This window comes from Pelosinus baikalensis (assembly GCF_020819555.1).
In the GTDB taxonomy this organism is placed as follows: Bacteria; Bacillota; Negativicutes; order DSM-13327; family DSM-13327; genus Pelosinus; species Pelosinus baikalensis.
The window spans coordinates 57672-114002 of sequence record NZ_JAJHJB010000013.1; the positions used below are offsets into that span (position 1 = coordinate 57672).

The window sequence follows — 56331 nt, forward strand, 5'->3', positions numbered from 1 at the left end:
AAAAACGACTAGTTATTTTTTGGCTAGTCGTTTTTCTCTGCCTGAAGACGATGTATTTGCATTGGATATAAGTAATACTCGAATTTTGTAAAAAAATAGGTGATAAAAAATTATTACCATAAAAGGAAATTATTACAAAACAGCGAACTTTAAAAATATAGAGTAGATAATTCAGAAAAGAAGGAGATTATATGAAGTACAAAAAGCTGCTGGAATTATATATACCCTTAGTTGATTTTATTGCCGATATTATTGGACCGAATTGTGAAGTACTTTTACATGATATCGTTGATGTTGAAAACTCTGTGATTGCAATTCGAAATGGATATATAAGCGGTCGTTCTTTGGGATGTCCTTTAACGGATTTAGGTTTCAAGCTGCTAGAGAATAAAACGTATTTACAGCATAACGCTTTTGTCAATTATCGAAGTCGCAATGACAGGGGAGAAAATTTAATCTCATCCACTTATTATATTAAAGATGAAGCAGGAAGTTTGATAGGCATGCTTTGTGTTAATATCTTAAATGCCTCTGATAACCAGGGGCATAAAATTCTAGGTGAATTTCCTTTAAAGACATTGTTTGGCAATGCAGTTCAAATAAATGACAATGCAGAAATAACGGAATCATTAAGTACTTCTTTAGATCATGTGGTAGATAATGGGATTCATAAGTTAATTGCCAAATACAATATTGCAGTGGACAGAATGTCACCTGAGGAGAAGAGTGCTATTGTGCAGGAACTGCGTGAAAATGGAATCTTTAAGATCAAAGGGGCCATAACAAAGGCTGCTGCCATTTTAAAAACATCTGAAAGTACAATTTATCGATATATGGCAATGAAATAGATATTGCTGCAGGATAAGCATTTTGATACCTGTCCGGATTTCGTTAAGAGAGATCTGTTGATTATAAGGTACAAGGAAAAAGATGGGAGGAATACATATGAAAGAAATAATCAGAACATCGAAGGCTCCAGAAGCAATTGGTGCGTATTCACAAGCCGTAAAGGTGGGGGATTTTCTGTTTGCTTCCGGACAAATTCCGATTGATCCTCAGACAGGCAATCTGATAGAAGGAGGTATTGAAGCGCAAACCAAGCAGGTTATGGAGAATGTAAAGCATGTGTTACAAGCTGGTGGGTCTGACCTCGACAATGTTATAAAAACCACCATTTATATTTTGAAAATGGAGGATTTTTCGGTTGTCAATCAGGTATACGGAACCTATTTTACTAAAAATTTGCCGGCTCGCTCCTGTGTGGCAGTAGCCAGTTTACCAAAAGAAGCATTAGTAGAAATCGAAGTGGTTGGATACTGCCGACAATAAGGATGTGATACAATGCCTGTTTCCTTAGAGGATGTAGAAAAGGCCAGAAAAACCCTTGCGGGTGTGATTTGCAGGACAGGATTGGCGTATACCAATACGGTGAGTGAGATGAGCGGCAATCATGTGTATCTCAAAATGGAAAACCTGCAGCGAACAGGTTCTTTTAAACTGCGGGGGGCCTATAACAAAATAGCGAATCTAAGTGAAAAAGAAAAGAGTAAAGGAGTGATTGCATCATCTGCAGGTAACCATGCTCAGGGGGTAGCTCTTGCAGCCACCACCTTTGGCATTTCTTCCACCATTGTGATGCCTAAACATGCGCCGTTATCGAAGGTCAATGCCACTCGGGGATATGGAGCAAAAGTCGTTCTTCATGGAGATGTTTATGACGAAGCCTATGCAAAGGCTAGATGTATTCAGGCAGAAGAGAATTCTACCTTTGTTCATCCTTTTGATGATCCCATGGTGATTGCAGGTCAGGGAACGATCGCTTTGGAGCTTTTAGAAGATTTGCCTGAGGTAGAAGTGGTGGTGGTGCCAATTGGCGGCGGTGGTTTAATCTCTGGTATGGCAGTTGCTTTAAAGAATCTAAAGCCTTCAATCAAAATCATCGGGGTGCAGACTAAGAATATGCCCTGTATGGCCGAAGCAATCTCCAGGAAGTGTATTGTCACCATTGATAAAATTCCAACGATCGCAGATGGAATTGCAGTTAAGACTCCAGGGAATTTGAATTTTGACATTGTTAAACATTTCGTTGATGATATCGTTACGGTAGACGAGGAAGAAATAGCAGGAGCCATTCTGCTGCTGCTGGAAAGGATCAAAACCATAGCAGAAGGGGCGGGCGCTGCAGCCATTGCCGCTGTCTTACATCGCCTTTCTCAATATAAAGGGCGTAAGATTGCAGCCGTAATCAGCGGTGGCAATATTGATGTCAATACTATGACACGCATTATCAATAAAGGTATGGTGAAGTCTGGTCGTAAAGTCTTTTTTGATACGATGATTTCCGATAAACCGGGGACATTGTGGACATTGCTGCAATTGATTGCTGATGCAGGTGCAAATGTACTTGCCGTAACCCATAGCCGTGATAACCAAGGTGTTGCTTTAGGATATGCCAAAGTCGAGTTGGAGCTGGAAACTGCTGACAAGGAACAAATCTATGCCATCAAAAGGTTAATGGAAGAAAAACAGTACTGTGTAAATATTCGATAAGATTGAAAGGAGAAAGAGCATTATTATGGAAGAAAAAGAACTAACCAGAGGTCTGAAGTCGCGGCATATTGAATTGATTGCTTTGGGGGGAACCATTGGTGTTGGTCTTTTTATGGGGTCAGCGAGTACGATAAAGTGGGCAGGTCCTTCCGTATTGCTTGCTTATGCATTAGCAGGTATTATCATGTTTTTTGTTATGCGCATTATGGGGGAAATGCTTTACCTAGAGCCAATGACAGGTTCTTTTGCAACCTATGCCCATAAATATGTCAGCCCGTTAGCTGGTTATCTGACTGCCTGGTGTTATTGGTTTTTATGGGTTACAGTTGGAATGGCGGAAGTAACGGCCATTGGAATTTATGTTAAGTACTGGTTTCCCATCATTCCCCAATGGCTGCCAGCTTTGGCAGGGGTGGCGATTGTGGCAACGGCAAATTTAGTTGCGGTTAAGTACTATGGTGAATTTGAATTTTGGTTTGCACTCATTAAAGTAGCGGCGATCGTTGCTATGATTGTGATTGGACTTGGCATGATTCTTTTTGGCTTCGGCAATGGCGGTCAGCCTGTTGGTATCGAAAATCTATATATTCATGGTGGATTTTTTGCTGGTGGTTTAGAAGGTTTTTTATTTGCTCTTTGTCTGGTAACGGCGTCTTATCAAGGAGTTGAAATGGTTGGCATTACCGCTGGTGAAGCACAAGATCCTAAAAACACCTTACGTCGTGCTACTAAAAATATTATTTGGCGTATTTTAATTTTCTATATTGGAGCCATATTTGTTATACTAGCCATTTATCCATGGAACCAAGTCGGTACAATCGGCAGTCCCTTTGTTATGACGTTTGCCAAAATTGGAATTGTTGCTGCTGCTGGTATTATCAATTTTGTTGTTTTGACTGCCGCTATGTCAGGGTGCAACAGTGGGATTTATAGTGCAGGCAGAATGCTTTATACCTTATCCAAGAACGGTCAAGCTCCTAAATTCTTTGGCAAGGTATCAAAAAACGGGATGCCTGGCAATAGTATTATGGTTACAATTTCTTGCTTATTATTAGGTGTATTTTTAAACTACATCGCTCCAGAATCCAAATTATTTCTATACATTTACAGTGCTAGTATTCTTCCAGGCATGATCCCTTGGTTTGTTCTGGCATTTAGTCAGATTGCATTCAGAAAAAAATGGAAAGAGGAAATGAAAACTCATCCTTTCAAGTCCCCGTTTTTTCCCATTAGCAATTATGTAACGGTTATTTTCCTGCTATTGGTGTTGATTGGAATGTGGTTCAATGATGATACTCGCGTTTCATTAATCGTAGGAGGTATATTCTGCACGATTGTCATAGTAAGTTATTATGTTTTCGGTTTGGGGAAAAATCAATCTGCAAAAGAATTAGATGATACTCATAATAAAGTTAGTTAATAGGAATGAATACAGAAAGAAGGGAGTTATTTATGGCAAGAAAAATGAAAACAATGGATGGAAATACAGCAGCAGCCCATGTTTCTTACGCCTTTACTGATGTAGCTGCGATCTTTCCTATTACGCCATCATCCAACATGGCAGAGCTTGCAGATGAGTGGGCAGCTAAAGGACGAAAGAATATTTTTGGTCAAAGAGTAGAGATTGTCGAAATGCAGTCAGAAGGAGGTGCAGCGGGGGCTGTGCATGGCTCCTTACAGGCAGGGGCTTTAACGACCACCTATACCGCATCTCAAGGTTTGCTATTAATGATTCCCAATATGTATAAAATTGCCGGGGAACTGCTGCCGGGAGTATTTCATGTAAGTGCCAGGGTAGTTGGCGCTAATGCCATCAGTATTTTTGGTGATCATTCAGACGTTATGGCTACTCGGCAAACCGGCTTTGCCTTATTGGCAGAAAGCAGCGTTCAACAAGTCATGGATTTGGCAGCAGTCGCTCATTTATCAGCCATCAAAGGAAAAGTTCCCTTTTTAAACTTTTTCGACGGATTTAGAACTTCCCATGAAATTCAAAAAATTGAGGTTCTCGAATATGAGGAATTGGCTGACCTTTTGGATTGGCAGGCTCTAGATGAGTTCCGGCGATCTTCTCTTAATCCTGATCACCCAACCTTGAGAGGAACCGTACAAAATTCTGATGTTCACTTTCAACAGCGGGAAGTATCCAATCGCTATTATCAGAAGTTACCGGAAATTGTCGAAGGCTATATGGCGCAAATCACTAAACTTACTGGTCGGGAATATCATCTGTTCAATTATTATGGGGCGCCAGATGCGGACAGGATGATCATTGCCATGGGTTCAATGTGTGAGACGGTTGAAGAAGTAGTTGATTATCTGAATGCGAAAGGGGAAAAGGTTGGATTGCTGACAGTCCACTTATATCGTCCTTTTTCCATCGAACATTTTATGAAATACATTCCAAGAACTGTAGAAAAAATTGCTGTCTTAGATCGGACAAAAGAAATGGGGGCTTTTGCTGAACCTCTTTATCTTGATGTTAAGGCAGCCTTTTATGGGAAGGAATGGATACCTCAGATTGTGGGAGGACGCTGCGGTGTTGGCGGCAAAGATGTTATCCCCAGTCATATCCAAGAGGTTTTTGAAAATCTAAAAGCCGTCAGTCCGAAAGATCATTTCACTGTGGGGATTATTGATGATGTAAACCATACTTCACTGCCTCTTGGTCAAGATATTGATACGACTGTACCCGGTACCACAGCATGCAAATTTTGGGGGCTTGGTTCAGATGGAACAGTTGGTGCCAATAAAAGTGCGATAAAAATTATCGGTGATCACACGGATATGTATGCCCAAGCCTATTTTGCCTATGATTCTAAGAAATCCGGAGGCGTTACGATTTCACACTTGCGCTTTGGCAAACAACCGATAAAGTCCCCCTATCTTATCAATAAGGCGGATTTTATTGCCTGTCATAATCAATCTTATATTTATAATTATCCTGTATTAGATGGACTTAAAAAAGGCGGCAGTTTTCTTCTGAACTGTAGATGGAGTCAGGCGGAAATCGAAAGTAAGCTGCCTGCAGTTATGAAGCGCTATATCAAGGAAAATGATATTGAATTTTATACCATTGATGGGGTTGGCATTGCTGAGGAGATCGGACTTGGCGGACGGATAAACATGATCATGCAGTCTGCTTTCTTTAAAATTGCTGATATTATACCTTTGCATGACGCGATGAGATTTCTAAAAGAGGCAGTGACGAAATCTTACGGGAATAAAGGGGAAAAAGTGGTGGCTATGAATCATGCTGCCATTGACAAAGGAATATATTCCATTGTTAAAATTCATGTTCCCGATGACTGGAAAGACGCTCTTGATGGAGCAGTCCATAGAAAAGAAATTCCCGATTTTATCGAACATGTACTGGTGCCGATGAACCGCCAGGAGGGGGATCATCTGCCGGTAAGTGCCTTTCTTGACATGGAAAATGGAACTTTTCCTTTAGGTACTTCGGCTTACGAAAAACGTGGTATTGCCATTCATGTTCCTGAATGGCTGCCAGATAATTGTATTCAATGTAACCATTGCTCCTACGTATGCCCTCATGCAGTCATTCGACCAATATTACTAAATGGAGAAGAACTAACCGCAGCACCTGAAGGATTTTGTACTAAGGCGGCTGTCGGCGCGAAAGACCTGAATTTTCGGCTGGCGGTTTCTCCTTATGATTGCACGGGCTGCGGCAATTGTGCCCAAATTTGTCCCGCGAAGGAAAAAGCTTTGCAAATGAAGCCACTGGCTTCTCAGCTTGGGCAGGCTCCGTTGTGGGATTATGCTATGAAGATTTCGCCTAAAGCCAATCCGGTCAATATCTTTACCGTTAAAGGCAGTCAGTTTGAACAGCCGCTTTTAGAGTTTTCCGGAGCTTGTGCCGGCTGCGGGGAGACTCCTTATGCCAAACTGGTCACTCAGCTTTATGGTGAGAGAATGATGGTAGCCAATGCCACGGGTTGTTCTTCCGTCTGGGCTGGCAGTGCACCTTCCATACCCTATACGAAGAATCATCGCGGGCATGGTCCTGCGTGGGCGAATTCACTGTTTGAGGACAATGCTGAATTTGGATTAGGTATGCACTTGGCAGTAAAGCAATTGAGAAATCAATTAGCACTTCATATTGAAAAAGCTGTTAAACTGCCTTTCGGTGAAGAATTTAGGCAGGCTTGTGAAGATTGGCTAATCCATAAAGAGAATAAAGAGGGCACAAGGGCTAGAGCCGATAAACTGATTGCCGCCTTGGAAAAGGTAAAAGGTCAAGATGCTTTGTTAGATACCATCTATACAAATCGAGATTTTCTCGTAAAGAGATCCCAATGGATTTTTGGCGGCGATGGCTGGGCCTATGATATTGGTTTTGGCGGACTTGATCATGTACTGGCTAGCGGTGAAGATGTCAATATTTTGGTTTTTGATACAGAGGCATATTCAAATACTGGCGGACAGTCTTCGAAAGCTACCCCTGCTGCGGCAATTGCTAAATTTGCAGCAAGTGGCAAGAAAACCAAGAAAAAAGACTTAGGGATGATTGCCATGAGCTATGGGTATGTGTATGTAGCGCAAATTGCTATGGGAGCTGATAAGAATCAAACCTTTAAGGCGATTCGAGAGGCAGAGGCTTATCCGGGACCATCGCTGATTATTGCTTATGCACCTTGCATTAATCATGGCTTACAGCTTGGTATGGGTTTTAGTCAACTGGAGACTCAGCGTGCAGTAGACAGCGGCTACTGGGCAATGTATCGATATAATCCACAATTAAAGGAAAATGGAAAAACACCATTTATTTTAGATTCCAAAGAACCAAGCATGAACTTTCAAGAATTTCTGATGGGCGAAGTGCGTTATGCATCCTTGATGAAACAGTTCCCAGAGGCGGCAGCGGCCTTATTTGAAAAGACAGAACTAGATGCAAAAGAGCGACTTCGAAACTATAAGACATTGGCGGCTATAAAAGAATAGAAAGGATAAAAACTGGCACTGTTTATTTACGGTGTCAGTTTTATTTAAAAAAATGAACTCATCGGATAAAGGTAGAACACCAATTATAAAATGGTATATAATAGAATAGGTGATGTGAAGATAAATCATTGTAATGATAGAATTAATTTAGGAGAATATACTAGTTAGCCAACATAGAAAGTTTGTTTCCAATATCGTATTAAGGGGGTAGAAGAATGTATCCGTTAAAATTTGCACCTGTTTACCAGGAACGTCTTTGGGGTGGTACAAATATAAAAAAAGTATTTGGCAGAGAAATTACTAGTGATCATATCGGAGAGAGCTGGGATTTATCAGGTCATAGCAATGGCATGAGTATCGTGGAAAACGGTTATTTAGCTGGTAAAAGCTTAAATCAATTGATGATAGAGTACCGAGAAAAATTAATGGGAAAGAAATTTGCAGAGGGGAAATCCTTTCCTTTACTAATTAAAATTCTTGATGCCAATGATAATTTATCCATTCAAGTACATCCTGATGATGAGTATGCTCATAGGGTGGAGGGAGAAGCCGGTAAAACAGAAGCCTGGTATGTGGTACATGCAAAAGATGATGCACATATCATATATGGTCTTAAAAATCATATTACCAAGGAAGCATTTATTAAGGCAGTAGAAACACATCATATTAGTGATGTTCTAAAAAGAGTGCCTGTGAAAGCAGGAGACATGATCTATGTTCCCTCAGGTATCGTTCATGCTTTGCTGGAAGGCGTGATGGTATATGAAATACAACAAAATTCAGATACAACCTATCGAATCTACGATTATGATCGAGTAACAAAGGATGGAAAACTGCGAGAGCTGCATATCGATAAGGCTCTTGATGTCATAAATTTCGCAGAGCAGCCAAGTTGTGTATTTACGGATCGTAGTATTACATGTCAGTACTTTTCCGTGGAAAAACTATCTGTTACTGGGGAGTTACATGAAAAAACAAAAGAGATGTTTCTCATATATTGTGTAATCGAAGGATCAGGTGAGGTTATTTATCAGGATAAGAGGGAAAGCCTAAAACCTGGAGATACGGTACTCATTCCAGCATGTTTAGAAAATTTCACATTACGAGGTAAACTTCGACTTTTACAAATAACATGAATAGGATTTGATACTGGTGAAGAATTCAATCTTCAAAAAAACTGTAATTTTCAATAGGATGATCGTTACAGGATTTTTTTTACTAAATGAGGTACAATACCTATAAACGTTATAGGTAAAATGAGCAGCGGTTCAAATCTACAAAGGCAGGTATTTTCGTGTCTAAGGAAATATTGATTATCAGACTCAGTTCAATTGGTGATGTGATTCATTGTACGCCCGTAGCTAGTTCTTTGAAGGCTGCCTGGCCCGATTGTAAAATAACATGGATGGTTGGTGGGGTCTCAGCAGACCTCTTACAAGGCAATCCTTATATAGATGAAATTATTATATGGTCAAGGGAAAAATTTGAAGACTATCTTAGAAATTTTAAATTTAGAGAAGCTTTGAGAATGTGGCGTGACCTAAAAAAGCAACTAAAGGACCGGGAGTTTGATGCGGTCCTTGATATTCATGGCCTTTTTCTTACAGGAATGATTGCCAAGCAGGCAAATACAAAAAAACGTATTGGTATGAAAGGAACAAAAGAACTCAATTCTCTTTTTATGACGGAGACTGGGGAAACCCGCAGTAAGCATATTACCAATAGATATCTCGCAGTTCTGCCTTGTTTAGGAATTGAGGCTGTAAATCATAAAATGAGCCTTGTTGTGCCCGAGAAATCTAGGAAATTTGCCAGAGATTTATTGCAGGAATATGCTGTTTTACCAGACGAGAAGATTGTAGTGCTCATCTTGGGGACGACTTGGATTACCAAAAATTGGCCTATTGCTTTTTTCATAGAGACAGCCAAGCTTCTTGGCAAGGATTTTCGGATCATTCTATGCGGCGGAAAAGCAGAAGTTCAATTAGGTAAGGAAGTCGAGACAAAGGCAGGGGTTCCTGTCATCAACACCATTGGACAAACCAGTCTGCTGGAAATGGCAGGTATCATAGAGCAGGCTTCTGTAGTAGTCTCTGGAGACACAGGGCCTCTGCACATGGCTGGAGCCCTGGAAGTTCCAACAGTTGGTATGTTTGGACCGACAGACCCTGCTACCTATGCTCCCCAAGGAGAGCAGCATAAGGTTCTTTCTTCCGCACTTTCCTGTTCCTGCTGCCATAAAAGGCGATGTCCTAAGGAGGGAGAGGGAGCATGCATGGAAAGTATAACCCCTGAAGCGGTGGTTCAGAAGGTGTATGAGATTCTGAAAAGAGGAAGAGCATAAACAACGGTTTGTGAATGGAAAACATATAGAAATGTCAACAAGTCCTATGACGAAATTCAATTTTCATTTTATTGAAAAGGTCAAATATGTGATATATGATAGTAACATAGAAACAATAGTCACGCTAGTTGTACAGCTAGCGTGAACTCTTTCTTAAAGAGGGGTTATGGTTATGAATATTACCTCAAGACAGCGTATGATATTAACTATTTTATTAACCGAGGCCCAAGGAATAACTGTTAATGAAATTGCAGAGCGAATTGAGGTAAGCACACGTACCATTCATCGAGAGCTAAATGATCTTGAAGATCTTTTAGCAGCCCATCAATTGCAGCTAGTTAAAAAAGCAGGTATTGGTATTTTTATTGAAGGTGATATAAAACAAAAAGAAGTAGTCAGGTCGTTGTTATATAGCCAAAGAGTGGCAGAATATTCAGCGAAGGAACGAAAATTGTTGATTTTATGTCAGCTGCTGGAAGCCAAAGAACCGATCAAATTGGTATCAATGGCTCATGATTTTAAAGCTACAATATCAACGATAAGCAATGATTTAGATGAGTTAGAGGCTTGGATTCGAACCTATGATTTAACATTGATTCGCAAAAGAGGTTATGGTGTTGAATTATATGGTACAGAAAATGCAATTCGAAAAGCGATGACTACGCTGATTTCGGAAAACTTGGATGAATTTGATTTGTTAGGAATATTGAGAGACAACATTTATGAAAAACCTTCCAAGCATATTAGTACCGTATCGGAGCGCTTGTTGGGACTAATTGAGAAAGAAAAACTGATTATCATTGAAAATTCTCTGCGGGATTTAAAAAATGATCTTCCTTACCCTTTAGCGGATAGTTCATTTATTGGCTTAGCAATACATTTAGCTCTGGCCATTGAACGTATTGAAAAAGGTGAAAAGATTGGCTTTGATGAAGCATATTTAAAGGACTTAGAACGTACTCCAGAATTTCAAATTTCGGAAAAAATTGTGCAGACCCTTCGAAATCGCTTTCAATTAGACATACCTGTTGCCGAAATTGGTTATATTACGATGCATTTGCGAGGCGCAAAATTGCGAAGTGCCCACGACGACTATTTTGAATTTAAAAACGTGGAACTTGCCTTACAGGTGAATAAACTCATTAGTTTTTGTGAAGACAAACTTGATGTTGTACTAAATGAAGATCCAACATTAATTCAAGGCTTATTGGCCCATATTGAGCCAGCAATTTTCCGCATTCAAAAGAATATGAAGATTCGCAACCCCTTACTGGATGAAATTAAAAGTCGGTACAATCATTTGTTTCAGATTGTGAAAGCAGCTGTCGATGCTATTTTTACAGAGTTGTCTGTTCCAGATGAAGAAATTGGCTATTTAGTGATGCATATCGGTGCTTCTCTTGAGAGAAGCCGGAGTGATTGCCGTAAACAGTATCATGCACTGGTTGTATGTGCAAGTGGGATCGGATCATCAAAAATATTGGCAAGCAGAATCAAAAAAGAATTACCCGATATTGGCTACACAAAAAACATCTCCATGTTTGATGTGGAGAAAACCCCTAAAAGCGAGTATGACATTATCATTTCAACCGTTCATTTATCCATTCCCTCTCAAGAATATATTTTGGTTAGCCCCTTGTTAACAAGAGATGATGTTAAGCATATCACTCTCTATCTAGAAAGTTTAGGCGATTGCAAGCAAAATGCCAAATCGACTTCCCCTTTACAAGAGGATGATTTTTTAGGAACATTAAGAATGTATCAGTCTTATATTAGCCATAGTATTGAAATTATCGAGAATTTTGCTTGTCATAGCATAAATAATCATAATATGAATATCGAAGGCATATTGGGTTTGATTTGTGAAAAATTTGAGAAAAATCATATCATCAGTAATAAACAGGAACTGATAAAGAATTTATTAGAAAGAGAAAAATTAGGCGGCCTAGGGATTTCCAATATACAGCTAGCATTATTTCACAGTAGAAATAAAGATGTTTTAAAACCGGCTTTAATGTTATATTTTCTGGAAAAACCAATTATTATTAAATCTATGGATAATAAATTTACCAATGTTGATAAGCTATTATTGCTTTTGGCACCTGCCAATATTTCCAGAGAGGGCCTGGAAATCTTAAGTGAAATCAGTTCCCTATTAGTAGAAGAAGAGATTATAGCAGTATTAGCCGCAAAAGAGGCGGAAGGCATACGTTCATTCTTTTTAAAAAGTTTATACGCATATATTATTAAAAAAATAAAAGGGAGAGATATGTAATATGGAAAACGTAATTTTTTCTGCCGATAAAATTGTAATGGATGCTAAGATTTCAAATAAGCAAGAAGCAATCACTTTAGCTGGGCAGCTCCTGGTTCAAGGGGAGCATGTGACTGACGATTACATCAAGAAGATGTTTGAGCGTGAAGAATTGATGACGACTTATATTGGTAATGGTGTAGCAATTCCTCATGGCACAAATGAGTCAAAAGAATTTATAAAATCTTCTGGGATATCCATTATACAAGTACCTAATGGTGTAGATTTTGGCAATGGTAATATTGCTTATTTGATTATCGGTATTGCGGGAATTGGTGATGAGCACTTGGAAATACTCTCCAATATCGCAATTGTTTGTTCAGAAGAAGAAAATGTTAAAACTCTTGTTAATGCTACGACCAAAGAAGCAATTATTGAAATATTCGAAAGGGGTTGAGCATATGCTTGCAGTACATTTTGGTGCGGGTAATATTGGCAGAGGTTTCATTGGACAATTATTGCATCAAGCCGGCTATAAAATATGCTTTGTTGACGTAAGTGATGAATTGGTTGCAGAAATCAATCGACGCCAGGAATATACGGTGTCCCTTGCCAGTGAGGAAAAAACTACATTTGCAATTCATAGTGTAGTTGCCTTACTTAGCAAAAATGAAGAGGCTGTCGCAGAAGCCATTGCTTCTGCTGATCTGGTAACAACAGCTGTTGGACCGAATATTTTAAAGTTTATCGCTCCTGTCATTGCAAAAGGGATTCAAAAACGAATCAAGGCAGAAGGCAAAGCTCTAAATGTGATTGCTTGTGAAAACATGATTGGCGGAAGTTCAGCCTTAAAATCGTTTGTTTATGAATCTCTTAGTGAGCAAGAACAAAAACAGGCGACGTTGGTCATTGGCTTTCCTGATGCTGCTGTAGATCGCATTGTTCCCTTGCAAAAGCATGACGATAAGCTATGGGTTACCGTAGAGCCTTTTTATGAGTGGGTTGTCAATCAGTCACAGGTGCTAGGTGCTGTACCCCAGGTAGAAGGGATTACCTATGTAAGTGATTTAGGACCATTTATTGAAAGAAAGCTGTTTACCGTCAATACCGGTCATGCAGCTGTGGCCTATCTTGGCTATTTGCTTAAATTAGGCAGCATTGATCAAGCAATTCAAAATTCTTATGTACTGGATATCACAGAAAAGGTGCTGCACGAAACGGGTGCGCTGTTAATCGCAAAACATCATTTTGATAGTAAGCAGCATGAAGAGTATATTCATAAAATCATCAAACGCTTTAAAAATCCCTATATATCGGATGAAGTTACCCGAGTGGGGCGTTCTCCTATTCGAAAATTATCAGCAAAAGATCGTTTGGTAGGACCTGCGCTGCAAGCATTAGAGTATGGTATTACACCTTCTGGTTTATCATTAGTAATTGCTGCTGCCCTACTTTTTGATTCTAAGGATGATCCCGAAGCTGCAGAAATACAAAACCACATAAAAGAAAATGGTATTGAAGCGACAATTCAAAAATATACTGAAATTTCGAAGGTGAGCCCTCTATTTGCCTTGATTCTAGAAACCTATAAGAAAGTAAAAGCTCAAATCAACTCTGCAAGTATTTAAAAGTTTTTTACCAACCACAAAGGCGCAATGCCGCTGATGCGGCACATAAAGGAGTTCACAAAAAAATATAAATAAACCCCTTTGTGTCCTTTGCGTCTTTGTGGTTCGAAGCGTTTTATATGTTTTAAAGAATACGAAGTGTTTTTTATGAATTGCCTAGTCCAGGCTCTCTGATGGCAGAGGGCTTTTTTCTATTAAGGTAAGAGTATTTTCATTTTTTTTTCAGAATCAGCAGTTATAATAATAGCGTTGAAATATGGCATATCAATACAATGCCGTAGATGCTGCTAAGAAGGAGAGACAAATATGAAATTAATTTCAATTGTCGTGCCTGTTTTTAATGAACAGGAGAATATGAAAGTATTCTATCAAGCTGTTTGTAAACATATGGAGTCCACGGGATATTCTTTTGAGCTGATTTTTGTTGATGATGGTTCTACTGACAAAACGGCTGTTATATTGGACAAACTGGCAGAGCAGGATAGCCGGGTTTATGGAATTTTGTTGGCTCGCAATTTTGGACATCAAATCGCATTGACCTGTGGTCTGGATCATGCCAGGGGAGATGCGGTTATTACCATGGATGGGGATATGCAGCATCCACCTGAGATGCTGCCACAGCTAATCGGTAAATGGGAAGAAGGATTTGAAATTGTACAAACGGTTCGAAAAAATACGGAAGGGGCGTCTTGGTTTAAAAAGTTTACCTCAGGGATGTTTTACCGCACGATCAATAGGATGTCCAATATTCATATAACAGAAGGCGGATCAGACTTTCGCTTGCTTGATAAAGCTGCAGTGGAAACGCTGCAAAGTTTTAAGGAGAAAGCAAGGTTTATTCGAGGGATTATCAGCGATATTGGCTATCGGCAAACGTATATTGAGTTTGTGGCACCTGAACGTTTTGCTGGAAAATCAAAGTTTTCGATTGCAAAAATGGCAAATTTTGCTTTAGATGGTATCACAGCCTATTCAAAGGTTCCTTTGCGATTGGCATTTTATTTAGGAGTGCTTACTGGTTTTTTAAGTCTACTTGTTACTGTGCATGTAGTATATATCTATTTGTTTACAACCGAAGCGGTTCCAGGGTGGGCTACAATCGCAGCCAGTGTCTTGCTGCTGGGAGGCATTCAATTGATGGGATTAGGCATTATTGGTGAATATATTGGACGCATATTTGAGGAAGTAAAGCAACGGCCTCTCTATTGGGTAAGTAGAGAGTTAAAAAGTAATGCAGAAATAAAATCGAAGAAAGAAAATGCAATTGCATAATAATAAATTAACTTTTTACATTTTTGCAGCTGCATTGGGGTTTACTTGGCTTGCGACAGTACCGCCTATCATTGGAAGTAACCATCAAGTAGGAGGCTTTTTAGGTGCTTGGCTTGGCGGGCTTGCTATGGAGCAAAAAGGAAGCTATATGTGGATGTGATATGTATTTATTTTCGCATATAGAGTTTAAACTTTAAAAGTATAATGATATAATTATAAAAAAAATTGATAGGAGGACTATCATGTATTTTAAACCTTTATTTGAAAATGATGTTCCCAGTGCACTCCTTTCTTAAACGGATGGATTGCGCAGCGTATTCTTTCCGTTTAGCATACCTTTTTTAATCGTAAAAGACGGAGGGAATATAAATGATAAATCAATATCTTGGTCCGATATACTTGACATTGGCTGCCAGTATTTGGGGTGGTATGTATGTAGTAAGTAAGATGGTACTTACTATTATTGCTCCTTTAGAATTAGTATGGTTTCGCTATATTGTGGCTTTACTTACTCTAGTTGCTTTTGGTATAGCAACAGGCCAATCTTGGAAAATTGATAAAAAAGATATACCCCTTATCCTTTTGATTGGTCTAGTTGGTTACTTTCTTTCCATTTGGGCGCAATTTGCAGGGACTCAGCTGTCTTCCGCCCAAATGGGGGCAATTATTACTTCTGCGACTCCAGCTTTCATGGTCATCTTTGCAAAAATCCTGCTAAAAGAGACAATTACCTTGAGAAAAGGAATATCAGTTTGTTTAGCGACGTTTGGTGTGTTATGTATTATTGGAGTTGGTGATGTTGGCAATTCCTCAAAACTTGGCGGCATAATTCTAGGGGGAGCGGCTTTAACCTGGGCCTTTATGTCTGTTTTGATAAAAAAGGTACCTGGTGGTTATTCACAGCTTGTAGTCACAACCTATGCAATATTGGCAGCAACTCTGGCAATGACGCCTTTTGTAATTACGAATATCAACCTGATCCAAATTCAGCATGTACTGCTAGAGCCTTTGGTGTGGAGCGGCATATTATACTTAGGCATCGTATCAACTGCAGGTGCATTCTTTTTTTGGAATAAAGGGTTGCAGCTTGTTGATGCTACCCGTGCAGGAGTGTACTTCTTTTTCCAGCCGTTGGTAGGGACGCTGCTTGGTAATTTTTTTCTTGGCGAGCAAGTGGGAATCGGCTTTTGGATAGGAACAGCACTCATTATTGGTGGGGTTTTGTTAGCGGTAAAAGATCCCTCTTAGGCGTGAAAAAAGCATTTAATGGAAGTTACCTTGGGATAAGCAATCGTTAAGCGAAGATGCGAAGACGCAATGAGGACACGAAGAAATGTTATTTCTTCGTGTTTTTTGCAATTCTTCGCATCTTCATGTTAAAAAATATATTGCACTTTCTCTTCAGAGGGGTATATAATATAAATGAGCATATGCCCATTTGAAGGAGTGATATTTTGGCAAGAAGACGTTGTTGTGGTTTGGTAGAGCAAGAACCGATCTTTCGAAAATTCGTACCTGATGGTCAAATGAATACAGGAACCATTATAGTTCTAGTTGAAGAACTAGAAGCTTTACGCTTGAAAGATCTTGATGGTATGGATCAAGTGACTTGTGCCATAAAGATGGGAGTTTCACGGGCTACTTTCCAGCGAATACTACAATCAGCTAGAAAGAAAATGGTTACCTCTCTAGTAAATGGGCAGACCATCATAATACAAGGGGGAAATTATATGATAAAGAATAGAAAATTTGAGTGCAAGGATTGTGGACATATTTGGGAGGTAGAGCCATGCTCAGAGGGGGGCAAACATGGATATGAAATTCCTTGCCCTCAATGTGAAAGTATGAAGAAAATAAAATTGGCAGAAGACGGTACTCGTCATGCTTGTGGTGGGGGACATGGGCACGGGCATGATCATGAGAGTGGATGCTGTAGTGGACACGAATCATAAAAAGATGCTGATGGATTAACCCCATCAGCATCTTTTTATGATTCTTATTCTGTATAGTCGTTATTAGCATCTGCTTTGGCAGTAAGGGTACCATATTGATTTTTGCTTTGTTTTGTTTTATTTGCTGCTTGATTTTGAGTTGAGCTTGCATAGCTGTTGCCAGTATAGGCAGAAGATGCTCCTGCTTGACTGCCATATTGCTGACTTTGTGCAGAACTTGAATATTCATTATTAGCATCAGCAGTAGCAGTTAACGTTCCATACTGGTTTTTGCTTTGTTGTGTTTTATTTGCTGCTTGATTTTGAGTTGAGCTTGCGTAGCTGTTGCCAGTATAGGCAGAAGATGCTCCAGGCTGGCTGCCATATTGCTGACTTTGTGCAGAACTTGAATAATCATTATTGGCATCAGCAGTAGCAGTTAATGTTCCATATTGGTTTTTGCTTTGAGCCTGCTTATTCTGTGCATTTTGACTTTGGTTTGCATTGGAAGTTATTGCAGAAGAGTTCATGGATTGTTTGCTGTTTTTATCATTTGTAGCCATGTTGTATGCCCCCTTATTTTTTATTATTGATTTTGAATCCAAATTTATTTTCCCCCACTTATAACATGATTATGTGATTGAAATTTAACATAAAATGGCAATATAAACCAATTATCCAATCCAATACCAATTCATAAATAAAGAAGTACATACTAATAAAACAGAAGCATTGATGGCAAGACAACAATAATAGGATTTGCGGGAAAGCTGTCCAAAGAAGAGATAGAGAGGAAATATCGGGAGTATAAAACGGGAAACACTGTACAGAGGAAGGCTGGGAGAAGTAGAGCAGAGAGGGATGAGAAACCATAGCCAGCCGATTAAGAGGTAGGAGGTAGGAATTTTAAACTGTGGTAGAATCGTGAGCAAAAATAGACAAATGAGGCTGCTGACCGCGAGGAATGTATCTAAAGCAACTCCAGGCTGACTATAAGGATCATTGGAAAAAGTCAAAGGGATATTAGCTGCAATATTGTGCCAGGGCAGTTCAAAATGTCTTCCCCAGTCTTGTTGGGTAGTTATAAAAGCAATCGGATTATCCAATAGATAGAAGTTGTACAGCATAAAACATGATAGAGCAATTGGCGGTAGGAAAAGTGGAATCATGGCAAGTAAGGAGTTAGTATAAAGAGACTTCTTTTTAAAGAATTCATAAAGTAAAAAAATAAAAAGAAAGATTCCCAAATTTCTGGTCAAAGTGGCTAGTGCACCCGCTACTCCTCCATACCACCACTGACCTTTTCTAGAAAAATAGATGCAGAAAAGAGAAAAGGTGATAAATAGAGGTTCTGTATAGATACTATTTAAAAAAAGAGAAGTTGGCATAAGAGCATAAGATAAGAGAGAATAGTGAACTTGTTCTGGAGAAAAATCTAAACGGAAGGTTATGTCCATAATCCAGAAACTGATGAACGCAAATACATTGCAAAGTAATAAACCAGCAAAAGGGATGGGTAAACCTACGTAAGATAAACATTTTATTAATATAATGAGCAAAGGAAAAAAGACGATCGATTTTGCATCATATCCATGTCCAGCAACATAAGTATACCAATGGGCATCCCAACGGATAAATTTTTCGATAAAGGGGGGCATAGGATATAAGGATTGATCTACAAATCCTATTGGAGGGTGAGAAGGTAAGTAATCAGCTAATCGATAGGAGATAAATATGATGAGTGTGTGGATCAAAAAAGCAAACCATACGGTTTTTGATGGAAACTTCATGTAATGGAACCCTTTCTGTTTTAAAATTCTACTTGCATACAATTTTCTTTACTAGGTAATTCTTGGGTTACAATTAATTTTTCTTTATCAGCATTGATTTGTGAATAAGTAGCAGACCATGTCCATTTGCTGTTAGCAGAAAAATTCCAGAGGATAGATACGGCAATACCTGTTAGCTGACCGGCATAGATATTCCACCCTAGAAAGAGAAATGCTTGGGTAAATAAGGTGGTAATGGCGATACCCAGACTGCAGATTAATACAAACTGAGGAAATTGCATCATTTGCTTCCATAAAGTTTGTTGTTTACATTCTTTCCAGGTTATTTTGTGATTCCACATAAAGTTATGCAGCATGGCAATGGAGGAGGCATAAACCGAAGCTGTTAATTCTTCCATTCCCAGGAAATGCAGAAAAAAATGTAAAAATGATAAGTTAACAAAGACTCCCAAGGTTCCAATCATACAAAAATAATAAAATTTACGATGTTCAGGGTGATACATCATAAGTTGCCCAATGTGTTTTAGATAATTGAATTGCTCATTCAAATTCATTTTTGATGTTCCTGCTGCCCGCGCCACAAAAGAATAAGGAATTTCATGTACGGTTTGGTATCTTCCTTTTACCAGAATTTCAATAAGTATCTTCCAACCTATGGGATTTAACTGCACTTGTTCAATGACACTTCGTTTAAAACCAAAGTAACCGCTAGTAGAATCGGAAATACAGCGCAGCTTTTTAATAAAAACATAACCAATTCCCCTGGCAACCCCTGAGATTAATTTGCGTACTATATTTAAGCCGCCATCTGAGCCGCCAGCAACAAAGCGGCTAGGGATGACAACATCATAACGTCCTAGTCGTTTGATCATCAAAGGGAGCAATTCAGGAGGATGCTGGAGATCAGCGTCCATAACAATGATCTGATTGCCTTGAGAATGTAAAAAACCCTTAACAACTGCAGATGCTAAGCCTTTTTCATTGTGGCGGTGAATATATTTTACTTCCTTATATTTCTGACAGAGTTCTTCTAAAATGATAGGTGTGTCATCAAGGCTATCATCGACAAAAATGATTTCAAAGGAACAATTACTTCCTTGTAATAGACTAGTAATTTTCTCAGCAATGATCTTAACGTTATTTCTTTCATTAAAAGTAGGAATTATGATACTAAGATCCATTTTAACGGTTTTCATCCTTCCATATCGCTACCTATTCTTTTCGGTTGTAGTTTTTGCGATACGGATATTGTTATTCTAGGTAAAAAATGGTGCTTTAGTTGTCGCCAAGTCCTATTTCCATAAAAAATAAAAAAACAGTGCCGCTAAGGTACTGTTTTTTCTCTGTGATCTGCGGCTAAAAAGGTAAAAGTAAATTATTGCTTTATTCGGTATTGAGAAGGTGTAGCGCCGATGTTTCTTTTAAATAATTGGCAAAAATACGAAATATTGCCAATGCCAATTTTACTGCATATTTCCTGTAAAGGTAAAGACGTTGTCCGCAATAAAAAAGAAGCTTCTCGTAAACGACGATAGGTTAGATACTCTGTGATGCTACTTCCCGTAGCTTTACGAAATAAGTGGGATATATGAAAACGTGAAAGATGAAGTTCCTTTACTAAAGATTCTAATGTAAATTCTTCATGATAATTTGCATCAATCCATCTCATAACATATTCGGCATAGTGGATATGACGAAGCTGCGTCTCTCTCTCCATTTGATTTTGGACATTCCATTGATCTTTTACCGTCGTTATAAAAAGCAAGAAGAATAAAGCAAAGTCTTCTGTAATTTCCAATTGCTTATGACGAGATCCATAGAGTGTAAATAGAGTTTCAAATTGGGAAGAATTTGTCACTTGGATAACTTGGCAATTTAGATTACTATGCCATAGGTGTTGAAAAAAACGATATAAAGCAGTAAATTTTTGTAAATAAGAATCAATAATAGATGGTTCTAATAGTAATTTTGATCGGATGTAAAATGTTTTTTCTGGTATATCTGCCTTTACCCTATGTAACTGAAAGGGTTGAAAATACATAAGTGATCCTGGTTTAAATGGATAGATATTCTGATCGATAATCGCGGACCCCTCTCCCTGCAGAACATAAATAAACTCCATACCGGGATGGGAATGGAATTTATCCCAAGTATTTTGAGATGAGGTAGTATGCTGGTGGATAAATTGGTGAGGATTTGCATTGAGCTCAAAATCAAAATCACTCATTGTCGGCAAGTTTACCACTCCCAGGTTAAGAATAACAATACAACAACATTTTACCACAATATTCAGTCAATACAATGGAAAAAATTTCATATATACTTTAAAGGAAAGACGCATTATGGCAATTCATCATGGACATTGTTATCTGTGCTAAAGGAGGATTTTAATGATTATTACAAATCAAGAGCTGCAAGGAAAAGATATTGGTGATAAAACGTCACGCAAAGTACTAGTTGCAGAGGACAAACTTATGCTAGTAGAATTTCAGTTCGCAAAAGGAAGCATAGGGGTCCCTCACAGCCATTCGGAACATGAGCAAATAGGCTATGTCGTTAAGGGAAGTTTTGAAATTACGGTTGGCAGCGAAACTAAAATTGCTAAGCAGGGGGATAGCTATTATGCTGCTAAGAATGTCTTGCATGGAGTTGTTTCTTTGGAGGATGACTCAGTATTGATCGATGTATTCACACCAATACGGCAAGATTTCCTCACACCGGATGAAATAAGGACTGTTTAAATTGTCATCGGTTCTTGCGCCCTGGCCTTGCAGCTGTTGCTCTTTCTATCGGTAAAACCATGTGAAGATAGTAAGAATTGGTATTAAATTATATATGAGGAGTTGATATTTTGGCAGATTCAAAAGAACCCGCGCAAATTCAAAAAAACGGAGTAAAGTGGATATCAAGTTTACTGCTATCTATCGATAAGGCTTTTGAAGAATTATCAAAAATAATGTTGCTAATAATGATCGTGATTGTATGTTTTCAAGTATTTGTCAGAAAATTGTTCAGCTATACACCGACTTGGTCTTTAGATATCACAATATTTTTACTTATATGGTTTTCATTTTTGGGCATTGCGATGGGCTTTCGGGAAAGAATACACCTTGCTTTTACTTCTATCCAATTTAGCGAAAAATCAAATTTTTATATTGAAAAGCTCATTTCGATTTTTGAAATTGTCTTTTCACTAATCTTGATTGTTTATGGAACAAAGCTTATGATAAACGACTTTGGTCAAACTATTCCTACCATGGGTAATTTGCCTATAGCCTACAGAACTCTCGCAATACCCGTATCAGGTGTCCTTATTCTGTTCTATGGCATATTTCAATTTTTTGGTGTTGATTTAAAAAGACATAAAGGATTGGGTGGGCATTGATGGATCATATTACTATTGAAATAATTGTTCTTACAATAACATTTATTGGGTTAATGCTGATACGAGTGCCAATTTCGTTGTGTATTGTCGCCTCTACACTAGTTGTTTTTTTAATGGAGGATTTTGGCCTTGAGTTAATTTCTCACAAAATGATAGATGGCCTTAATAACTATGCGTTACTTACCATTCCGTTCTTTATTTTGGCTGGTCAAATTATGGGTGAAGGCGGGCTAGCGAAACGATTAATAAAGTTCGCATTGCTAGGTTTTGGCCGATTTAAGGGTGGCCTTGCTATGGTAAACTGCCTTGCTTGTCTATTGTTTGGCAACATTTCCGGCTCAGCTGCTGCTGATATGGCTTCTGTGGGCACTGTTATGATCCCGCAGATGGTAAAAAAAGGTTATAGTAAAGAGTTTGCTACAAGCCTTACTATTTCTGCTTCTATACAAGGTGTTGTTGTTCCACCAAGTCATAATTTGATTTTGTATGCGCTTGCTTATGGCGCAGCTGCTCCATCTATCAATGCTCTTTTCCTAGCGGGTGTTTTTCCTGGTTTCGTTATATGTGCAATCTTAATGATTGCTGGTCGATTTCTAGCTATTAGAAATGGTTACACAGTGAATGAAATAATACCGAAGGAAGAACACGGGAAAGTTATTTTTGACGGAATATTTTCTATTATGCCTTGCGTTATCATTCTAGGGGGTATTTTTACAGGTTGGTTTACAGCTACTGAAGCGGGGGCTATTGCTTGCTTGTACGCTTTCATTATTACTTTCTTCTTTTATAGAGATATTTCCATTAAAGAATTTTGGCCAATTATATTAAAAACATTAAGAATCTGTTCTCTTGTGTTTTTCTTAATGGCAGCTTCTGCAGCATTTAGCTATGTTTTAACAATCTTGCGTATACCAGATATGGTTACTGCACTTCTATTAGGAATATCCAGTAACCCGCTCATCCTATTGTTTATCATAGCTTGCTTGTTGATTTTGCTGAGCGCACCGATGGATATGGCACCATTGATTATGATTATGACACCAATCTTAAAGCCAGTTATACTTAACATGCATGTAGACCCTCTCCATTTTGGAATTATTATGATGCTCAGCCTAGGAATTGGCTTGACTATTCCACCTCATGGAGCTGTTCTGTTTATAGGGTGTGCCTTGACAGATACACCTATAGGGAGAGCCGTAAGGCACATGCTCCCATTCTATGTTATCTTGTTTATTTGTTTGATGGTAATTATCTACGTTCCTCAATTATCTCTCTATTTACCACATTTCATGCGTTAAATACATTTAGTATTTAAAAATTATAAATTAGAAAAGGAGCTAAAAAAATGAAAAGAAGTTTGTCAGTTCTAATCTTATCGCTGTTATGTGCTGTTTTGTTGACAGGTTGTAGCTCAGGTGCTTCAAAAGAAAAAGCGAGTGAAGGAGCAAAAGTCACTATAAGGCTGGCTGAAGCTCACCCAGCGGACTATCCTACAACTGACGGTGACAGGAAATTTGCAGAACTTGTTAAACAAGCCTCAAACGGAAGAATTAATGTTGAAGTTTATCCTGGCGGAACATTAGGTGATGAAAACTCAGTTGTAAGTCAGGTTCAATCAGGTGGTACAGTTGATATGACAAGAGTTAGCAGTGCTACACTTACCTCCTTCAACCCCCAAATGGGATTGTTTGCTCTTCCATATTTATTTAGAGACTCAAGTCAAGAATGGGCATTTTTGAATAGCGATAAAGGGCAGAAACTGCTAAAAGACCTTCAAACATCTAATATGATGGGATTGGCTTACTACGAGTCTGGCGCTAGAAGCTTCTATTCCAGCAAGCCTCTTACGAAGCTTGCCGACTTGAAAGGTCAAAAAATACGCGTACAACAAAGTGCAATTACCCTTGAGATGGTTACTGCTCTAGGTGCAAATCCTATTGTAATGCCATATGGTGATGTATTTGGAGCATTACAAACTGGTACAATTGATGCTGCAGAAAATAATGCGCCTTCATTTGAATCTGCAAACCACTATACAGTTGCGAAGAATTATATTTTAGATGGACATCAGCGTGTTCCTGAAGTACTTCTGATGAACTTAGCTATGTGGAATAAATTTTCACCGGCTGATCAAAAGATTATTCAAGATGCTGCCACTGCTTCTGTTGCCACAGAAAAGGAATCCTGGGCTAAATATGAGGAAAAATCCAACGCAAAGATTAAAGCTGCTGGCGTTACAATTACTTCTGTTGACAACGTAGCGGAGTGGCAAGAAGCCGTTAAACCAGTAATTGAGAAGAATGGTGCGCAATTTAAAGATCTTATTGATTATATACACACTTTAAAGTAATAAAAAATAGAATATGTAAATATTCATAGAGGCTATTCAGAACTCAGTTGAGTTTTTGTAATAGCCCTTTTCCTTTATATTTAAAGTCTTTTATAAGGCTTAGTAGGATAAAGTAGAAGCGGAGGGACGTTCGTTTTGCTTCTTCTGAAGCAAGAAGAACGTCAGACCGTGTGATTAGGGGGGGAATTTATGAATTTTGAAGTGCATAGAACAGTAAAACATATAAAATGAATCGAACCACAAAGACGCAAAGGATACAAAGGGTTTTATTTATATTTTTTTGTGCTCCTTTGTGTGCCGCAGCAGCGGCATTGTGCCTTTGTGGTTCAATTGTTCGTTCCTGTTATAAAACCCATATCCTAAATCAGGATATGGGTAATTTTATGCAGAATTTTGTTCCTAACGTAAGCTGGCTGGAAGCTTTAATAGAGCCTCCATGAGTTTCCACAATTAGCTTGGCGATGGAAAGTCCCAACCCTGTACCGCCTTTAAAACGGGATTTGTCTACCTGATAAAAGCGATCAAATATTTTCTCTAAATGCATATTTTCAATTCCTTCTCCCGTATCAGTGAAAGTGAAGGTGATTTCTTTTTTTGATTGAGATAGGAATATAGAGATCTTCCCACCAGAAGGGGTGTGGCGAATAGAATTGTCAAAGAAGATGCTGACAAGCTGTTTCATAGAGCCTTCATCACCATAAAAATGGATTTCAGGAGCAATGGAAAGCTCAAGGGTAATCCCTTTGGCAGCAGCTAAAGGAGCGAGTGCTTCCGTTGAACGAAGAAGCGATTGACTTAGGGAAAAAAACTTTTTTTCTAGTAATGGCTGCCGCGAATCCGCACGTGCTAAAAAGAGTAAGGAGGTTATTAATTTAGCCATAGCGTCGGTTTCTTCTTTAATATTATGCAACCATTTACTTTGGTTGGCGATGGTTCCTTCCGGAGTGTCAAGGACGATTTCTAAATTCGTCTGCATGACAGTTAATGGGGTACGTAATTCATGAGAGACATCCGCTAGAAAATTTTTTTGCTGCTCCCAGGCACTGGAAATGGGAATCATAGCACGATTTGCCATGTAAAGGCTTGCGACAAGAGATAAGAGTAAGCAAAGGATGCCAACGATGATTAAAGCCGTGATGAGACTGTGAAGCAAGTTCTTTTCATGATCAAAATTCTGAAAGAGGACAATCATTCCCGACTGGTCTTGCAGGGGAGTTTTTACATAATAATAGCTTTCTTGCAAAGAAATCGTTCCAGTTGTTTCTTTTTGGCGTAGGCTTCCTTGTACAAGAGTGGATAAAGAAGCGGAATCTAGGGGTTGGGTAGAGGAGGTAAAAAAAATCTGATTGTCAGCATCTGTTTTAACAAAAAAAACAAGGGGATGTTCTGGTGGTTGCCCTAGTGGCTGCCTTGGTGATTGAGGAGGTTCGTCATGAGGAGGATGTCTGCCTTGATCCCGAGGACCGCGATCCGGCATATCGTTAATTAGGCCTGCTTGTATGTCAGATATAAAATTGATTCCCATGCCAAAGGCGCGATTTCTCATTTGGTTTTCAGCAAAAAGATAGGTACCTACTGTTAAAATTAAAAAAAGTGCAGCAATGATAATTAAGTTAATAATCGCAAGCTGTAGACGTAGTTTGTGAAACATGCTAGTTCTCCTCGAATAAATAACCAACACCACGTACTGTTTTAATGGCGGTTGTGTTTAGCTTTTTTCTCAAATAGTGAATATAAAGGTCTACATTCGCGATATCAGTTCCTGAATAATAACCCCAAATCTTTTCGAAAATACGTTCTTTCGTAATGACCTGCCCTTGATTGTACATGAGTAGTTCTAATAGCAGGGACTCCTTCACACTAAGTTGAATAATTTCCGAACCTTTGGTAACCTCACCCCGCAAAGGATCAAAGGTCATTCCTGATACTGTGATGGTTTTATTGATAAGCTCTTTCGTCTTTCTTCTAGCTAAGGCTCTTAGCCTTGCTAATAATTCTTCAGATGAGAAAGGCTTAACCAGATAATCATCAGCACCTGCGTCTAGTCCCTCGATTCGGTCTTTAAGGGCATCTTTGGCAGTCAAGAATAAGACTGGAGCATCAAAGCCCCGGTGACGAAATTCTTGTACAACGGAAATGCCGTCAAGTTTGGGAAGCATTCGATCTAAGATAATTACATCATAAATGCCAGTTAAAGCCATTTCTATGCCGCTTTCCCCGTCCATAGCGATATCTGTGGCATAGCCATTTTTCTTCAATAAATAAGAGAGGGCTTCAACAAGCCGTTGTTCGTCTTCAATCAGCAATAGTTTCATAAAAGCTCCTTATTTTTACAGATAAAAAATTTATCGAGAAATATATATATATGTATTATTTTAGCGGATAATCCTTTGAAATGCATTTACTTTTACAAACAGGGACTAAAGGCTGATCTTAAAATAATTTGGGTAAAATACTGGAGCACAAGGAGTTTAATAACAATATAAAGAATTATTATAATATTGGAAGAGTATTCGAAAGTAGAAAAAATTGCTGTAATGAATAGGTTAGATGAAGGATAATTTCATAACCTGTATAAAAGGAATGGAGGAATGGCATAGATGATGCGTGATGTGAAAATTGAGCCAACTGTATTTGTTATTTTTGGTGCATCTGGGGATTTAACACAGCGTAAGATTATACCTGCTATCTATAACTTATTTATTGATGGCTTATTGCCTGATCCTTTCTGCATTATTGGCATTGCACGTACTGCGTCCGACGATGAAATGTTTCGACAGCAATTGCGTAAAGGTGTGGATACATTTTCTCGCAGGGGTAGAAGCAAGGAAGATGATTGGTCAAAATTTGCAGCTAATATATCCTATATGGCAGCTGATTATCATGACGAAAAAACCTATAGGTCTCTTTTGGAAGAGTTAAAAAAAGGCTGGTATAAGTCTGCTAATAAGGTATTGTACCTTGCGACTCCTCCTACTTTATTTACAGAAATTGTGGAACAGTTAGGACAGCAGGAGGTTTTTCGCGGAAAAACAAGCTATCGCATTGTCATAGAAAAGCCTTTTGGTAGAGATTTAGAATCTGCTCGAATGGTTAACCAGGTGTTAACAGGGGTCTTTGATGAAGGACAGATCTATCGCATTGACCATTATTTAGGAAAAGAAACGGTACAAAATATTTTGGCGTTTCGTTTTGCCAATGCTATGTGGGAACCTATTTGGAACCGCAGCTTTATTGACCATGTTCAGATTACAGTGGCAGAAAAAGTCGGTGTCGGCAAGCGAGGGGGCTATTATGAGGGGGCTGGAGCTTTACGTGATATGGTCCAGAATCATCTATTACAGGTAATGTGCCTGGTGGCGATGGAGCCTCCTACTTCCTTTCAGGCTGATGAAGTTCGTAACAAGAGAGTGGATGTACTCAATGCGATTCGTCCTATAGGCAAAGATGAGGTAGAAAAATTTGCTGTTCGGGGTCAATATAGCAAGGGAGTGGTAGACGGTCTTCCAGTACCTGCTTATCGAGAAGAAGAAAATGTAGCGGCAGGTTCAGGTAGAGAAACCTTTGTTGCAATGAAGTTATTTATTGATAATTGGCGTTGGCAGGGAGTGCCTTTTTATTTGCGTACAGGTAAGCATTTACCAGGTCGTGTTTCTGAAATCTCCCTGCAGTTTAGGCCGGTACCACATCATCCTTTTTCTGATAAGGTCATGCAGTCCAATCGCCTGGCGATTCAAATTGAGCCTAAGGAAGGTATTATGCTGCGAACACAGGCAAAAGAGCCGGGACCGGGGATGAAGATTAAACCTGTGGAAATGCATTATACCTATCAGGAAGTATTTCAGTCTTCTTCTCCCGAAGCGTATGAAACATTGCTGTTGGACGTTGTGCGTGGCGATCCTGGGCTGTTTATGAGAAATGATCAGGTAGAAACAGCTTGGTCTGTATTAGAGTCCGTATTAGAACACTGGGAAGAGACTTCTCCTGCAGATTTCCCTAATTATGCACCTAGTGAGTGGGGACCTAAATCTGCTGAAGAGTTGATTACCCAAGATGGAAGAACATGGTTGGTTCCTGCCTGCTTAGAATTCGATAGAAAAGAAGGAAGAAAAGCATGATTACAATATATGAGAATGTAGATGCTCTGGGGAGCGCAGTTGCTGAATTATTCTTAGAAAAGGCATGTTTGGCAGTAGCAGAAAGAGGTCGGTTTACTGTATCCTTAGCCGGCGGGCAAACCCCACAGAGAATATATGAAATGTTAGCAAAGCCTCCTTACTCCGATCAGATACCTTGGGAAGGGATACATATCTATTGGGGGGATGAACGATATGTGCCTGCGGATGATATTCGCAGCAATCAGCTTATGGCCCGAAAGGCATTTTTAGATCATGTGCCAATCCCTCAACAACAAATTCATCCCATTATGTGCAAATCAACTCCTGAGCAAGCAGCTAAGGAATATGAAGAAGTAATTGCATCGACCTTTTCAGAAGAGGAGCCTCAATTTGATTTTATTTTTCTTGGCTTAGGATCTGATGGGCATACAGCTTCTTTATTTCCTAACACTTCCGTATTACAAGAAAAAAAACATTGGACTGGTCATGTGTATTTACCAGAACTTGATAGTCATCGTGTGACCTTGACAGCACCCCTTATTAATCAGGCCAGGACGATTACATTTTTAGTGACGGGGGATAGTAAAGCTCAAATTGTGTGTGAGGTGCTAGAGGGACCTCAGGATCATTTGAGATTGCCATCCCAAATGATTACACCCAAAAATGGTGAACTATTTTGGTTCTTAGATCAGGGTGCAAGTAAGTTACTTAACGCTAATAAGAAGTAAACAATAACACCCCTTTACCATTGTGGTAGAGGGGTGTTATTTGAATTTAGAGCATTCGTACGACTTCATTCATCCACATGGTCGCCATATTCATTGCACCGCGAAATCCCATGTACGGTGGAGAATAGGGGTACATTTGCCATCCTCGACTAGGATTGGCAATTTGCATTGTCGCATTGTTGCGCCCGGCCCACGTCAGCACTTCGCCACTGGCCATGAGCAGCCCCTGATGTCTGTTAGTTACCGTTTGTGACCACTGTGCTTCCTGCCAATAGGGCAGATCTTCTGTAGCCATGGCAGGACTATCGCACCAGCACAGATCAGGGGTAAGTCCTAGTTCGCTGCAGGCATAAGTAAGGATTCCTGTAACTACATCGGCATGACCGCCGATGGACAATTTCACTGGTTTTTTTTGATGAGAGAAAAAGCCAGGGGCGATTTCCATAATAGGTCGTGCTTCATCCTGCTGTTGCCAAATAAAACTTTGATTGATGGGCTTATCCAGTATTTGAGCGATTTGCTCTAGCCAAGAGTATGTACCCTGCATGCCATAGGGGCGCCCCTCGAATAAAGGGATACCAAACCGCTGTTGTAAATGGCAGGCAGCGGACAAGCCTTCCCGGCGAATTACCAGATTGATATGGGCGCCGCCCATGTGCTCGATATCTTCAACGGATGTGTCCGAAGTCATTATACATAAAGGCTTTATTCCGAAAGCGCCCTCCATTATTCTTACAATTTCCTGGGTGTCTGCGTTAAACTGGAATAGGTCAGTGCAGGACCCGATAAGGTTAAAGGTGGGATTTGGCGTGGGCGGCACATCCTGGGGCAGTGTTGTTGCCAGCAAAAGTAAAGTCTCCTGCACACCACGATGCAGTTCGATATTGAAACCACCGGCTTCAAAGGGCAGCAACCGTACATGGGGATAACTCATTTGCAGTTCCTTACACAGAGCAGATAAATCCGTACCAATCATTTCTGGTATGGTGGAGGGGAGCACAAAAATTACCCGAGGCTGATCCCTAAGAGCAATATCAGCAATCGCTCGCGTCAGCCGATTGGTTTCTCCCATGGCAATATCGCTTTCATTAATATGGGTAGAATACAGTTTGCAATCTGGATCTTTCCCCATTCTTTTTAATGTTGCCCGCCCATAGAGCATATGTCCCATGGAACCAAACTCCACTAGTGCTGCATTACGTATACTAGAAAGTGCCCACAAAGTACCCATGCGTCCAGATGGCGTAGGATGAAAACGGTGCAATCCCATTACATCACCTCTTTCGACAAATCTGCTGCAGGCGTGCCTAACGCTTGCATTATTTTATCCAGCAGCCAGGTGGTTCGCTCATGACCAAAGGTGCCGTTCATTTTATGCAGCTGGTCAACATGAGATATTTTCTGTTTCAGTGAGGGCGGTACAGGTCCTAAGTTAAAAGCAGGTTTTAGCATTTCAAACACGGATACTTCCGCCAAATTGTTGACCCGATGGCACACTAAGGGATCGTGTCCCTGGGTATGTAAGGCTTGTGCCCACTGCCTGTCTTCCTGATAAAATTCTTCAATATGCAGCAGCAATGGTTTCATACCTTGGGTGGACAGGTAAGCAGATAATGGAATGGGATCAAGGGATATATCGGTTGCAAAAAAGCTTAACTCGCTGAGCTTAACATCAGCTCTTTCCTGCGCTTTCTTCAAAGCGTTTCGCCCCTTGGTGAAAGCATCACCGAAGTCCAAAGCTAAAAATTCCCCAATACGTGCGTATGCCGTATCAATATCTTCTATGCTGTACTTATCGTGCAAATAAACAAAAGGAGTATTAAAGTCATTGGCCATACGTTTTGCTAAGGGAGCCATATAAGGGGACAGAACAATATTAATAGCTGCATCTGGTGCGCTGAGAAACTCATCCAGTGTGCTGTCTGGTCCTAAGCCTCGCAGCTTCACGCCGGCAGCAGACAAGGAAGTTAAAAGAGGTATTTCTGACGCAGATGCGGCGTGTAGACCTAGGAGGTTCGCACTATGGGGAATAATAGTACATTGCTGCATAATGCCAGCCATAGCTTCTAAGGTGCGCCAAATACCAGAAGGGTGACCGTTGCAGGCAAAATTAGGCGCAGAGATAGAAATAAGGCGCGCTGCTAGTTTTGGCTGCAGCTCATGGATAATAGCTTCCATGTCCTCGCCGATCAAGTCTGGCAAACAAGTAACGATCAGCAATATGGCCTTTGCGCCTGCTTGATCCATTTCAATAAGCGCCTGATTCAAACCCTCTCGGCAGCCGAATACTACTTCATTGGCATCGAGCACATACATCCAATGGAGTTCTCCAGCTTTTCCATAAGGCTCTCGAAGAACCAATCGACTGTAATAGGCACACTCTTGTGTGCCTATTATTAGTGAGGACAGCCCTTGTATCGATCCAGCTAAACGGGCTGCAGCGTTCATTGGACAATGACTGCCTGGAATAGCAGCGGGAGTTAGAAAATGAACTCCCTTATTTGACTGGAGGGTGGATAATTTCTTTAGATGAGTCAACATGTTGTCATGTAAAACGGGCACAATCCTTGCTCCTTTCAAATTGGGCTGAAAATTATTTAGCGTGAATCCTTCAATAAAAGAGCCGCTAAAGTTTGATAATGCACGGCCATAGAGCTAACTGAAAAAGCCTCCGTCACAGTTTTACCTTGTGCTTCTGCCTGCTGGACCAGTGGGTCGCGTGGAAGATGATAAAGAATCTGCGTATCCATTTCACTGGCAGCCTGTGCAACCAAGGATTCTTCATTATCAATGTTTTTAGCATTGAGGATTAGCCCGCGGAGTGTGGCATATCCCCGTTTTCCAAAGCTTTTGACCGCGTGAGTGATATTGGCAGCGGCATACAGCGACATCATTTCTCCGGAGGTGACGATGCAGACTTCATCGGCATAGCCCCCGCGGATCGGCATGGCAAAACCACCGCAAACAACATCTCCTAGTACATCATAAAGTACAATATCTGGCTTATATTGTTCAAATGCGTTTAATTCCGCTAGTTTTTCAAAGGCAGTGATAATACCGCGCCCCGCGCAGCCTACCCCCGGAACTGGTCCACCGGCTTCCACACAAAAAACGCCGCAAGCTCCTTCTACTAAGAAATCGCTCAACACGGCGTCACCTTTTTGCCGCAAAACATCCAGCACCGTTGGAATGGACTGTCCACCTGTTAAGTTGCGGGTAGAGTCAGCCTTAGGGTCGCAGCCGATTTGCATCACACGGAGCCCCATACAGGCCATAGCCGCTGCTACATTGGACACTGTCGTGGATTTCCCAATACCGCCTTTCCCATAGATAGCAATTTTTTTCAATAACAAACCTTCTTTCTGCGATGTGCTTTCATAATATCGAAAATTAATCAATGTAATTAACATCATACCAAGCAAAAAAGTTGAAGTAAATGGAGATATTTCAAAATTATCATGTATTTTTTTCAGTAGTTTTCAATTGAGAATACTATTTTTAATAAAGATTGAATATAGAATCCAGTATTCTTAAGGAGATTGATTGACAAATTGGGGCTTATTCATTTATGATAATGATATTCATTGTCATAAATATATTCGAACATTGTAAGCATAAAGTCAATTAGTTTCTTAAAGATAATAATAAAAAAATAATTCTATAATTATTTTATTTCTAATGAAGAGGAGCATGTACAATGAAGGTTAATATTGATGATATGGCAGACGGTTTCTCCCGGATATCATTTAATATTGTCGACGCGGGTAGATTTGTGATAGAACCCGGCAGAAAATGTATAGCCACTTATACTGCAGCAGCCTCAGGAATTATTTTTCCCCTGCGAGGAAAGGCAAGAATGACTTTCGAGGGTGTGCCTTATGAAATGGAACCTGGCAGATTTTTTCATGCAGGACCCAGAATGACGTTGGACAAAGAGGTACTTGGGGAGTCAAATTGGGAATTTGTGCTGATACACTATAAAATTCCTGACAGTGAAAAGTACACGTTTCCTTACGCACTATCCCATTATGAACTAGACTCGGGCTACAGCCCACGGATTAATGATATGCTGCAAAGACTTTGTCACACCTGCAGAATGCCGAGTAACCTGCAGGCTCTGCGGGCGAAATCATTATTCTTAAGTGTCATGGATGAGGTTTTGACATGTTCGACAAATCGGCGAAAGGAAAGCGGACGGGCGCTAGTCGAACAATCAATTGAATATATGGACAATCACTATATGGAACAGCTGACCATCCCCAAATTAGCTGGGCAGTATGGTTTGAGCAGTAAGCAATTTGCTTATTTGTTCCAAAAACACGTGAAGATGAGTCCAAATGAATATTTAATATCTCAGCGGATGAAGCGCGCCAAAGAATTACTATGCACTACAACTTGTTCCGTATCAGAAATCTCTGATTATGTCGGTTATTCTGATTCTTATTATTTTAGCAAGCTTTTTAAAAAGCGTACAGGTACCTCACCTAGTACGTTGCGAAACTTTTTTGAAAAAAATACGGGGTAATTTAGGAATATGTCTATTCCTACTTTTTTTTTTACTTGGTATAGTACTGTAGTGATGTCGAATTTCATTATCAATGCTAGAAATGTGACGGCAAATAAACGGAGGAGGCATATGAAAAGAATAGTTGTAATACTTCTGTCATTAGGAATAGTTACGGGAGGATTAGTAGGATGCAGCAACCAGCCGAAAACAAATATTGCCTCCAAACCATCATCTGACAGTAGTGAAATGCCGGGAAAAAAAGAAGCAGCTTTCCCTCGGACTTACATAGATTCAAAAGGTAATAAAATTATTATTGAAAAGCAGCCCCAGCGAATTGCCATAGTGGCTTTCCCCCTCGTAGAAACGATGTTTGCACTGAATGCACCACCTGTTGCAGCACCTCAAGTTACTGTTATGTCACAATGGGATTCACTAAAACCGTATCTGGCAGCAAATTCGCTAATTGACTTGGGAAGCCAAACCAGTATTAATCTTGAAAAATTGCTTGATGTTGAACCTGAGTTAATCATTGGTACAAGATATAACGAAGAGATATATGATGAATTATCCAAGATTGCTCCTGTTGTCTTGTTAGATACACAGCCGCTTTCCCTTGATTGGAGAAGTGTGCCCAGGGAAATTGCAAAAGTGATTGGCAAAGAACAGGATGCAGAGGCGCGTATCGCGCAGCTTGAGTGGCTGATTGTTCAATCACGAGATAAACTTTTACCCTACCAAGAGGAAACATTTGCATTCTTAGCATTGGCCGATAAAGGATCGTTTGGTATCTTTGGCAAGCAGAATTATCCCGCGTATTTTGATGATCAAAGTGGTTTGGGATTGCACGCCCCCAATGGCTATCCTGAAAGGACAGGGAGGATTTCCCTGGAAAGACTGGCAGAACTTAATCCTGATCATATTTTTTTTATGAAAGTTCCGGGTATTGAAAAAAAACTTGAGGATTTGAAGGGTAGCTCCATATGGAGTGCCTTACAGGCAGTGAAAGGAGGGCATGTCTATTTCGTAGATCGATCGGGCTTTACAGTGGGAATCGTTGCGACAGAGTATGGAGTTAAAAGCGTTGTCAAAACTCTGACAAAGTAAGTCATTAGCAACCTTATAGATCTGTACGACAAATTACATTATAATGGTTGCGCTATTTTTGAAAAAGGAGCGAGAATATTTTAATGGTTCGTCGTTTTTTTAGTTATTATCGTCCTTACAAGGGGCTGTTCTTATTAGATTTTTCCTGTGCGGTAATAATGTCCGCTTTGGAATTGGTTTTTCCCTTGGCGGTCGCGCAAGTAGTGGACAAATTGTTGCCTAGTGGCAACTGGCACTGGGTACTTTTAGCATGCACAGGTTTGTTAAGCGTCTATATCATTAATACGGGGCTTAATGTTGTGATCAATTACTGGGGTAATATGCTGGGACTCAATATAGAGACCGACATGCGTAATGAGCTGTTTAGTCATATGCAGAAATTATCTTTCCGTTTTTTCGACACCCATAGGACTGGTCAGTTGATGTCACGTATCTCCAATGACCTAATGGATGTGGGGAGCATGGCTCATAATGGACCAGAACATGTATTTATCATCATCATCACACTGATTGGTGCATTAGGAGTGATGTTTACCATCAGCTGGAAGCTGTCACTGATGACGCTTTTGTTATTGCTGCTTTTAATGGTAGTCATCTTTGTTTTCGCTAAAAAGATGACCCGTGCTTTTAGGCAGATGTTTGCTAGTGTAGGCTGTTTTTATGCCCGGCTGCAGGACGCTCTGGGAGGCATCCGTGTGGTGCAGGCTTTCACTAATGAGGAGCATCAAAAAAAACTGTTCATTTCGGATAATCAATGGTTCCACAAGGTCAAGATGGAAGGATTTAAGATCTTCACCGCCAGCACAGCGATTACTTACCTGCTCATGCGATTTTTATCTTTATTCGCGTTAGCAGGAGGAAGCTGGTTTTTTTTGCAAGGAGAGTTGACTAGTGGGCAAATGTTCAGTTTTATTCTACTCATCAATGTCATCATCCGTCCTATTCAAATGATTAGCGCTCTGGTTGAGAGAATCCCCAAAGGCATTGCCGGGTTTAAAAATTTTGTAGAAATTATGGATATCCACCCAGATATTGTTGATGCACCCGACGCTATTGATGCACCGTATTTGCAAGGAAATATTCGCTACAACAACGTGAGCTTTGCCTATGAGGAAGAATGTCCTGTGCTGGAGAATGTAGACCTTTTCATTCCCACAGGCGAAACAGTGGCCTTTGTAGGACCCTCCGGCGGAGGAAAGACTACCCTGTGCAGCCTGTTACCTCGCTTTTATGAGGTATTATCAGGAAGTATCACCATTGATGGAATTGATATTAATAAAATTAAACTCCAATCTCTCCGGCAGCAAATTGGCATTGTACAGCAGGATGTATTTCTATTTGCTGGAACCATTCGGGAAAATATCCTGTACGGTAAAATGGATGCAACAGAAGAAGAAATATGGGAAGCGGTAGTGCGGTCTCAAATGGATGAATTTATCCGCGCCCAAACGGACGGTCTGGATGCCGTTATCGGCGAGCGTGGCGTGAAACTTTCTGGTGGACAGAAGCAGAGGCTTTCTATTGCCCGCATGTTTCTTAAGAATCCTGCAATTCTAATACTGGATGAGGCCACCTCTGCTTTGGATACGGAAACAGAAATGGCAATTCAAAAAGCACTGGCAGAGCTGTCCAAGGGACGGACAACTCTCGTCATTGCTCATCGGCTGGCGACAATTAAAAATGCGGATCGTATCATCGTAGTTACACCAGAAGGTATTGCAGAGCAAGGCAGTCATCAAAAGCTGCTAGCTGCAAAGGGAATATACAGCCGTCTTCATCACGCTCAATTCAGTACTTAATAAGGATTACTAAGCGCTGAATAAACGGTATGGAGGTGATGTTATAGATGAAAGTTTCAACAAATGGCGCTGTTCGTTCAGATCCCTTTGTAAAAAAAACAGGTCGCTCTTGGAGAGCACTCTTAGTAATTGTAATTGGACTTTGTGTGCTGGTGATATCCATGGCATTCTCCCTTACACAGGGCGTGGTGCAGATGCCTCTGTCTGCTGCATGGGACGCGCTGGTACACTTTACTCCCGGTTCAATGCAGCATTTAATCATACAGGATTTACGTCTGCCTCGTGTGTTGGCAAGTGCGTTAGTAGGGGCTGCTTTAGCTGTGGCAGGTGCAGTGATGCAGGGCATCACTCAAAACCCCATGGCGGATTCCGGTCTAATGGGTCTTAATGCAGGAGCAAGTTTTATGCTGTCTCTCTGTTTTGCCTTTGTGCCCGGTCTATCTTATAACTACCTCATTTTATATTCTTTTTTCGGTGCCTCGATTAGTGCCGGATTGGTGTATGGGATTAGTTCGCTGCAGCGGGGAGGAGCGACTCCTATGAGGCTGGTGTTGGCAGGAATTGCTGTTAGTGCACTGCTAGCAGCAATCGGCCATGGCATTGCTATTTATTTTGGTGTCGCACAGGATATAGCCTTTTGGACGGCAGGTGGTGTTGCGGGTACGACGTGGCAGCAACTTCGCATCCTATTTCCGTGTATAGCAGTAACATTATTTGCAGCGATCCTGCTTTCCCGCTCCATTTCGCTGCTCAGCTTAGGGGAGGAAATCGCTCAGGGGCTGGGACTGAGGGTGAACATTGTAAAGCTCGCTGCCGCTCTTGTTGTCTTAGTACTGGCAGGAGCCTCCGTATCAGTGGTAGGACCTGTGGGTTTAGTCGGTCTTATCATTCCCCATATTGCTCGTTATTTGGTAGGGGTAGATTATAGCTGGATCATTCCTTCCTCGGCAGTGTTGGGGAGTTTGTTGCTGGTGTTGGCAGATCTGGGTGTGCGGACGCTTAATCCTCTGCATGAAACACCAATCGGTGCCATCATCGCTCTCATCGGTGTCCCCTTTTTCCTGTACTTAGCACGTAAACAAAGGAGGGAGGCGTAGATGGGTTCTACGGGCCAGCAACAGAAGAAAAAAAGCTCGAAATTTATTGCTCTTGTACTAGGGATTTTACTGATTCTTTCAATCATCTTCAGCATGAAATCGGGCTATACCCACTTAACGTTCCATGATCTTCTACGCATCCTGCTCGGAGGTGGCAGTGATAAAGAGAATCTGGTCTTGTTTACTTTCAGACTGCCTCGTATCATCATTGCTATGCTGGTCGGCGCGGGACTTGCCCTTTCAGGATGCATCATTCAGGGAATAGCCAGAAATGCGCTGGCTGACCCTGGACTATTAGGAATTAACGCCGGTGCTGGATTGATGGTTGTACTATTTGTCCTACTTTTTCCAACAAAGACGGCACTTTCTGTATTCACGCTGCCCTTTCTGGCACTGATTGGCGCCGGCATTGCGGCAGTGTTGATTTACCTATTAGCTTATAAAAATCTAGAGGGATTATCGCCTCTGCGCCTGATTTTAACGGGAGTAGGTATGCAGGTGGGGATCAATGCTGCCATGATTGTTTTAGTTATTCTTCTGGACGAGAGTCAGTTTAATTTTGTCACGGTATGGCAGGCGGGGCGCATTTGGGGCGCTAGTTGGAAGTTTGTCATAGCACTGCTTCCATGGCTGCTAGTACTGGTTCCTTATGTATTTTTCAAGGCACGGGTTCTTGATGTGCTAGGTGTTGGTGAGGAAATTGCTTGGGGTCTGGGCGTATCTGTAGAACGGGAGCGAAGGATGCTGTTGGCGGCTGCAGTGGCATTGGCGGCATCTTGCGTCGCCGTTAGTGGTAATATCAGTTTTGTTGGACTGATAGCCCCCCATTTAGCACGTCGCCTCGTGGGACCAGGGCATCAGATTTTATTGCCGTGTTGTGCATTAACAGGTGCTTTACTGGTGTCCATATCTGATATACTGGCCCGGACTCTTGTGCAGCCCTCGGAGATACCGACAGGTATTGTTGTTGCAGTTGTGGGCGCACCTTATTTTCTATATCTGCTAGCAAAAAGCGGAAGATAGAGTGTCGCCATTCATTTAAAAAAGCAGGTGTAATCAATGAATAGTATCACAACAAAGAAGTTAGCAATCGCCTACGATGAAAGTACCATTGTAGAAGCTTTAGATATGAAAATCCCCTATGGGAAAATTACTACCATCATCGGTCCTAATGGTTGTGGGAAATCTAGTGTTCTTAAGGCAGTGGGGCGCATTCTGCGCTTTAAAACGGGGGCGGTCTATTTAAATGAAGAGGATATTACAACCCTCGCGACTAAGGAAATTGCTAAAAAAATGGCAATTCTGCCACAAAGTCCTACCGCTCCTTATGGGGTGACTGTAGGCGAGTTGGTATCATATGGACGTTTCCCTTATCAGCGGGGCTTTGGCAAGCTCGCCTTGAACGACAGAAAGATTATCGCCTGGTCGCTGGAAGTGACAAAGCTTTCAGAATTGGAACATCGTTCTGTGGATACCCTTTCCGGCGGGCAGCGTCAGCGTGTGTGGATTGCTATGGCACTGGCGCAGCAGACTGATCTTATTCTGCTTGATGAGCCTACTACTTACCTTGATCTATCTCATCAGTTGGAGGTACTCGAGCTTTTAAGTGATCTTAATAAAAAGCAGGGCTACACCATTGTGATGGTCTTACATGATTTAAATTTAGCGGCTCGTTTTGCCGATTATATGATTGCAATCAGAGACGGGAGCATCATCTGTCATGGGACGCCTGATGAGGTCATGGTACCTCATGCATTAAAAGAAGTCTTTCAAATTGATGCACAAATCGTTAAGGAACCGAGGACAGGCCGTCCTGTCTGCGTCACTTATGATTTAGTCAGATAATGGGATAACGTATAAGAATAAAGCGAAAAGCACGCCTTAAGGGCGTGCTTTTTTCGTTAAAGGAATGTGCTTTTTCCAATGCAATGTACTAAGTGTGTTCGTTTGGGTTAATAAAGCTCCTTCATGAGTCCTGTTATATCCACATTATCAATCTTCTGTTGCATCAGGGATTGCTCAGACAATTGGGGCAGAGATTCATGAAAGGTAGGACGTATTGTACGATAATATAAGCCTATAGGGATTTGTTCGCCCCATAAGCCAGCAAAAGACAGAGCTTTGTCTAGGCTGGTGGGGTCATAGCCTTCCATATTATCAATGACTTTAACACGCTGTTGATACCATGGGTACGTATTTACATGGTTAAAAGTAACGCAAGGCTGGAGAATATCAACTACGGCAAATCCTGGATGTTTAATAGCCTCAGCCATGAGAGAAATCAACTGAGCGCTATTGCCGACAAAGCCTCGTGCCACAAAGGTAGCTCCTGCATTTAATGCCATTTTTACAATATTAATAGGCTGTTCCACATTGCCAAGGGGGGCAGGGGTAAACTTCGTGACGGCTCCTAAATCACTAGTAGGTGAGGTTTGTCCTTTGGTTAAACCGTAAATCTGGTTATTATGAATAAAGTAGGTAATATCCAAATTGCGTCTTGCCGTATGGATGAAATGCCCCATTCCGAGCCCCATTCCATCTCCATCGCCGCCTTCGGCAATTACAGTCAGATTATGGTTAGCTAATTTGACTCCTGTGGCTACAGGCAGAGAACGACCGTGCAAGGTTTCAATGCGATAGGTATTCACATATTGGCTAATTTTACTGGCGCAGCCAATTCCTGTGGCTAGTACCGTTTGTTCTAAATCCAAGTTAAGGGAAGTCAGGGCTTTTTTTAGTGCATTGATGATGCCATAATTGCCACAGCCAGCACACCAAGTGGGAACATAGGATAGATTAATATCATGAGCACTCATTAGAGAAGAGCACCTCCTTGATCTTTGCAAGAATTTCTGAAGGCACAAAAGCACGAGAGTTATATTTGAAGAAGGAATGGTTCGCTTTGTACCCCGTATGAGCGGCAAGAATGCCGCCAAGCTGCCCTGTCTTATTGCCTTCAATGAGGAGGGTCTTCTTGACTTTTTGTAGAATTGGTTCAACAGCGGTAGCTGGAAATGGAGAAATATAGAGAACCTGCAAAAAGTTTACGCAAATTCCTTCGATTGCTGCTTGCTCCATGGCTTCTAAGATGGCTCCTTTAGTTGAGCCCCAGGCAATAATCGTTACATCAGCTTCAGATGGGCCATAAAATTTAATAGCAGGTATGTCTTTCTCCATAGAGGGTAATTTATTATATAATTTATCCATACTCTCTTTTGCTACAGTTGGTTCGTTAAGGGCGTATTCCTTATTTCCCGAACTATAAAAACCGTCCTCACCATGAGTATAACTAGTAGCAATATGGCGACCGCCAACTTGCCCCGGAAAGGCCCTTGTTGAAATGCCATCAGGGGTATTTTGATAACGCAAATAAGGTTCTTGGCGGTCTGCGTTTTCGTCAAACCGTTTGCCGCGATCAATTGTTAAATGATCAGTAGCAAAGAGGGGGTGAGAAACAGAGGAATCAGCCAAATATTTATCAGTTAAAATAATGCATGGTACTTGGTATTTATCTGCGAGATTAAAAACCCGAAATGTTTCATAAAAATATTCTTCGATATCGCCGGGAGCTAAGACAATCCGTGGGAATTCTCCTTGAGAGGCATAGACGACAAAATTTAAGTCAGCCTGTGCGGTTCGCGTTGGCAGCCCAGTACTAGGACCACCTCTTTGGGCATTGACCATGACCAGGGGCACTTCGGCTATCGCAGCAAAACCTAAGGCTTCTACCATTAAGGCAAAGCCGCCGCCGCTAGTAGAACCAATGGAACGTACCCCCGTGAAGGAAGCGCCAATGAGCATATTAATAGCGGCAATTTCATCTTCGGCCTGCTTAAAAACTAGACCATAGTCTCTGCCATGATCAGCTAAATAGCTTAAAACGCTTGAGCCTGGTGTCATGGGATAACCAGCGGAAAATTTGCAGCCCGCTTGAATCGCTGCAATGGAAATAGCCTCATTGCCGTTAATGAGAATCTTGGGTTCCGCGTGTTTATGAAAAGTGAAGGGAAAGACGTTCTGGGAAGGTAAGGATGATACGATATGTTCATATACTTCTTCTAAAATTTTAATGTTTTCCTGCTGTATTTTAGCATTGTGGAATTCATTTTTTATTACATCAATGACCACATTCTTAGGATAGCCTGTAAGAGCGCAAAAACTTCCTAACATGGCACTGTTAATCATGATCTTAGCCCCGCCTTTAGGAACGAAACTTGTTAAAGAAACAGGATACAGTAAAGTACCTTCAGGGACTTTGCTTTCATCCACTTGGGTAGTCGCAGGATCATATAGTACAATCGCACCTGGATTCAGCTTATCCGCATAATAATCAAAGCCTTGTTGGGAAAAGAGCCCTAAAAAATCAAGGGTTTCTTCATAAGATGAAAGAGATTGATCTGCCAGACGTACCAGACAAGAATTGAGCCCACCCTGAATCAGGGAAGGGTATTCATTTACTAAGAAAGACCATAAACCATTACGATTGGCTCCTTTGGCAATGATAGAACCGGCACTCATAACTCCGTAGCCAGCCTCACCAGCAAAGAGGCAAGTATAATATCGTTTCTTCATCATATTATCCCCCTGGGTATTATTTTCCTTTATATGACAATGACTTCGTGAAAGTTAGACGAAACCCTTTATAAAAGCGACAAAATAATAAGAAAAACGCTGCGCGTCCTTTAAAACATAATAAAGTAAACCGAACCACAGAGGCGCAGAGAACACAGAGAAAAGATAATTAGAGTTAAAAACCTCTGTGCTCTTAAGCGAACTCTGTGTCCTCTGTGTTCAACATTCCCTTAAACTTATAAATTCTAGTTCTATAAAAAAGAGAAATAGAGTCAGTGTTTCCTTTTTGTTTCAAGGAAACACTGACTCTATTTCTCCTATATGAAGGACTATATTCGATTTTAGTATAGCTCACCCTTGAGTCGTGCAGTTTCTGCTTGTTGCTCTAAGTAATACCATCGTATAGATTTTCCAATAATGCAGCGCATAGCATCAATTTTTCCTTCTTTGGCCAATTTTCTCATTTTATCGAGATCAAAGCCATTGTAAGAAAAATAGCTCGCCGAGATAAAACCGCGATTTTTCAACTTCTTGCGATATTGACTCACATCTCTACTGTCTAATTCAACTTGCCAAATCGCCATACTGTATCCCAGCCTTTCGGTTTCATTATTTTTTAAGTCCATTATACACCTTTTTCAAAAAAAATGTGTTATTTATATGTTAATTTAATGAAAAATTTATTGGTAATTTTTATTAATAGTACAGTCTGTTTTTCTTGATGAGACGATGATAACAAAAAAAAGGTATACAGCCTTGCCTATTTAGACAAAAACTGCACACCTTAAATTGCTGTGAAGATTACTTGGTACCAAAGATTCGATCGCCGGCATCTCCTAAACCTGGGACAATGTAGCCGTGGTCATTTAATTTTTCATCAATCGCAGCTACGAAAATATCTACGTCAGGATGAGAGTTATTAATTAATTGTATACCTTCTGGTGAGGCAACTAGACACATGCACTTAATGTTTTTAGCACCTTTTCTTTTGAGGATGTCAATTGAAGCAGCTAAAGAGTTGCCTGTTGCAAGCATGGGATCAATTAGAATAAAGTCTCTTTCTGCTACATCGCTTGGTAATTTACAGTAGTACTCTACTGGCATTAGGGTTTGGGGATCACGGTATAAGCCGATATGGCCCACTTTAACAGCAGGAATAAGTCTGACAACACCATTGGTCATACCTAAGCCAGCCCGTAAAATGGGAACAATACCTAATTTTTTACCTGATAGCATTTTGCAAGTACATTTTGCAACAGGAGTCTCGATTTCTACATCTTCTAAGGGGAGATCACGAGTGATTTCAAAAGCCATTAACATTGAGATCTCTTCTAATAATTCACGAAATTCTTTGGTTCCTGTATTTATATTACGTATTAGGGACAATTTGTGCTGAATTAGCGGATGATCAATCACTTTAGCATTCATATTCTTATCAACTACCTTTCTCAATCTATTGAATAATTTACAACAAAATACTTAAAAAAGCAACCTAAAGGAGGCTTTTATTTTATTTTACGAGAGATTTGCATAGAATTTGTCCGATTATGTTCACACTAAGAGAAGATAATTAGGAAATTGATAGGGGGAGTATGATGAGTCATCAATTTATTCCCAAAAGAGCATTTTTTGAGCCCAAAGCACTCGAATATCCCATTGGACAACAGGTGTATGAACAGTTACAAGAAATGAAGGTACCTATAACGCTAACGGGGTCTCATAATCGAATTACGGGTATACCGGGAGATACCTCGCAGCAAGCCTATCAAGAAGCTAAGAACACCTTAGTTGTAGGTATTAGAAAGAGTCTAGATTTTGCAGGATGTAAGCCATCGGCTCACTACCAGCTGCCGTTGACCACTAGCTGTTCGAGTATGTGTGAATATTGTTATCTCGCTACTACCTTAGGGAAAAAACCCTATTTAAGGGTGTATGTAAATGTGGACGAAATATTGGGACAGGCTAATCGTTACATTGAGGAGAGGGCACCGGAAATCACCTGGTTTGAAGGAGCGGCTACTTCAGATCCAATTCCTACAGAATATTTGACAGGGCTTTTATATAACACTATTGAATTTTTTGGCAGAGAGCCATTCGGCAGATTTCGCTTTGTTACCAAGCATGATCGGGTGGATTCTTTATTAACGGCTAAACATAATGGACATACCCGGTTTCGCTTTAGCATCAATGCAGCATCGATTATTGACCAGTATGAGCATAAAACGCCGACTTTAATCCAAAGGGTAGAGGCCGCTGCTAAAGTAGCAGAGAAGGGATATCCTGTTGGTTTTATTATTGCCCCTATTTTTTATTATCCTGGCTGGAAAGAGGAGTATTTACAATTACTACAGGAATTAGATAAACAGCTTCCGAAAAAGGATCGTAGTGATATAACTTTTGAGTTAATCGCTCATCGCTTCACTAAAAGAGCTAAAAATAACATTCTTGATATATTTCCGGAAACGAAATTACCTATGAAAGAAGAGGAACGTAAATTTAAGTACGGGCAGTTTGGTTATGGAAAATATATATATCAAAAAGAAACGATGGATGAAATGAAAAAGGATATGCATAAAGGAATACATACGTATTTTCCTCATGCTGCCATCGAGTACTTTGTATGAAGCAAAAAAATAGGCTTGTACAAAAAATGTACGAGCCTATTTTGTATAATGCAATTAAAGATTACAGTCTCATAGCCGCTTCTGCTGCCAAGGGAGATCTCTCGCATTCTTCAGGCAGCATGGTTACCTGAAAGCATAGTTTAGATCCAATCATTTTTTCGCTGGCATAGCTTAAGCCATTGGACTGGCTGTCTAACAGTGGATTATCAATTTGGGCTGGATCACCAATGAGTATGATTTTAGTACCCAGACCAGGACGGGTTAATACAGCCTTTGCTTGACGTGGGGTAGCATTTTGCATTTCGTCAAAAATAACCCAATACTTTTGCAGTGACCGGCCTCTTTGATAGGCCAATGCTTCGGTTTGAATAACACGCTTTTCAAATAGCATATTAACCGTATCTTCCGTTTGCAGTACATCTTTATCCTCCATGGGTGTGTTACCTGACATTAATGTAAATAAATTATCCTTTATCGCACGCATGTAAGGTTCGATTTTTTCGGCTTCTGTGCCAGGTAGGAAACCAATTCCTTCATCTAACATTGAATTTGGACGACAGATTAGAATGTGGTGATACTCTCTTGGACGACATTCCATATAGTTGTAAAGTCCGACTGCTAAGGCATAAAAGGTTTTAGCAGTTCCAGAAATACCTTTTAAAATGACTAAAGGTGCTTCTTCAGCACTCATCATAAGGCATTCTTGCATGAAAATTTGACCCACATTGCGGGGCGTAACTCCAAAAGGATTGCGATTTTGGTATTGTAAGTGAACGACCTTTTTTCCATCAAAACGGCCTAATGCGGTATGACGATCATTGTCCGTTGACCGTATTAGCAAGAATTGATTGGTAACTAAGACTGCAGGAATTAATATACCTGCCAGATCGTCAAAAACATAAAGAGTATCAGGGTCAATATAATGATTTGTACTTTCATGGAAGCGATTGATTACTTCACTAGAGGTATAGGCAATTATACGTCCTGTGTATTGCTGGTCTATATTTGAAACTTTATCATTACGAAAGTCTTCGGCTTGAATGTTTAAAATGGAAGATTTAACACGCATATTCGTATCGCGGCTCACTAAAATAGTTTGGTGACCACTTTCTGCCAGTCCCTTGCAAACTTGCAAAATACGATTATCGGCTTTATCGCCTTCCCAGTGAAGCGGCATGGCAGTGGCAGTATGATTAGATTCTAGGATGAGAATTCCACCACTGTTATTGATGGGGACTCCTTTTAGTAAATTGCCTTGTGTGCGCAGACTATCGATAATGCGACTGACACTGCGACTGTTGGTGCCACGTTCTGTTGATTCCTTTTTAAACTTATCCAGTTCTTCAATCACGACTTCAGGAATTACAATAGTATGCTCATTAAAAGCGTATAGGGCATTTGGAGAGTGTAATAGAACATTAGTGTCTAAGACATAATATTTCTTCAACGTAATCCCCCTTTATTGAGAAAGTATTCTCTTTCTCATTATAAGGTTTACAAAATAACACTGCGTTAGGAATTCATTAATAATAGATTAAATTTTTGCTAAGCAGAAAATGATGATGTGTTTTTAAAAACATGTACAACGAAGCGAACCACAAAGGCGCAAAGGACACAAAGGGGGCACTTTAAACATATCTTTGTGTTCTCCTTTGTGTGCCGTAGCAGCGGCATTGTGCCTTTGTGGTTTATAAATCTTTTCACCTAGAATTTAGAAAAAGGTTAACGATCAAAAAGAGTAGGGGCAATTGTCTTAGGCAAGTGGTAAACGAATGGTAAAGGTTGTGCCGATGTTGACGGAACTTTTTACTTCAATCTTACCGCCATGCATTTCAACAATAAATTTTACAATCGCCAGTCCTAAGCCTGTGCCGCCAGCATTACGAGATCGTGCCCGGTCAACTCGATAAAAACGATCAAAGATCAACGGTACATCAGTAGCTGGAATACCGATACCCGTATCTTCAACGATGAGTATCGCTTCATGGCCTTCCTGAAGACAAGTTAACAGTACTTTGCCTAGAGGCGGTGTATATTTGATGCTATTATCCAAGAGATTAATCAAAATCTGCTTTAACCAGTCAGGGTTAGCCATAACAATAGGATCAGCATTTGCCTGAATGTCTACAGTAATGTTTTTTTCTTCTGCATTGGTTCTAAGATCATCTTTTACAGCGTAGAGAAGGGGCGTTACATGAGTTGCTTTTAGCTTGACTTGCTGCCGATATTCATGAGAATTTAATTTTGCCAATTGTAAGAGCTCGTTCACCAAGCGCTGCATTCTTTCCGCTTCCGTATGGATAATTGTAAGAAATTTAGAGCTCAGCTTGCTATCTTCTAAGGCGCCATCTAATAATGTTTCTGCAAATCCTTTGATTGTCGTAAGTGGTGTTGCCAGCTCATGAGAAGCATTAGCGACAAAATCAGATTGACGATCATGCATATCCTGCAGAGCGGTAATATCGTGAAATACACTTAATATACTAGTAATCTCATTCTCGGTAGCGGTAATCGGGGCAATAAATATTTGAAATACTCTTATGCTGCTATGAATATTGGTTTTGAGATAGATCAGCATACTTTTTCCTTGCTTCGCAGCTTGCTGTACCCCGCGATCAAGTTGGCTATAACCAAGAACTTGCATATTATGTTGATTGAGCATAGCATCTTTAATGTCAAAAATATCTCTGGCCATTTTATTGGCTGTGGTTATTTTTCCATAGCGGTCAAGGAGGATGACAGCATTGTCCATATGCTGTAAGATGAGATCTAATTTTTGTGTTTCAGCAATGGTTTCGTTGATTTTATCATCTAAATTTGAGGTTAGGTTATTAAGAGTGTGAGCTAGTAGCTCTAGTTCATCGCCAGTGCGTACATGGAGGCGGCGGTCTAAATTACCATTTGCAATATCACAGGCAGCAGCGGTGATTTCTTCCAAAGGAGCAGTATATTTTCTGGCTAACCAAATACTGAGCAGAATGGCTAAGAAAGAGGTTAATAAGATGGCAATAAGAAGTGTGGACTTAATTTGATTAAATCCAGCGTCAATGGCCGCCAAAGTACTGGAGATGCGAACGGAACCTACAATCTCGTTGTCATTTCGTATGGGAATGGCTACGTATAACATGTTTTGCCCTAAGGTACTACTATAGCGAATGGATGATCCTTCATGCCCGGTGAGTGAAGAAGCTATTTCTGGCCGTTGCAGATGATTTTCCATAGTGGCTGGATTTTCCCAAGAATCAGCAAGTACATCGCCAGTATGATTAATGACAGTAACACGCAAATCTGTTTTAGTAGCCAATTCTTTGATGCGTTGGTCAATTCGGGATTTTTCATTGGGACCTGCCATATAGGTTTCTAAAAAATGTTCGGTAACATGAGCATGGGTTAATAAGCTGGAGGTTAAAATTTCCAAATTATGCTGATAGAAATACCAAAGAAGATAGCCGCTTAACACTGGCATGGTAAATAAGATTAATAAGAGGTAGCTAATGGTCAATCTTAGTTTTATACCCCATTTAAACATAATTGCCTCCTGACGAAATGTATTCTAGAAAAATCATACAATAAAAGAGATAGGTTGACTACGAAAAAAATTTAAGAAAGACCCAAAATTAACATAAAAATAACCATTGCATAACATAAACGAAGCGCCAGTTCTTTACTATTAAGATAGAAATAAGATCATTTGAATATGGAGGAACACTGTTATGCCAGCTGTGCTATGTAATCAGCTAGTCCAACAACGCCAATACACACAATGGGGAGAGAGTGGCTACAGTGAATTGGGGAAAATTCTAAATAACAAAGACATTAAGGCTGTTTTTCAGCCAATTGTTTCTCTGTTAGATGGAAATGTTGTTGGCTATGAGGCTTTGAGTCGTGGACCACAAGGTTCAGCTTTAGAGCGGCCAGATGATTTATTTGCAGCTGCAGAGAAGTTTAATAAATTGTGGGAGTTAGAGTTTCTTTGCAGAAGTAAAGCTTTGGCCAGGGTTAAGGAATTACCCAAAGATATGATGTTGTTTATTAATGTTGATCCTAACATTATAAACGATGAGCGTTTTCAAAAGGGTGCCACACTGGAAATGGTAGCAGCTCAGGATTTTGATCTGAGTAATATTATTTTTGAAATTACGGAAAAAAATTCTATCGCTGATTACAAAAACTTTCGCAAGGTTCTAGATCATTATACCAGCCAAGGGTATAAAATTGCCATTGATGATACTGGAGCAGGGTATTCAGGCTTACGGCTGTTAGCAGAGACAAGACCGCAGTTTATAAAGATTGATATGGATTTGGTACGGAATATTGATAAAGATGCTTTAAAACAGGCATTAATAAAGGCATTTTATGAATTTTCCGTTGTAATGAATATGAAAATTATTGCAGAAGGTATTGAAACGATTGACGAATTGAATACTTTAATTCAAATTGGTATACCCTATGGTCAAGGGTATCTGCTGCAAAGACCGGCTGCGGAGTTCTTAACGATTCATTCTTTGGTGAAAGAAAATATCATATTAAAAAACAAGCAGAAGAAACAAGAGGCCTTTCATTCTCCTTTGACTATGCCTATTGGAGAAATTAGCAGGCGCGATCCAGGCTTTCCAGAAGGAATTACTGGCAGTCAGGTCCTGGAATATTTTAATGAAAATCCTCATCTTATGGGCATTACCTTGCTTCAAGGAGAGGTGCCAGTGGGATTGTTAATGAAGAATAAATTTCTAGTGCATTTGGCGACTCAATATGGAGTCGCTGTCTATATGAAGCGATCCGTGGGGTCGCTGATGGACAATCATGCATTAATAGTGGATTATGATATGCCCTTAGAGCAAGTATCAAAATTGGCAGTTGCCAGATATGAAGATAGTCTGTATGACTATATCGTGGTGACTCAATATGGAAAATATTATGGGATCACTACAGTACGGCAGTTATTGGAGAAAACGACTCAGTTAGAAATCAATCGGGCTAAACATAGCAATCCCTTAAGTGGTTTGCCAGGGAATATTTTGATCGAAGAAAAACTGCAGCAGATTATTGAATCAAAAGAGCCTTATTCCGTATTATACTTTGATTTGGATAATTTTAAAGCATACAATGATACTTATGGTTTTGACAACGGTGATAAAATCCTATGTATGACGGCACAGCTAATTCAGTTGCAATTAAAAAGTGCTAACATTGCAGAATTCTTTGTAGGACATATTGGTGGTGATGATTTTATTGCCATTGTACATGGCGTTGATGTTGTACCCTTATGCCAGACAATTATTGATTATTTTGATGTTCGCATTAGAGGTTTTTATACAGAACAGGACCAAAATGTGGAATATATTGTTGCCAAGAATCGACATGGAATAGAAGAAGAATACCCCATTGTTTCCTTATCCATTGCAGTAGTGACAAGTCGTGAATGTAAATTCAAAACGCCGGCTGATTTAGGTGAAGCCGCTGGTGCAGTGAAAAAGAAGTGTAAATTAGTTTGGCGGAGTTGCTACTGCATTGATTAAGTATATAAGCGATTTAACATAAACGTAACAATGTCTTAACACATTTCGGTTCATATTGTCTTACAATTTAACTATAGTAAATTTTACAGGGGGTCTTCAAATGAAATTAGTAAAAAAATCTAAAATACTTGTAGCGGCGATGTCTTTAATGCTGGGTGTTAGTTTGGTGGCTGGCTGTGGCGGTACAAAAGAAGCAGCTCCTAAGGCGGCTGCTGATGTACAAGGAACAGTAAGTGCATCTGGTTCGACAGCGTTGCTTCCTTTATTAAAACCTGGACAGGAAGAATTTCAAAAGAAATATGATAAAGTAACGGTGAATATCGCAGGCGGCGGCTCTTTTACCGGACAAAATCAAGTTGCTGCAGGGTCTGTTAATATTGGTAATTCTGATGTTGCCTTACAAGACAACTTAAAAGATAAAGGGCTTGTTGAACATCGACTGGTAGGAATTCCATTTGTATTCATTGTAAACAGTGACGTAACTGTAGAAAATTTATCCCAACAACAGTATGTGGACATTCTGACTGGTAAAATTACGAACTGGAAAGATGTAGGCGGCAAAGATCAAAAAATTACGTTAATTCATCGTGCGAAATCATCTGGCTCCCGTGCAACGATTGCCCAAGTAGTACTTAAAAATGCTGATTTCACTGATAACGCTGTTATTCAAGATTCAAATGGTGCTGTAAGATCTGCGATTGCAAGTACTCCTGGTGCCATTGGTTATGTAGATGCTGCTTATGTGGATCAAAGTGTAAAAGGCTTGTCTTACAATGGCGTGAAATATTCCATTGAGAACGTTGTTAACGGCAGCTACCCTGTATATACCTTTGGTCGTATGTTTACAAAAGGGGAACCTACTGGTGCAGTAAAAGCCTTTATTGACTATGTGACTAGCAAAGAGTTCCAAGAAACATATGCTGAGAAAAATGGATTTGTACCTGTTACAAAATTAAAAAAATAATCTAGCGGATAAATATGAATAAACAGAAAAGGTCATGTACATATCATGACCTTTTCTGTTTAATTGGTAAGACGTTATTGTATGAGCATAACATTTATTACATGTATAGTAATAATGCTTGGGGGAAAGAAGCATGCTAAAAAAACTGGTGAGTTTTATAAAGAATATAAAAATTAGGTTTATGCCTAAATTCAAAAGTAATCCGATTATATGCTTAAGAGAATTGAAGCAGTACAGAAATAAGTTACCTAAATTTTCCGGAAAGAGTAATTTTATGATAACGTTTTTACGATTTTTCAAGCTGGATCTTTTGCGTAATCTTACCTTCAAAATATCTTGGTCATCTCTTGCAACCCAGGCAACCATTACCATGGCTCTTATCTGTGTTATGCCCTTAAGTATCATTGGCTGGTATTTCACGAATCAGACAATGGAAAGCCTAACTCAGGCTGCAATTGATAAAAATAATAAAGTTGTTGACCGAATCGCTAGTGATATTGGTTCCAATATTCAGTCTAAAAAGAATTTTTTAATGGTAACCAGTTCCACGAGCAGCATTCGCGGAATGCAAAAAGAAGGATTGGAAAATTATCTTACTCAGGTTAAGCCTTATTATGGTGGTAATGAGGCTCTTTTTGTGGCTCGTGCAGATGGAAATCAAATTTTTCGTACGGATAATAAAACATTAGTAAATATTATGGATCGGGATTATTTTCAGAAGGCATTGCAAGGAACTGTAAATTTCTCAGATCCAGTACATAGTAAGGTAACCAATGAAATGACGATCATTGCGTCAGTTCCTATTGTAGGAGCGGATAATAAAGTGCAGGGGATACTGGGAGCTAATTTATCTATGCAGAATGTAAATAATCTGGTGGAGCAGATATTATCGCAAAATCCAGGCTATTCCATTACAATTTTGAATAAAAATCGAGTACCGATATTTTATCAAAGTGATTCATTGGCAGTCACAGAGTCCAAACAGTTAGATGAAGAGTATTATAAAGAAGCTGTGGAAAAGCAGTCCGGTAATACCATGGGAATATTTCGGAATCAAGATTATTTTATTTCCTATCGACCCATTGCGAATACGGACTGGATTGCTGTTTCCACCTATCCCAAAAAAGAGGCACTGCAGTCGGCCTTTGATATGGTAGAAAATAGTACTAAAATTATCTTTTTCATGATTATGATTTTACTTATGAGTGGTTTGTTTGTGATTCGCCGATCCCTTGCTCCCTTGCAAGAATTAGCGGAAGGGGCAGATATTGTAGCCCAAGGTGATTTAACCCACATGATGGGACATTATAGACATGATGAATTAGGGCACGTTGCGATGGCCTTTAATAGCATGACTCTTAGTTTGCGAAACATTGTGCAGTCTGTAAAACAATCCTCTGCCCTTGTATTAGAGTCTACCAATACGGTTGCTGCTACTTCGGAGCAATCACGCGTCGGAAGTATTCAGGTGTCCCAGTCTGTCGCGGATATTGCTGAAAAAATTGGACATCAGGGCAAAGATACGAAGACGACCGAGGAACTGCTGCAAAAATTAGTGAATATTAGTGTGAATGTCTCAGAAAGTATTCAGCAGACGGCAGCTTCTACTAATGAATGCTCAACAGCGTCTGCTCAAGGGCAGAAGGTCATCAATGAGACGGTAGTTAAGATGCAAAATATTAAAAGCCTTGTTGCCGATACGGCTAAAACAGTTGAGGTACTGGGGGAAAGTACGAAAGAAATCGGCACAATTACCGGTGTAATTACCGAAATCGCAAAACAGACAAACTTACTAGCTTTGAATGCGGCGATTGAAGCGGCCCGGGCGGGAGAGGCAGGTCGAGGCTTTGCGGTAGTGGCAGACGAGGTACGTAAGTTAGCCGAGCAATCTGCAAGAGCTACCAAAAATATTTCAGCAATTATTAATCGAATTCAGTCAGAAAGTAGTGGTGCCTTCACTGCGATGCAGCAAAGTTTTGCTAATGTAGAGCAGGGGGTCGAAATTGCGCAAACAAGCGGTGCTGCATTTGAAAAAATTGTTGCAGGGATCGGTCATGTGCAAGAGCAGGCGAATACCATTATTGTAGAAACAGAGAATCAAGTTAATTTATGCCGAGAGGCAATGCAGGCTGTTGCTAATATTAGTACCTTGGCAGCTCACAATACTAGTGGTGCTCAGGAAATTGCCGCAGTATGCGAACAGCAGGCTGCTTCGGCTCAAGATATTACCTCTTCTACGGAAAAATTGCAGGAGATGTCATACAAACTAGAAAACCTGGTGATGCAGTTTAAAGTATAAATTGGAAGGAAAAGTAAAGAGCGACGGAACCGCAGAGGCGCAGAGAACACAGAGAGGGATTTTTCAATCCTACCTTCTCTGTATTCTCTGCGCCTCTGCGGTTAATTTATTTTAACATGTTAGCGTGTTCTTATAGCATCAGTCTTTATTAGTTTTGTAAGTGAAAAACATAAGAATTTATGAACCACAAAGGCACAATGCCGCTGCTGCGGCACACAAAGGAGTACACGAAAAATATAAAATAAAACCCTTTGTGTCCTTTGCGTCTTTGTGATTCGATTCATTTTGTTAGTATTTTTCTTGTATTATTCAGGATTCTTAGGAAAGAAACGGGCATGAATTGCGTTTACGGCTTCTTTTACGCGATCAGCTTGAATGATGCAGGAGATGCTGATTTCTGAGGTGCTAATAACCTCGATATTTACTTCAGCATCAGATAAAGCGCCGAACATATTGGCAGCAATGCCGGGGCTGCCGAGCATTCCTGCGCCGACGATTGATACCTTGGCGACCTTATCATCAATGAGAATTCCAAGAACCTGCATTTCTTTGCCTAACTCTTCGACTATTTTCTTCGTTTGAGGCAAATCAGGTTGTGCAATGGTGAAGATCATATCGATAATATCTTTGTCCGTATTACGTATACTTTGCACAATCATATCCACATCAATATTTGCTTTTGCTAGGGCTGAAAAGATTTTAAAAGCAATACCTGGACGATTTGGTACACCCAATATTCCAATTTTGGCGACATTGGTGTCATGAGCGACCCCTTTAATGATAAATTCTTTTTCTTCCATTGTACATACCTCCCTGATAAAAGTACCCAAATCTTGGGTGAAAGTTGAGCGTACATGAATCGGGATACCATAATATTTACCCATTTCTACAGAGCGAGGCTGCATTACTCCTGCTCCTAGCCTAGCCATTTCCAGCATCTCATCACAGGTTATTTCTTTCATACGACGAGCATCTTGTACAACCCTTGGATCAGCAGAATAGATACCGTCAACATCAGTGAAAATTTCACAAACATCAGCCTTTAGCGCTCCTGCTAAAGCAACAGCGGAAGTATCGGAACCACCCCGTCCTAAGGTCAGAATATCTCCTTCAGCATTCGACCCTTGAAAACCGGCGACAACAACAATGTTTCCTTTGTCTAATTGCTCTAATACCCTTACTGGATTGACATTGTTAATTTTACCTTTTGTATAAGCACTATTCGTTTTAATGCCGGCTTGGGGGCCTGTCAATGATATGGCTGGGTGCCCCAATTTATTGAAGGTCATTGCCAATAAAGCAATGGTTACCTGCTCGCCAGTTGATAATAACATATCCATTTCGCGAGCGTATGTATATGGTTGTCCAACTAAGGTATTGGCTAGGGTAATTAAATTATCTGTAGTATCTCCCATTGCCGATACTACTACAACCATTTTATCTTCAGAACCTTTTTCGCGTAGAACTCTTTGGGCTACTGCCATAATTTTTTCAGGGGTAGCAACAGAGCTTCCACCGAACTTTTTTACAATTAGAGCCATTTTCATCCTCCCCACTTCACTTAATACTGTTAATATAATATACTATTCTTCCTAAAGATACAAATAACTTTTTAAGAAGGACATACTTTATAGCAGCATAAAGTACTTATTTTGCCAATTCGAATTTTCTTTCCTTAATAGTATCAAAAATATATGTAAAATTATTTTAGCATATTGACACCAATTTTGGTTATGTGGTAACTTAGCATAGTACAAATTGAAGGAGGTTTTTATGAATAACACGCAACATGTAAAAATCGTAGTAGCAGACCCATCTAGTTTGGGATTATTTGGTTTGGCAATGGTGACTTTTGTCGCGTCAACCCAGAAACTTGGAATTACAACCGGTTTATCTTTTGTGATTCCATGGGCTATATTTCTGGGGGCTTTTGCACAATTAATGGCAGCTTCTCTGGATTTTAAGCACAATAATATTTTTGGAGCAACTGCTTTTGCTGGGTATGCTTTCTTCTGGTTTTCCGTTGCAGCGTGCTGGTTAATAAAGCTAGGCGTTTTCGGACAAGCTCTCATGAATGGCATTGATATGGGACAGCTTGGTTTTGGATTTATTGGTTATTTAATTTTTTCCCTGTTTATGACGATTGGTTCGATGGAAACCAATAAGGTATTATTTATTATCTTTGTATTAATTGATGTTTTATTAGCAATGTTAGCATTAGATGCCTTTGGCGCTGCTCATTGGGCGCATGCTGTGGCTGGTTATACGGAGCTTGCGATATCCTTGTTTTCTTTCTATGGTTCCGCTGCAGTCGTATTAAATCATCATTTTGGCAGAGTTTTTTTACCTACAGGTAAACCTTTTGGGATTTTTAAATAAGTAATCCTATATATTTATTACTAAGGGTCATCAGTTACAGCACATAACTTGCTGCAACTGACGGCCCTTTTCTATAGAATTTTATAAGTTTTTGTGCCCTTTGCGTCTTTGTGGTTCCTTTTTAGCCCCCTAGAAGATTTGAACAATATGCC

47 protein-coding genes are annotated in these 56331 nt (G+C 40.1%); 31 read left to right on the forward strand and 16 right to left on the reverse strand.

The window, feature by feature from the left end; genetic code table 11:
* Positions 1-191: 191 nt before the first annotated feature.
* From LMF89_RS11105 to LMF89_RS11170, 14 genes are all read left to right on the forward strand, one after another.
* Positions 192-848, forward strand: coding sequence for a helix-turn-helix transcriptional regulator (locus LMF89_RS11105; protein WP_229535127.1), 657 nt, complete (start codon positions 192-194; stop codon positions 846-848).
* Positions 849-945: 97 nt separating this feature from the next.
* Positions 946-1329, forward strand: coding sequence for a RidA family protein (locus tag LMF89_RS11110; protein ID WP_229535128.1), 384 nt, complete (start codon positions 946-948; stop codon positions 1327-1329).
* Between the two features lie 12 nt (positions 1330-1341).
* The gene (ilvA, locus tag LMF89_RS11115) at positions 1342-2550 is read left to right on the forward strand and encodes a threonine ammonia-lyase (RefSeq protein ID WP_229535129.1); all 1209 of its coding nucleotides are present in this window, start codon (positions 1342-1344) and stop codon (positions 2548-2550) included.
* Between the two features lie 25 nt (positions 2551-2575).
* Positions 2576-3970 (forward strand): amino acid permease, encoded by a 1395-nt coding sequence (locus LMF89_RS11120; protein WP_007956083.1) that lies wholly within the window; start codon positions 2576-2578, stop codon positions 3968-3970.
* Between the two features lie 32 nt (positions 3971-4002).
* Entirely contained in the window at positions 4003-7515 is a 3513-nt protein-coding gene (gene nifJ / locus LMF89_RS11125) for a pyruvate:ferredoxin (flavodoxin) oxidoreductase (protein ID WP_229535130.1), read from the forward strand.
* A gap of 215 nt (positions 7516-7730) precedes the next feature.
* Positions 7731-8651, forward strand: coding sequence for a type I phosphomannose isomerase catalytic subunit (locus LMF89_RS11130; protein ID WP_229535131.1), 921 nt, complete (start codon positions 7731-7733; stop codon positions 8649-8651).
* A 158-nt stretch (positions 8652-8809) separates the two neighbouring features.
* Entirely contained in the window at positions 8810-9859 is a 1050-nt protein-coding gene (locus LMF89_RS11135) for a glycosyltransferase family 9 protein (RefSeq protein ID WP_229535132.1), read from the forward strand.
* A gap of 172 nt (positions 9860-10031) precedes the next feature.
* Positions 10032-12134 (forward strand): BglG family transcription antiterminator, encoded by a 2103-nt coding sequence (locus LMF89_RS11140; RefSeq protein WP_229535133.1) that lies wholly within the window; start codon positions 10032-10034, stop codon positions 12132-12134.
* A 1-nt stretch (position 12135) separates the two neighbouring features.
* Positions 12136-12570 carry a PTS mannitol transporter subunit IIA gene (locus tag LMF89_RS11145; RefSeq protein ID WP_007956066.1) on the forward strand — a complete coding sequence of 145 codons (435 nt, stop codon included), beginning with the start codon at positions 12136-12138 and terminating at the stop codon, positions 12568-12570.
* A 4-nt stretch (positions 12571-12574) separates the two neighbouring features.
* Positions 12575-13741, forward strand: a complete 1167-nt coding sequence (locus LMF89_RS11150) for a mannitol-1-phosphate 5-dehydrogenase (protein WP_229535134.1) — start codon at positions 12575-12577, stop codon at positions 13739-13741.
* A gap of 306 nt (positions 13742-14047) precedes the next feature.
* Complete coding sequence (locus tag LMF89_RS11155) at positions 14048-15013, forward strand: glycosyltransferase family 2 protein (protein WP_229535135.1); 966 nt, start codon at positions 14048-14050, stop codon at positions 15011-15013.
* Positions 15000-15173, forward strand: a complete 174-nt coding sequence (locus LMF89_RS11160; protein WP_229535136.1) for a hypothetical protein — start codon at positions 15000-15002, stop codon at positions 15171-15173. The genes LMF89_RS11155 and LMF89_RS11160 overlap by 14 nt, the downstream gene beginning before the upstream one ends.
* Before the next feature lie 209 nt (positions 15174-15382).
* Entirely contained in the window at positions 15383-16261 is an 879-nt protein-coding gene (locus tag LMF89_RS11165) for a DMT family transporter (protein ID WP_229535137.1), read from the forward strand.
* 206 nt (positions 16262-16467) lie between these two features.
* Positions 16468-16965, forward strand: coding sequence for a DUF134 domain-containing protein (locus tag LMF89_RS11170; RefSeq protein ID WP_229535138.1), 498 nt, complete (start codon positions 16468-16470; stop codon positions 16963-16965).
* Between the two features lie 44 nt (positions 16966-17009).
* On the opposite strand, the gene LMF89_RS11175 is transcribed toward LMF89_RS11170, so the two are convergent.
* From LMF89_RS11175 to LMF89_RS11190, 4 genes are all read right to left on the reverse strand, one after another.
* The gene (locus LMF89_RS11175; protein ID WP_229535139.1) at positions 17010-17507 is read right to left on the reverse strand and encodes a hypothetical protein; all 498 of its coding nucleotides are present in this window, start codon (positions 17505-17507) and stop codon (positions 17010-17012) included.
* 111 nt (positions 17508-17618) lie between these two features.
* Positions 17619-18734 (reverse strand): putative hexosyltransferase, encoded by a 1116-nt coding sequence (locus tag LMF89_RS11180; RefSeq protein ID WP_229535140.1) that lies wholly within the window; start codon positions 18732-18734, stop codon positions 17619-17621.
* Between the two features lie 20 nt (positions 18735-18754).
* Positions 18755-19930: a glycosyltransferase gene (locus LMF89_RS11185; RefSeq protein ID WP_229535141.1), complete on the reverse strand. Its 1176-nt coding sequence runs from the start codon at positions 19928-19930 to the stop codon at positions 18755-18757.
* Between the two features lie 179 nt (positions 19931-20109).
* A complete protein-coding gene (locus LMF89_RS11190; RefSeq protein WP_229535171.1) occupies positions 20110-20961 on the reverse strand; it encodes an AraC family transcriptional regulator in 852 nt (283 codons plus the stop codon).
* Positions 20962-21124: 163 nt separating this feature from the next.
* Between LMF89_RS11190 and LMF89_RS11195 the strand changes: the two genes are divergently transcribed.
* From LMF89_RS11195 to LMF89_RS11210, 4 genes are all read left to right on the forward strand, one after another.
* A complete protein-coding gene (locus LMF89_RS11195; protein ID WP_007956054.1) occupies positions 21125-21475 on the forward strand; it encodes a cupin domain-containing protein in 351 nt (116 codons plus the stop codon).
* A 110-nt stretch (positions 21476-21585) separates the two neighbouring features.
* On the forward strand, positions 21586-22119 hold the full coding sequence (locus LMF89_RS11200) for a TRAP transporter small permease (RefSeq protein WP_229535142.1): 534 nt from the start codon (positions 21586-21588) through the stop codon (positions 22117-22119).
* The gene (locus LMF89_RS11205) at positions 22119-23417 is read left to right on the forward strand and encodes a TRAP transporter large permease (RefSeq protein WP_229535143.1); all 1299 of its coding nucleotides are present in this window, start codon (positions 22119-22121) and stop codon (positions 23415-23417) included. Before LMF89_RS11200 ends, LMF89_RS11205 begins: the two co-directional genes overlap by 1 nt.
* A gap of 47 nt (positions 23418-23464) precedes the next feature.
* Positions 23465-24469 carry a TRAP transporter substrate-binding protein gene (locus LMF89_RS11210; protein ID WP_229535144.1) on the forward strand — a complete coding sequence of 335 codons (1005 nt, stop codon included), beginning with the start codon at positions 23465-23467 and terminating at the stop codon, positions 24467-24469.
* Positions 24470-24833: 364 nt separating this feature from the next.
* Here LMF89_RS11210 and LMF89_RS11215 read toward each other — a convergent pair whose 3' ends face one another.
* Positions 24834-26120 (reverse strand): sensor histidine kinase, encoded by a 1287-nt coding sequence (locus LMF89_RS11215; protein WP_229535145.1) that lies wholly within the window; start codon positions 26118-26120, stop codon positions 24834-24836.
* Between the two features lies 1 nt (position 26121).
* Positions 26122-26784 (reverse strand): response regulator transcription factor, encoded by a 663-nt coding sequence (locus tag LMF89_RS11220; protein WP_229535146.1) that lies wholly within the window; start codon positions 26782-26784, stop codon positions 26122-26124.
* Positions 26785-27069: 285 nt separating this feature from the next.
* On the opposite strand from LMF89_RS11220, the gene zwf reads away from it, so the two are divergent.
* Both zwf and pgl read left to right on the forward strand, forming a co-directional pair.
* Entirely contained in the window at positions 27070-28587 is a 1518-nt protein-coding gene (zwf, locus tag LMF89_RS11225) for a glucose-6-phosphate dehydrogenase (protein ID WP_229535147.1), read from the forward strand.
* Positions 28584-29315, forward strand: coding sequence for a 6-phosphogluconolactonase (gene pgl, locus LMF89_RS11230; protein WP_229535148.1), 732 nt, complete (start codon positions 28584-28586; stop codon positions 29313-29315). The genes zwf and pgl overlap by 4 nt, the downstream gene beginning before the upstream one ends.
* A gap of 46 nt (positions 29316-29361) precedes the next feature.
* Here pgl and LMF89_RS11235 read toward each other — a convergent pair whose 3' ends face one another.
* The 3 genes from LMF89_RS11235 to LMF89_RS11245 are packed head-to-tail and all read right to left on the reverse strand — an operon-like array spanning position 29362 to position 32662.
* Positions 29362-30585, reverse strand: a complete 1224-nt coding sequence (locus LMF89_RS11235; protein ID WP_229535149.1) for a nitrogenase component 1 — start codon at positions 30583-30585, stop codon at positions 29362-29364.
* Complete coding sequence (locus tag LMF89_RS11240) at positions 30585-31877, reverse strand: nitrogenase component 1 (RefSeq protein WP_229535150.1); 1293 nt, start codon at positions 31875-31877, stop codon at positions 30585-30587. The genes LMF89_RS11235 and LMF89_RS11240 overlap by 1 nt, the downstream gene beginning before the upstream one ends.
* A gap of 35 nt (positions 31878-31912) precedes the next feature.
* Positions 31913-32662 (reverse strand): nucleotide-binding protein, encoded by a 750-nt coding sequence (locus tag LMF89_RS11245; RefSeq protein WP_369412585.1) that lies wholly within the window; start codon positions 32660-32662, stop codon positions 31913-31915.
* A gap of 350 nt (positions 32663-33012) precedes the next feature.
* On the opposite strand from LMF89_RS11245, the gene LMF89_RS11250 reads away from it, so the two are divergent.
* The 6 genes from LMF89_RS11250 to LMF89_RS11275 all read left to right on the forward strand — a co-directional run bounded on the left by LMF89_RS11250 (position 33013) and on the right by LMF89_RS11275 (position 39667).
* Positions 33013-33840: a helix-turn-helix domain-containing protein gene (locus tag LMF89_RS11250; protein ID WP_229535152.1), complete on the forward strand. Its 828-nt coding sequence runs from the start codon at positions 33013-33015 to the stop codon at positions 33838-33840.
* Between the two features lie 111 nt (positions 33841-33951).
* The gene (locus LMF89_RS11255) at positions 33952-34926 is read left to right on the forward strand and encodes an iron-siderophore ABC transporter substrate-binding protein (RefSeq protein ID WP_229535153.1); all 975 of its coding nucleotides are present in this window, start codon (positions 33952-33954) and stop codon (positions 34924-34926) included.
* 83 nt (positions 34927-35009) lie between these two features.
* Positions 35010-36725 carry an ABC transporter ATP-binding protein gene (locus LMF89_RS11260; RefSeq protein ID WP_229535154.1) on the forward strand — a complete coding sequence of 572 codons (1716 nt, stop codon included), beginning with the start codon at positions 35010-35012 and terminating at the stop codon, positions 36723-36725.
* 47 nt (positions 36726-36772) lie between these two features.
* The gene (locus LMF89_RS11265; RefSeq protein ID WP_229535155.1) at positions 36773-37822 is read left to right on the forward strand and encodes a FecCD family ABC transporter permease; all 1050 of its coding nucleotides are present in this window, start codon (positions 36773-36775) and stop codon (positions 37820-37822) included.
* On the forward strand, positions 37823-38845 hold the full coding sequence (locus LMF89_RS11270; RefSeq protein WP_229535156.1) for a FecCD family ABC transporter permease: 1023 nt from the start codon (positions 37823-37825) through the stop codon (positions 38843-38845).
* A gap of 36 nt (positions 38846-38881) precedes the next feature.
* Entirely contained in the window at positions 38882-39667 is a 786-nt protein-coding gene (locus tag LMF89_RS11275) for an ABC transporter ATP-binding protein (RefSeq protein WP_229535157.1), read from the forward strand.
* Positions 39668-39774: 107 nt separating this feature from the next.
* Here the strand turns inward: LMF89_RS11275 and LMF89_RS11280 are convergent, their stop codons facing one another.
* From LMF89_RS11280 to upp, 4 genes are all read right to left on the reverse strand, one after another.
* Complete coding sequence (locus LMF89_RS11280) at positions 39775-40638, reverse strand: 2-oxoacid:ferredoxin oxidoreductase subunit beta (protein WP_229535158.1); 864 nt, start codon at positions 40636-40638, stop codon at positions 39775-39777.
* Positions 40625-42397: a 2-oxoacid:acceptor oxidoreductase subunit alpha gene (locus LMF89_RS11285; RefSeq protein WP_229535159.1), complete on the reverse strand. Its 1773-nt coding sequence runs from the start codon at positions 42395-42397 to the stop codon at positions 40625-40627. Before LMF89_RS11285 ends, LMF89_RS11280 begins: the two co-directional genes overlap by 14 nt.
* A gap of 338 nt (positions 42398-42735) precedes the next feature.
* Positions 42736-42978, reverse strand: coding sequence for a hypothetical protein (locus LMF89_RS11290; protein WP_036680902.1), 243 nt, complete (start codon positions 42976-42978; stop codon positions 42736-42738).
* Positions 42979-43195: 217 nt separating this feature from the next.
* Positions 43196-43822 carry a uracil phosphoribosyltransferase gene (gene upp / locus LMF89_RS11295; protein WP_229535160.1) on the reverse strand — a complete coding sequence of 209 codons (627 nt, stop codon included), beginning with the start codon at positions 43820-43822 and terminating at the stop codon, positions 43196-43198.
* A 164-nt stretch (positions 43823-43986) separates the two neighbouring features.
* On the opposite strand from upp, the gene splB reads away from it, so the two are divergent.
* On the forward strand, positions 43987-45018 hold the full coding sequence (gene splB, locus LMF89_RS11300; protein ID WP_229535161.1) for a spore photoproduct lyase: 1032 nt from the start codon (positions 43987-43989) through the stop codon (positions 45016-45018).
* A gap of 61 nt (positions 45019-45079) precedes the next feature.
* Here the strand turns inward: splB and LMF89_RS11305 are convergent, their stop codons facing one another.
* On the reverse strand, positions 45080-46465 hold the full coding sequence (locus LMF89_RS11305) for a PhoH family protein (RefSeq protein ID WP_229535162.1): 1386 nt from the start codon (positions 46463-46465) through the stop codon (positions 45080-45082).
* 306 nt (positions 46466-46771) lie between these two features.
* A complete protein-coding gene (locus LMF89_RS11310; RefSeq protein ID WP_007956003.1) occupies positions 46772-48547 on the reverse strand; it encodes an ATP-binding protein in 1776 nt (591 codons plus the stop codon).
* A gap of 184 nt (positions 48548-48731) precedes the next feature.
* On the opposite strand from LMF89_RS11310, the gene LMF89_RS11315 reads away from it, so the two are divergent.
* The 3 genes from LMF89_RS11315 (at position 48732) to LMF89_RS11325 (ending at position 53800) form a co-directional block, all read left to right on the forward strand.
* Positions 48732-50537 (forward strand): GGDEF domain-containing protein, encoded by a 1806-nt coding sequence (locus LMF89_RS11315; RefSeq protein ID WP_229535163.1) that lies wholly within the window; start codon positions 48732-48734, stop codon positions 50535-50537.
* Positions 50538-50637: 100 nt separating this feature from the next.
* A complete protein-coding gene (locus LMF89_RS11320; RefSeq protein WP_229535164.1) occupies positions 50638-51501 on the forward strand; it encodes a phosphate ABC transporter substrate-binding protein in 864 nt (287 codons plus the stop codon).
* Positions 51502-51775: 274 nt separating this feature from the next.
* On the forward strand, positions 51776-53800 hold the full coding sequence (locus LMF89_RS11325; RefSeq protein WP_229535165.1) for a methyl-accepting chemotaxis protein: 2025 nt from the start codon (positions 51776-51778) through the stop codon (positions 53798-53800).
* Between the two features lie 305 nt (positions 53801-54105).
* On the opposite strand, the gene LMF89_RS11330 is transcribed toward LMF89_RS11325, so the two are convergent.
* Positions 54106-55341, reverse strand: a complete 1236-nt coding sequence (locus LMF89_RS11330; protein ID WP_229535166.1) for an aspartate kinase — start codon at positions 55339-55341, stop codon at positions 54106-54108.
* A gap of 232 nt (positions 55342-55573) precedes the next feature.
* On the opposite strand from LMF89_RS11330, the gene LMF89_RS11335 reads away from it, so the two are divergent.
* Positions 55574-56179 carry an acetate uptake transporter gene (locus LMF89_RS11335; RefSeq protein ID WP_229535167.1) on the forward strand — a complete coding sequence of 202 codons (606 nt, stop codon included), beginning with the start codon at positions 55574-55576 and terminating at the stop codon, positions 56177-56179.
* Positions 56180-56331: the final 152 nt, after the last annotated feature.

Coding starts and splice junctions, on each gene's coding strand:
- LMF89_RS11105 (WP_229535127.1), top strand. CDS start 192: ATGAAGTACAAAAAGCTGCTGGAATTATATATACCCTTAGTTGATTTT.
- LMF89_RS11110 (WP_229535128.1), top strand. CDS start 946: ATGAAAGAAATAATCAGAACATCGAAGGCTCCAGAAGCAATTGGTGCG.
- ilvA (WP_229535129.1), top strand. CDS start 1,342: ATGCCTGTTTCCTTAGAGGATGTAGAAAAGGCCAGAAAAACCCTTGCG.
- LMF89_RS11120 (WP_007956083.1), top strand. CDS start 2,576: ATGGAAGAAAAAGAACTAACCAGAGGTCTGAAGTCGCGGCATATTGAA.
- nifJ (WP_229535130.1), top strand. CDS start 4,003: ATGGCAAGAAAAATGAAAACAATGGATGGAAATACAGCAGCAGCCCAT.
- LMF89_RS11130 (WP_229535131.1), top strand. CDS start 7,731: ATGTATCCGTTAAAATTTGCACCTGTTTACCAGGAACGTCTTTGGGGT.
- LMF89_RS11140 (WP_229535133.1), top strand. CDS start 10,032: ATGAATATTACCTCAAGACAGCGTATGATATTAACTATTTTATTAACC.
- LMF89_RS11145 (WP_007956066.1), top strand. CDS start 12,136: ATGGAAAACGTAATTTTTTCTGCCGATAAAATTGTAATGGATGCTAAG.
- LMF89_RS11150 (WP_229535134.1), top strand. CDS start 12,575: ATGCTTGCAGTACATTTTGGTGCGGGTAATATTGGCAGAGGTTTCATT.
- LMF89_RS11155 (WP_229535135.1), top strand. CDS start 14,048: ATGAAATTAATTTCAATTGTCGTGCCTGTTTTTAATGAACAGGAGAAT.
- LMF89_RS11160 (WP_229535136.1), top strand. CDS start 15,000: ATGCAATTGCATAATAATAAATTAACTTTTTACATTTTTGCAGCTGCA.
- LMF89_RS11165 (WP_229535137.1), top strand. CDS start 15,383: ATGATAAATCAATATCTTGGTCCGATATACTTGACATTGGCTGCCAGT.
- LMF89_RS11175 (WP_229535139.1), bottom strand. CDS start 17,507: ATGGCTACAAATGATAAAAACAGCAAACAATCCATGAACTCTTCTGCA.
- LMF89_RS11180 (WP_229535140.1), bottom strand. CDS start 18,734: ATGAAGTTTCCATCAAAAACCGTATGGTTTGCTTTTTTGATCCACACA.
- LMF89_RS11185 (WP_229535141.1), bottom strand. CDS start 19,930: ATGAAAACCGTTAAAATGGATCTTAGTATCATAATTCCTACTTTTAAT.
- LMF89_RS11190 (WP_229535171.1), bottom strand. CDS start 20,961: ATGAGTGATTTTGATTTTGAGCTCAATGCAAATCCTCACCAATTTATC.
- LMF89_RS11195 (WP_007956054.1), top strand. CDS start 21,125: ATGATTATTACAAATCAAGAGCTGCAAGGAAAAGATATTGGTGATAAA.
- LMF89_RS11205 (WP_229535143.1), top strand. CDS start 22,119: ATGGATCATATTACTATTGAAATAATTGTTCTTACAATAACATTTATT.
- LMF89_RS11210 (WP_229535144.1), top strand. CDS start 23,465: ATGAAAAGAAGTTTGTCAGTTCTAATCTTATCGCTGTTATGTGCTGTT.
- LMF89_RS11215 (WP_229535145.1), bottom strand. CDS start 26,120: ATGTTTCACAAACTACGTCTACAGCTTGCGATTATTAACTTAATTATC.
- LMF89_RS11220 (WP_229535146.1), bottom strand. CDS start 26,784: ATGAAACTATTGCTGATTGAAGACGAACAACGGCTTGTTGAAGCCCTC.
- zwf (WP_229535147.1), top strand. CDS start 27,070: ATGATGCGTGATGTGAAAATTGAGCCAACTGTATTTGTTATTTTTGGT.
- pgl (WP_229535148.1), top strand. CDS start 28,584: ATGATTACAATATATGAGAATGTAGATGCTCTGGGGAGCGCAGTTGCT.
- LMF89_RS11235 (WP_229535149.1), bottom strand. CDS start 30,585: ATGGGATTGCACCGTTTTCATCCTACGCCATCTGGACGCATGGGTACT.
- LMF89_RS11250 (WP_229535152.1), top strand. CDS start 33,013: ATGAAGGTTAATATTGATGATATGGCAGACGGTTTCTCCCGGATATCA.
- LMF89_RS11255 (WP_229535153.1), top strand. CDS start 33,952: ATGAAAAGAATAGTTGTAATACTTCTGTCATTAGGAATAGTTACGGGA.
- LMF89_RS11260 (WP_229535154.1), top strand. CDS start 35,010: ATGGTTCGTCGTTTTTTTAGTTATTATCGTCCTTACAAGGGGCTGTTC.
- LMF89_RS11265 (WP_229535155.1), top strand. CDS start 36,773: ATGAAAGTTTCAACAAATGGCGCTGTTCGTTCAGATCCCTTTGTAAAA.
- LMF89_RS11270 (WP_229535156.1), top strand. CDS start 37,823: ATGGGTTCTACGGGCCAGCAACAGAAGAAAAAAAGCTCGAAATTTATT.
- LMF89_RS11275 (WP_229535157.1), top strand. CDS start 38,882: ATGAATAGTATCACAACAAAGAAGTTAGCAATCGCCTACGATGAAAGT.
- LMF89_RS11280 (WP_229535158.1), bottom strand. CDS start 40,638: ATGAGTGCTCATGATATTAATCTATCCTATGTTCCCACTTGGTGTGCT.
- LMF89_RS11285 (WP_229535159.1), bottom strand. CDS start 42,397: ATGATGAAGAAACGATATTATACTTGCCTCTTTGCTGGTGAGGCTGGC.
- LMF89_RS11290 (WP_036680902.1), bottom strand. CDS start 42,978: ATGGCGATTTGGCAAGTTGAATTAGACAGTAGAGATGTGAGTCAATAT.
- upp (WP_229535160.1), bottom strand. CDS start 43,822: ATGAATGCTAAAGTGATTGATCATCCGCTAATTCAGCACAAATTGTCC.
- splB (WP_229535161.1), top strand. CDS start 43,987: ATGATGAGTCATCAATTTATTCCCAAAAGAGCATTTTTTGAGCCCAAA.
- LMF89_RS11310 (WP_007956003.1), bottom strand. CDS start 48,547: ATGTTTAAATGGGGTATAAAACTAAGATTGACCATTAGCTACCTCTTA.
- LMF89_RS11315 (WP_229535163.1), top strand. CDS start 48,732: ATGCCAGCTGTGCTATGTAATCAGCTAGTCCAACAACGCCAATACACA.
- LMF89_RS11320 (WP_229535164.1), top strand. CDS start 50,638: ATGAAATTAGTAAAAAAATCTAAAATACTTGTAGCGGCGATGTCTTTA.
- LMF89_RS11325 (WP_229535165.1), top strand. CDS start 51,776: ATGATAACGTTTTTACGATTTTTCAAGCTGGATCTTTTGCGTAATCTT.
- LMF89_RS11330 (WP_229535166.1), bottom strand. CDS start 55,341: ATGGCTCTAATTGTAAAAAAGTTCGGTGGAAGCTCTGTTGCTACCCCT.
- LMF89_RS11335 (WP_229535167.1), top strand. CDS start 55,574: ATGAATAACACGCAACATGTAAAAATCGTAGTAGCAGACCCATCTAGT.